This window comes from Chryseobacterium sp. CS3K3.1, assembly GCF_059515165.1.
In genome coordinates, this window is record NZ_JCAKRV010000023.1 from 1 (window position 1) to 57,671 (window position 57,671).

The 57,671-nt window shown below is 37.5% G+C and carries 58 protein-coding genes, 1 pseudogene and 1 riboswitch (1 of these 60 running past the window's edge); of the genes and pseudogenes, 37 read left to right on the forward strand and 22 right to left on the reverse strand.

The window, feature by feature from the left end; genetic code table 11:
* Window positions 1-757: pseudogene (locus AC5YGI_RS18735) on the forward strand (hypothetical protein); the annotation flags it as partial.
* A 262-nt stretch (window positions 758-1,019) separates the two neighbouring features.
* Here AC5YGI_RS18735 and AC5YGI_RS18740 read toward each other — a convergent pair.
* The 4 genes from AC5YGI_RS18740 to AC5YGI_RS18755 form a co-directional block, all read right to left on the reverse strand.
* On the reverse strand, window positions 1,020-1,595 hold the full coding sequence (locus tag AC5YGI_RS18740) for a hypothetical protein (RefSeq protein WP_496169237.1): 576 nt from the start codon (window positions 1,593-1,595) through the stop codon (window positions 1,020-1,022).
* A gap of 166 nt (window positions 1,596-1,761) precedes the next feature.
* The gene (locus AC5YGI_RS18745) at window positions 1,762-2,799 is read right to left on the reverse strand and encodes a peptidylprolyl isomerase (RefSeq protein ID WP_228406592.1); all 1,038 of its coding nucleotides are present in this window, start codon (window positions 2,797-2,799) and stop codon (window positions 1,762-1,764) included.
* Between the two features lie 82 nt (window positions 2,800-2,881).
* Window positions 2,882-3,394 carry an FKBP-type peptidyl-prolyl cis-trans isomerase gene (locus tag AC5YGI_RS18750; RefSeq protein ID WP_227941437.1) on the reverse strand — a complete coding sequence of 171 codons (513 nt, stop codon included), beginning with the start codon at window positions 3,392-3,394 and terminating at the stop codon, window positions 2,882-2,884.
* Window positions 3,395-3,566: 172 nt separating this feature from the next.
* Window positions 3,567-4,637: a branched-chain amino acid aminotransferase gene (locus tag AC5YGI_RS18755; RefSeq protein WP_277694593.1), complete on the reverse strand. Its 1,071-nt coding sequence runs from the start codon at window positions 4,635-4,637 to the stop codon at window positions 3,567-3,569.
* Between the two features lie 85 nt (window positions 4,638-4,722).
* Between AC5YGI_RS18755 and mnmC2 the strand changes: the two genes are divergently transcribed.
* Both mnmC2 and AC5YGI_RS18765 read left to right on the forward strand, forming a co-directional pair.
* On the forward strand, window positions 4,723-5,397 hold the full coding sequence (mnmC2, locus tag AC5YGI_RS18760; RefSeq protein ID WP_496169238.1) for a tRNA (5-methylaminomethyl-2-thiouridine)(34)-methyltransferase MnmC2: 675 nt from the start codon (window positions 4,723-4,725) through the stop codon (window positions 5,395-5,397).
* A 184-nt stretch (window positions 5,398-5,581) separates the two neighbouring features.
* Window positions 5,582-5,998, forward strand: coding sequence for an NUDIX domain-containing protein (locus AC5YGI_RS18765; RefSeq protein ID WP_110011642.1), 417 nt, complete (start codon window positions 5,582-5,584; stop codon window positions 5,996-5,998).
* Between the two features lie 21 nt (window positions 5,999-6,019).
* Here AC5YGI_RS18765 and AC5YGI_RS18770 read toward each other — a convergent pair whose 3' ends face one another.
* Window positions 6,020-6,724 carry a DUF4294 domain-containing protein gene (locus AC5YGI_RS18770; protein WP_110011641.1) on the reverse strand — a complete coding sequence of 235 codons (705 nt, stop codon included), beginning with the start codon at window positions 6,722-6,724 and terminating at the stop codon, window positions 6,020-6,022.
* A gap of 51 nt (window positions 6,725-6,775) precedes the next feature.
* Here AC5YGI_RS18770 and chrP point away from each other — a divergent pair, with 51 nt between their 5' ends.
* Both chrP and rpe read left to right on the forward strand, forming a co-directional pair.
* A complete protein-coding gene (chrP, locus tag AC5YGI_RS18775) occupies window positions 6,776-7,849 on the forward strand; it encodes a chryseobasin maturation metalloprotease ChrP (protein ID WP_062670358.1) in 1,074 nt (357 codons plus the stop codon).
* 124 nt (window positions 7,850-7,973) lie between these two features.
* Window positions 7,974-8,624: a ribulose-phosphate 3-epimerase gene (gene rpe, locus AC5YGI_RS18780; RefSeq protein WP_034698534.1), complete on the forward strand. Its 651-nt coding sequence runs from the start codon at window positions 7,974-7,976 to the stop codon at window positions 8,622-8,624.
* Window positions 8,625-8,916: 292 nt separating this feature from the next.
* Here the strand turns inward: rpe and chrI are convergent, their stop codons facing one another.
* Genes chrI through chrA form a run of 3 tightly spaced genes read right to left on the reverse strand, consistent with a single transcriptional unit; the run spans window position 8,917 to window position 10,764 of the window.
* Complete coding sequence (gene chrI / locus AC5YGI_RS18785; protein WP_496169241.1) at window positions 8,917-9,402, reverse strand: chryseobasin maturation helper ChrI; 486 nt, start codon at window positions 9,400-9,402, stop codon at window positions 8,917-8,919.
* A 39-nt stretch (window positions 9,403-9,441) separates the two neighbouring features.
* Window positions 9,442-10,539 (reverse strand): MNIO family chryseobactin maturase, encoded by a 1,098-nt coding sequence (gene chrH, locus AC5YGI_RS18790; RefSeq protein ID WP_496169243.1) that lies wholly within the window; start codon window positions 10,537-10,539, stop codon window positions 9,442-9,444.
* 3 nt (window positions 10,540-10,542) lie between these two features.
* Window positions 10,543-10,764, reverse strand: coding sequence for an MNIO class RiPP chryseobasin precursor ChrA (gene chrA / locus AC5YGI_RS18795; protein ID WP_496169244.1), 222 nt, complete (start codon window positions 10,762-10,764; stop codon window positions 10,543-10,545).
* A 153-nt stretch (window positions 10,765-10,917) separates the two neighbouring features.
* On the opposite strand from chrA, the gene AC5YGI_RS18800 reads away from it, so the two are divergent.
* Window positions 10,918-12,765: an alpha-L-fucosidase gene (locus AC5YGI_RS18800; RefSeq protein ID WP_496169245.1), complete on the forward strand. Its 1,848-nt coding sequence runs from the start codon at window positions 10,918-10,920 to the stop codon at window positions 12,763-12,765.
* 65 nt (window positions 12,766-12,830) lie between these two features.
* On the opposite strand, the gene AC5YGI_RS18805 is transcribed toward AC5YGI_RS18800, so the two are convergent.
* The 9 genes from AC5YGI_RS18805 to AC5YGI_RS18845 all read right to left on the reverse strand — a co-directional run bounded on the left by AC5YGI_RS18805 (window position 12,831) and on the right by AC5YGI_RS18845 (window position 21,746).
* Complete coding sequence (locus AC5YGI_RS18805) at window positions 12,831-13,247, reverse strand: nucleoside-diphosphate kinase (protein ID WP_034722935.1); 417 nt, start codon at window positions 13,245-13,247, stop codon at window positions 12,831-12,833.
* A gap of 619 nt (window positions 13,248-13,866) precedes the next feature.
* A complete protein-coding gene (gene rsgA / locus AC5YGI_RS18810; protein WP_496169246.1) occupies window positions 13,867-14,793 on the reverse strand; it encodes a ribosome small subunit-dependent GTPase A in 927 nt (308 codons plus the stop codon).
* Between the two features lie 161 nt (window positions 14,794-14,954).
* On the reverse strand, window positions 14,955-16,034 hold the full coding sequence (locus AC5YGI_RS18815) for a chorismate mutase (RefSeq protein ID WP_047431451.1): 1,080 nt from the start codon (window positions 16,032-16,034) through the stop codon (window positions 14,955-14,957).
* A gap of 400 nt (window positions 16,035-16,434) precedes the next feature.
* A complete protein-coding gene (locus tag AC5YGI_RS18820) occupies window positions 16,435-17,010 on the reverse strand; it encodes a DUF8439 domain-containing protein (RefSeq protein WP_228449364.1) in 576 nt (191 codons plus the stop codon).
* Window positions 17,011-17,048: 38 nt separating this feature from the next.
* Window positions 17,049-18,134 carry a DNA polymerase III subunit gamma/tau gene (dnaX, locus tag AC5YGI_RS18825; RefSeq protein WP_202842770.1) on the reverse strand — a complete coding sequence of 362 codons (1,086 nt, stop codon included), beginning with the start codon at window positions 18,132-18,134 and terminating at the stop codon, window positions 17,049-17,051.
* 97 nt (window positions 18,135-18,231) lie between these two features.
* Window positions 18,232-18,864: a TetR/AcrR family transcriptional regulator gene (locus tag AC5YGI_RS18830; RefSeq protein ID WP_047375406.1), complete on the reverse strand. Its 633-nt coding sequence runs from the start codon at window positions 18,862-18,864 to the stop codon at window positions 18,232-18,234.
* Between the two features lie 5 nt (window positions 18,865-18,869).
* Window positions 18,870-20,126 carry an aminotransferase class I/II-fold pyridoxal phosphate-dependent enzyme gene (locus tag AC5YGI_RS18835; protein WP_110011634.1) on the reverse strand — a complete coding sequence of 419 codons (1,257 nt, stop codon included), beginning with the start codon at window positions 20,124-20,126 and terminating at the stop codon, window positions 18,870-18,872.
* Between the two features lie 434 nt (window positions 20,127-20,560).
* Window positions 20,561-20,917: a helix-turn-helix domain-containing protein gene (locus AC5YGI_RS18840; RefSeq protein ID WP_330746136.1), complete on the reverse strand. Its 357-nt coding sequence runs from the start codon at window positions 20,915-20,917 to the stop codon at window positions 20,561-20,563.
* Between the two features lie 91 nt (window positions 20,918-21,008).
* Window positions 21,009-21,746 (reverse strand): response regulator transcription factor, encoded by a 738-nt coding sequence (locus AC5YGI_RS18845; protein WP_496169249.1) that lies wholly within the window; start codon window positions 21,744-21,746, stop codon window positions 21,009-21,011.
* 89 nt (window positions 21,747-21,835) lie between these two features.
* Here AC5YGI_RS18845 and AC5YGI_RS18850 point away from each other — a divergent pair, with 89 nt between their 5' ends.
* From AC5YGI_RS18850 to AC5YGI_RS18860, 3 genes are all read left to right on the forward strand, one after another.
* On the forward strand, window positions 21,836-22,483 hold the full coding sequence (locus AC5YGI_RS18850) for a DUF1349 domain-containing protein (protein WP_496169250.1): 648 nt from the start codon (window positions 21,836-21,838) through the stop codon (window positions 22,481-22,483).
* 942 nt (window positions 22,484-23,425) lie between these two features.
* Window positions 23,426-26,428 (forward strand): sensor histidine kinase, encoded by a 3,003-nt coding sequence (locus tag AC5YGI_RS18855; RefSeq protein ID WP_496169252.1) that lies wholly within the window; start codon window positions 23,426-23,428, stop codon window positions 26,426-26,428.
* Entirely contained in the window at window positions 26,421-27,032 is a 612-nt protein-coding gene (locus AC5YGI_RS18860; RefSeq protein WP_227941448.1) for a response regulator, read from the forward strand. Before AC5YGI_RS18855 ends, AC5YGI_RS18860 begins: the two co-directional genes overlap by 8 nt.
* A 132-nt stretch (window positions 27,033-27,164) precedes the next feature.
* Here AC5YGI_RS18860 and AC5YGI_RS18865 read toward each other — a convergent pair whose 3' ends face one another.
* A complete protein-coding gene (locus AC5YGI_RS18865) occupies window positions 27,165-28,010 on the reverse strand; it encodes a phage tail-like protein (protein ID WP_330746132.1) in 846 nt (281 codons plus the stop codon).
* A gap of 271 nt (window positions 28,011-28,281) precedes the next feature.
* Here AC5YGI_RS18865 and AC5YGI_RS18870 point away from each other — a divergent pair, with 271 nt between their 5' ends.
* The 8 genes from AC5YGI_RS18870 (at window position 28,282) to AC5YGI_RS18905 (ending at window position 35,695) form a co-directional block, all read left to right on the forward strand.
* Window positions 28,282-29,238: a helix-turn-helix domain-containing protein gene (locus tag AC5YGI_RS18870; protein WP_330746131.1), complete on the forward strand. Its 957-nt coding sequence runs from the start codon at window positions 28,282-28,284 to the stop codon at window positions 29,236-29,238.
* A 115-nt stretch (window positions 29,239-29,353) separates the two neighbouring features.
* Window positions 29,354-30,556: an MFS transporter gene (locus tag AC5YGI_RS18875; RefSeq protein WP_330746130.1), complete on the forward strand. Its 1,203-nt coding sequence runs from the start codon at window positions 29,354-29,356 to the stop codon at window positions 30,554-30,556.
* 196 nt (window positions 30,557-30,752) lie between these two features.
* Entirely contained in the window at window positions 30,753-31,166 is a 414-nt protein-coding gene (locus tag AC5YGI_RS18880) for a hypothetical protein (protein WP_330746129.1), read from the forward strand.
* 132 nt (window positions 31,167-31,298) lie between these two features.
* On the forward strand, window positions 31,299-31,898 hold the full coding sequence (locus AC5YGI_RS18885) for a Crp/Fnr family transcriptional regulator (RefSeq protein WP_496169300.1): 600 nt from the start codon (window positions 31,299-31,301) through the stop codon (window positions 31,896-31,898).
* A gap of 65 nt (window positions 31,899-31,963) precedes the next feature.
* On the forward strand, window positions 31,964-32,584 hold the full coding sequence (locus AC5YGI_RS18890) for a hypothetical protein (protein ID WP_496169253.1): 621 nt from the start codon (window positions 31,964-31,966) through the stop codon (window positions 32,582-32,584).
* 13 nt (window positions 32,585-32,597) lie between these two features.
* Entirely contained in the window at window positions 32,598-32,999 is a 402-nt protein-coding gene (locus tag AC5YGI_RS18895; protein ID WP_330746126.1) for a DoxX family protein, read from the forward strand.
* 367 nt (window positions 33,000-33,366) lie between these two features.
* The gene (locus AC5YGI_RS18900; protein WP_496169255.1) at window positions 33,367-34,782 is read left to right on the forward strand and encodes an aldehyde dehydrogenase family protein; all 1,416 of its coding nucleotides are present in this window, start codon (window positions 33,367-33,369) and stop codon (window positions 34,780-34,782) included.
* A 115-nt stretch (window positions 34,783-34,897) separates the two neighbouring features.
* Complete coding sequence (locus AC5YGI_RS18905; protein WP_446106083.1) at window positions 34,898-35,695, forward strand: helix-turn-helix domain-containing protein; 798 nt, start codon at window positions 34,898-34,900, stop codon at window positions 35,693-35,695.
* Between the two features lie 190 nt (window positions 35,696-35,885).
* Here the strand turns inward: AC5YGI_RS18905 and metE are convergent, their stop codons facing one another.
* A complete protein-coding gene (gene metE / locus AC5YGI_RS18910) occupies window positions 35,886-38,189 on the reverse strand; it encodes a 5-methyltetrahydropteroyltriglutamate--homocysteine S-methyltransferase (protein WP_496169256.1) in 2,304 nt (767 codons plus the stop codon).
* A gap of 176 nt (window positions 38,190-38,365) precedes the next feature.
* Window positions 38,366-38,551, reverse strand: a riboswitch (cobalamin riboswitch).
* Window positions 38,552-38,746: 195 nt separating this feature from the next.
* Here metE and AC5YGI_RS18915 point away from each other — a divergent pair.
* Window positions 38,747-39,208 (forward strand): Lrp/AsnC family transcriptional regulator, encoded by a 462-nt coding sequence (locus AC5YGI_RS18915; RefSeq protein ID WP_047422640.1) that lies wholly within the window; start codon window positions 38,747-38,749, stop codon window positions 39,206-39,208.
* Between the two features lie 83 nt (window positions 39,209-39,291).
* Here AC5YGI_RS18915 and AC5YGI_RS18920 read toward each other — a convergent pair whose 3' ends face one another.
* The 3 genes from AC5YGI_RS18920 to AC5YGI_RS18930 form a co-directional block, all read right to left on the reverse strand.
* Window positions 39,292-39,834 (reverse strand): hypothetical protein, encoded by a 543-nt coding sequence (locus tag AC5YGI_RS18920; protein WP_496169258.1) that lies wholly within the window; start codon window positions 39,832-39,834, stop codon window positions 39,292-39,294.
* Between the two features lie 97 nt (window positions 39,835-39,931).
* A complete protein-coding gene (locus AC5YGI_RS18925; RefSeq protein ID WP_496169260.1) occupies window positions 39,932-40,300 on the reverse strand; it encodes a VOC family protein in 369 nt (122 codons plus the stop codon).
* A 7-nt stretch (window positions 40,301-40,307) separates the two neighbouring features.
* The gene (locus AC5YGI_RS18930) at window positions 40,308-41,168 is read right to left on the reverse strand and encodes an alpha/beta fold hydrolase (protein ID WP_330746120.1); all 861 of its coding nucleotides are present in this window, start codon (window positions 41,166-41,168) and stop codon (window positions 40,308-40,310) included.
* Between the two features lie 271 nt (window positions 41,169-41,439).
* Here AC5YGI_RS18930 and AC5YGI_RS18935 point away from each other — a divergent pair, with 271 nt between their 5' ends.
* The 19 genes from AC5YGI_RS18935 to AC5YGI_RS19025 all read left to right on the forward strand — a co-directional run.
* Window positions 41,440-41,583 (forward strand): bacteriocin-like protein, encoded by a 144-nt coding sequence (locus AC5YGI_RS18935; RefSeq protein WP_330746119.1) that lies wholly within the window; start codon window positions 41,440-41,442, stop codon window positions 41,581-41,583.
* Between the two features lie 26 nt (window positions 41,584-41,609).
* Window positions 41,610-41,756 carry a bacteriocin-like protein gene (locus AC5YGI_RS18940; protein WP_330746118.1) on the forward strand — a complete coding sequence of 49 codons (147 nt, stop codon included), beginning with the start codon at window positions 41,610-41,612 and terminating at the stop codon, window positions 41,754-41,756.
* Between the two features lie 366 nt (window positions 41,757-42,122).
* A complete protein-coding gene (locus AC5YGI_RS18945) occupies window positions 42,123-43,130 on the forward strand; it encodes a LacI family DNA-binding transcriptional regulator (protein ID WP_446106089.1) in 1,008 nt (335 codons plus the stop codon).
* A 54-nt stretch (window positions 43,131-43,184) separates the two neighbouring features.
* Window positions 43,185-44,099 (forward strand): carbohydrate kinase family protein, encoded by a 915-nt coding sequence (locus tag AC5YGI_RS18950; RefSeq protein WP_446106090.1) that lies wholly within the window; start codon window positions 43,185-43,187, stop codon window positions 44,097-44,099.
* A 10-nt stretch (window positions 44,100-44,109) separates the two neighbouring features.
* Window positions 44,110-45,354 (forward strand): sugar MFS transporter, encoded by a 1,245-nt coding sequence (locus AC5YGI_RS18955; RefSeq protein ID WP_496169261.1) that lies wholly within the window; start codon window positions 44,110-44,112, stop codon window positions 45,352-45,354.
* 5 nt (window positions 45,355-45,359) lie between these two features.
* Complete coding sequence (locus AC5YGI_RS18960; protein ID WP_496169263.1) at window positions 45,360-46,769, forward strand: carbohydrate porin; 1,410 nt, start codon at window positions 45,360-45,362, stop codon at window positions 46,767-46,769.
* A gap of 18 nt (window positions 46,770-46,787) precedes the next feature.
* Window positions 46,788-47,630, forward strand: a complete 843-nt coding sequence (locus AC5YGI_RS18965) for a sugar phosphate isomerase/epimerase family protein (RefSeq protein ID WP_496169264.1) — start codon at window positions 46,788-46,790, stop codon at window positions 47,628-47,630.
* Between the two features lie 164 nt (window positions 47,631-47,794).
* Window positions 47,795-48,268, forward strand: a complete 474-nt coding sequence (locus AC5YGI_RS18970; protein WP_110011611.1) for a Dps family protein — start codon at window positions 47,795-47,797, stop codon at window positions 48,266-48,268.
* 54 nt (window positions 48,269-48,322) lie between these two features.
* Window positions 48,323-49,018 (forward strand): LytR/AlgR family response regulator transcription factor, encoded by a 696-nt coding sequence (locus AC5YGI_RS18975; RefSeq protein WP_002978774.1) that lies wholly within the window; start codon window positions 48,323-48,325, stop codon window positions 49,016-49,018.
* A gap of 112 nt (window positions 49,019-49,130) precedes the next feature.
* Window positions 49,131-51,338 carry a hybrid sensor histidine kinase/response regulator gene (locus AC5YGI_RS18980; RefSeq protein ID WP_496169265.1) on the forward strand — a complete coding sequence of 736 codons (2,208 nt, stop codon included), beginning with the start codon at window positions 49,131-49,133 and terminating at the stop codon, window positions 51,336-51,338.
* A 12-nt stretch (window positions 51,339-51,350) separates the two neighbouring features.
* On the forward strand, window positions 51,351-52,409 hold the full coding sequence (locus AC5YGI_RS18985) for an NADH:flavin oxidoreductase/NADH oxidase (protein ID WP_496169266.1): 1,059 nt from the start codon (window positions 51,351-51,353) through the stop codon (window positions 52,407-52,409).
* A 22-nt stretch (window positions 52,410-52,431) separates the two neighbouring features.
* A complete protein-coding gene (locus AC5YGI_RS18990; RefSeq protein ID WP_496169267.1) occupies window positions 52,432-52,983 on the forward strand; it encodes an antibiotic biosynthesis monooxygenase in 552 nt (183 codons plus the stop codon).
* Window positions 52,984-53,184: 201 nt separating this feature from the next.
* Window positions 53,185-53,742, forward strand: a complete 558-nt coding sequence (locus tag AC5YGI_RS18995; RefSeq protein ID WP_496169268.1) for a hypothetical protein — start codon at window positions 53,185-53,187, stop codon at window positions 53,740-53,742.
* Between the two features lie 133 nt (window positions 53,743-53,875).
* On the forward strand, window positions 53,876-54,922 hold the full coding sequence (locus tag AC5YGI_RS19000) for a cupin domain-containing protein (RefSeq protein WP_496169269.1): 1,047 nt from the start codon (window positions 53,876-53,878) through the stop codon (window positions 54,920-54,922).
* 5 nt (window positions 54,923-54,927) lie between these two features.
* Window positions 54,928-55,620 (forward strand): YoaK family protein, encoded by a 693-nt coding sequence (locus tag AC5YGI_RS19005; RefSeq protein WP_496169270.1) that lies wholly within the window; start codon window positions 54,928-54,930, stop codon window positions 55,618-55,620.
* A gap of 4 nt (window positions 55,621-55,624) precedes the next feature.
* Window positions 55,625-56,086 carry a redoxin domain-containing protein gene (locus AC5YGI_RS19010; protein WP_123899497.1) on the forward strand — a complete coding sequence of 154 codons (462 nt, stop codon included), beginning with the start codon at window positions 55,625-55,627 and terminating at the stop codon, window positions 56,084-56,086.
* Window positions 56,087-56,088: 2 nt separating this feature from the next.
* Window positions 56,089-56,607 carry a DsbA family protein gene (locus AC5YGI_RS19015; protein ID WP_496169271.1) on the forward strand — a complete coding sequence of 173 codons (519 nt, stop codon included), beginning with the start codon at window positions 56,089-56,091 and terminating at the stop codon, window positions 56,605-56,607.
* A gap of 50 nt (window positions 56,608-56,657) precedes the next feature.
* The gene (locus tag AC5YGI_RS19020) at window positions 56,658-57,479 is read left to right on the forward strand and encodes an alpha/beta fold hydrolase (RefSeq protein WP_496169272.1); all 822 of its coding nucleotides are present in this window, start codon (window positions 56,658-56,660) and stop codon (window positions 57,477-57,479) included.
* A gap of 134 nt (window positions 57,480-57,613) precedes the next feature.
* On the forward strand, window positions 57,614-57,671 hold the 5' end (the start) of the coding sequence (locus tag AC5YGI_RS19025) for a sigma-54 interaction domain-containing protein (protein WP_496169273.1). The gene runs 1,502 nt beyond the window's last position; only the first 58 of its 1,560 coding nucleotides appear in the window; its start codon is at window positions 57,614-57,616; the stop codon falls past the right edge of the window.

Below are 57,671 nucleotides of genomic sequence, written 5' to 3' on the forward strand. Positions count from 1 at the left end.
GACTGTACAAACACCCGATAATAGTTTCGGGATCAACCACAGTAATGGAACCATCAATCTGAAAACCTACATTGGAGGAGGAGCTGCCTACGTAGGAACGACAACCGCCAATAATCTTAATCTGACAACCAACAACACGCCTAAAGTAACAATAACTTCAACCGGAAATGTAGGGATTAATCACAGTAACCCTGATCGCACACTGGATGTGAATGGGAATGTAAGAATCCGCAAGATAGATTATGTCAATACTGCTCTTAATTCAGGAATCGTACTATCTGATGCCGGAGGTGCTATTACACAAATCAATTCCACGAATTTTATCAAATCATTAAAGATTCCCAATAATATTTTTAATGCAGAACAGAGATCATCAATTTCTACTTACCTGCCGGGGAATGGAGCCAGCAATACAGTCGTATTAAGCTCAGTTAATATCAATGATCCAAACAATGGCACCTGGAATTCATCTACTAATTCGTATACCGTTGCTAAAACAGGAATATATGAGATTACAGCAGGTGTAAAACTTGAAAATACAAATACTAATAATACCCACAGTTTATACATTCACGCAGGCTCTACAACGTGGATCTATGCAGGAACTAAACTATCAGGAGCAGTCGTTTCATCGGGAGGCACTTACGTAAAGTTACTTAATGCGGGAGAAGTAATTTACTGTGAAACAAGATCAGGGGGACCAGGTAGTTATACACAAGGTACTGCATTTATGCATATTATCTATACACCATTATAGAACTTTTTGCAAACAAACTGTAATAAATTAGTTGTACACTTTATTATAAACACATGAGTCGTTTTAAAATAAGTCGACATAAATAGTCAGACAATAAAAAATCCGGAGAAATATTGAGTTTCTTCGGATTTTTTATGAACTTTATCTGGTCGTAATTCAGGTTAAACATATTCTTTTATTACGTTATAAGACAGAAGTAATAAAGCCTTACTAAAATCTGTATTTCTATGTTTTTTTAATATAAAAGTTAAAACTTACCACTTTAAAACTTATCCAGAATTTTCTTCGGCAAGATCTTCACCAGTTCTTTTTTATATTCTTTTTCAAGAATAACAAATTTCCATGCCTTTTTATCTTTTGAAACCGCACAGGCTTTCATAGCGGCGTTGATGAGATATGAGCCTTCGCTGGCGACATATTTCACATTATTTGCTCCGTATTTGGCTGTCAAAGCACCGTTCATTCTCTTTTTCATATCATCATTCAATGAACTGACATTACATTTCAGTTTCAAAAAATAAGGGGTAACAGAAAAATACTCGCCGGTTATGAGCTCAGGTTTTTCAATATTTCCAAACTTCAGATCTTCTACTTCAATTTTCATAAATGGATTATTGTAAGTCATATTCAAAATCTGTGTCATCTGCTCTTTTGACACTATGGTAAAGAATTTTGGGTATATGCCGTTTACTGCCTGATCCATTTGTTTAGCTTGAATACTGTTGACAAAATAGGTGAGTGATTTTTTTATTGCTGCATCGTCAGGACTTGCCCCACTCTGGGAAAACCCCATAAAAGACAGCAGAACGAACAGAAACAGAAGTGATTTGGTTTTCATTATCTGGGTTATTATAAGTTTAAGATGATTTCGTATCAGAAAAACATTTAGCCTTTCCGGATGGTAAATGGGTCGTATCATTTACACAGATCGTTACAGAATATCTCTGTGCAGAATAAAAAAAGCCATCCTTACGGACGGCTTTGATACTATTGTGAAGATTCAATTATTTTACTTTTACAAGCTCAACATCGAAAACCAACCATGAGTTTGGCGGGATCACTCCTCCTGCTCCTCTCTCTCCGTAAGCCATTGCAGGCGGGATCAATAATGTAGCAGTTTCACCTTCTTTTAATAACAGGATACCTTCATCCCATCCTTTGATCACTCTTCCCATTCCGATTGGAATTTCGATAGGCTCATTTCTCTTGAATGAAGAATCGAATTCAGTTCCGTCTACCAGTTTACCTGCATAGTGTACAGATACATTATCACCAGCTTTTGGCGCTTTACCGTCTGCTGTTTTTGTAATTTTATAGTAAAGACCTGATTCTGTTTTTTGCATACCAGCTTTCAGGTTTTCAACCAATTTCTCCTGGTTAGCTTTGAATTCTTCTTCTCTTTTTTTCTTTTCAGCTTCTTCTTTAGCGATGAAAGCTTTATTGTTTTCTGCTATTTTAGCCTTTCCTTCATTGAAAGTTTTAGCCGCATCGTAGTGCTTGTATTCGTCACCTTTGCTGAAAACAGAAACTTTTTCTAAAACGATATCTGTTTTAGGTTTGTCCTGAGCTCCTTTTTCAACGTTAGCAATCGCATCAATTACCTCATTTCCTTTTACCACTTTTCCGAAGATCGTGTGTCTTCCGTCTAACCAAGGTGTAGCCACTTCAGTGATGAAGAACTGAGAACCGTTGGTGTTTGGTCCAGAGTTAGCCATAGAAAGAATACCTTTCCCTGTGTGTTTAAGGTCGTTTCTTTCGTCTTCGAATTTATACCCAGGATCTCCCATTCCTGTTCCCTGAGGATCTCCTCCCTGGATCATGAAATCTTTGATTACTCTGTGGAAAATAGTTCCGTCATAGTAAGGAACTCCTTTAGCCTTAGCTTTGTTATCGATTTTCCCTTCTGCAAGACCGATAAAGTTGGCTACAGTTACTGGTGCTTTCTTGTCTTCAAATTTTACAATTAAGTTACCTTTTGTAGTTTGAAGATTGGCATAAAGTCCGTCATTAAGACCTTCGTAAGTTTCTTTGTCTACGTTCATTTTTTTATAAATTGGGGTACAACTCATCAGCGAAATACTTGCCGCTGCCAGAATTATATTCTTGTTAAACAATTTCATGTATTTATAAAGCTTTTAATTTTATGATTAATGGAATGTCGTTGTCTATTTTCTTTTCGTCTCCGTAAGTTCCGTAGGCCAAAGAAGACGGTACCAAAAGTGTTACTTCCTCTCCATCATGTATAAAACGCAAAGCGTTCTCCACTGCTCTCAGTTCATCAAAGTGTCCGAATCTGGCATCTCTTCTCTCAAAAGGCTGATCATAGATTTTAGTCTGGTCAAAATCATACAGATCATAAGAATAGGAAATGGTTGTTTCATCTTTCCTTCTTTCTCTCTGATCATAGCCTTCCACGGTTACCCAATAATTAAGCTGCGTAGGATAATATTTTACAGACTGGCCACTGATCCAGTCCTGAATCTGGCCACGTTCTATACCATTTAAATTTTTCATCCTGTTTTTAGAAACATCCAGATCTTTCTGGCTCAATACCCCGCCTACAGGGGGATGTACCGTCTGTGTATTTCTGTTGCAGCTCAACAGGCTTATGGCTGATATGAAGAGTATTTTTTTCATAAACTTTTGCGAAAATACACATTTCGCGAATCAATTACAAAACTTGACACAGAAATATGTGAATGTTGTAACGCATTGATCCCAGCCAAAAAGTCTTCGTGCATTTTACGTGAATACACAGGTACGAAAAAGCCGGGAAAAACCCGGCTTTCATATCGTTATATCAATAGTATTATACTGTTTCCAATACGTGATCTACCATCACTCTCCATCCAAACGGATCTTCAGACAAATTGGTTTGTAAGTCTACCAGATCTTTCTTAAGGATAGCCGCATAGCTTTCTTCATCAGATAATCTCGGAAGCGCAAGTTTTTCTCCCTGATATCCTAAAGCCTGGAATTGAGTGGTTACTACTGCTGTACCTACACCCCAAACTTCTTTAAGTTCACCGTTCTTTAAAGCTTCGATTACAGTTTTTACCGCAATCGGTTCAATTTTCACTTCGATACCTCTTTTCTTCGCTAACTGAATGAAGCTGTCTCTCGTTACTCCGTCAAGGATTTTCTCAGATGTTGGCGGCGTATAGATCGTATCGTTGATTCTAACAAACACGTTCATTGTACCACTCTCTTCGAAATATTCGTGTGTAGCATCATCCGTCCAGATGATTTGCTCATACCCTTCTTCAATAGCCAACTGTGTTGGATAGAAAGAAGCCGCATAGTTACCTGCAGCCTTTGCAGAACCTACCCCTCCGTTTGCAGCTCTTGAATAATGATCAGAGATTTTTACAGATACCGGTTCTGAATAATAACTCTGTGCCGGTGTTGCAACAATGGCAAACATATATTTATTAGCAACTCTTGCTTTCAAAGCTTCCTCTGTAGCAAAAATCAAAGGTCTGATATAAAGCGACATTCCTTCCCCCTGTGGAATCCACTCTCTGTCAATATCTACCAAAGCTTTCAATCCGTCTAAAAACATTTCTTCAGTCACTTCCGGCATAGCAAGACGTTTCGCTGACTTGTTGATACGTTCAAAATTCTTTTCAGGCCTGAAAAGGAAAACCTGCCCGTCTTTGTCTTTATAGGCTTTCATACCTTCAAAACAAGCTTGTCCGTAGTTTACTCCCATCATGGCAGGCGTAAATGGAATCGGACCGTAAGGAACTAATTTTACATCACCCCATTTTCCGTTTTCATACTCACAAATGATCATATGATCGATGAAAGTACTACCAAATGAAAAATTGTTAGGGTCAAATGTAGAAATTCTGGAGTTTTCAGTTTTTTGAATTATCATTTTTTAAAATTTTTACGATGTTCTACAAATTTAACATAATTTTCTAAATATAAAAATTTTAGAGTAAATTTGACAAAAAATTAGCTTGAAAAGAGAGATTAAGACCACAAACGACGGAAGTAAAACATTGTTTATCAATGATTTAAATGAAAACTACCATTCTCATCACGGAGCCTTACAGGAAGCCGAACACGTGTTTATCAAAAATGGACTGAATTTAACAAATGATTGCGAAATTAATATTTTAGAACTCGGTTTTGGAACAGGTTTGAATGTTTTGGTAACAATTAATGAATATTTAAAAACTGACAAAAATCATGTCATCAATTATTTTTCGCTCGAAAAATACCCCATAAATGAATCCGAAGTTAAGGATTTGGCTTACTTTGAACTTTTCGATAACCCAGAGTTTAAAAATATTTATCAGAAAATTCATCTGGCAGATTGGGAAAAGTCAGTAGAAATTATTAGTGGATTCAATTTAAAAAAGATAGAATGTGATTTTTTCGACCTGAAAGACATTGATCTGCCAAAAATCAACCTCGTCTATTTCGACTGTTTTGGAGCCAGAGTACAGCCAGACCTTTGGGAAAAGCCATTGTTTGAACTCGTAGCTGACAAAATGGCCATTAACGGATTATTAACCACCTACTCTTCTAAAGGCAGCGTAAGAAGAATTCTTCAGGAACTGAATTTCCAGGTGGAGAAAAAACAAGGACCTCCGGGAAAAAGAGAGATGATTAATGCAATTAAGTTGTAGAAGGAAGCCGGATGTTTACAGCCGGGAGCTTAATTAATTTGATTTTTTATTTTAAAATAATAATCAATATAATATGATTCAATATTATTAGATGGTATTAAACTTCCAGCTTCACGCTTCCAACTTCCGGCTTTTCCAACAAAATTCCTTACATTAGCTATACAAAATATTATACATTATATATATGATAGACAAGATCAACATTAGAGTGTATGCCTGTGCGGTAAAAGATAAACAAGTTCTGACCTTATTTGAAGAATATGCCGGCGAACCTTTAATGAAATTTCCGGGCGGCGGACTGGAATACGGTGAAGGAGTTCTTGAATGTCTGCACCGCGAGTTTGATGAAGAATTGAATGTAAAAATCAATGTGCTAGAACATTTCTATACTCAGGAAAATTTTCTGGTATCGCGTTTCAGAGAAAACGAACAACTTCTTACCATATATTATATAGTAGATATCGTTAACGAGGAAGACTTTATTATTCTGGATCCCTGTATCGAAAAAACAGAATGGATTGATATCGACAGACCGGACAATCCTTTTCCTCTTCCCATAGATAAAATTGTATTTGATAAATTAAAAGAAAAATTCCTGTAAGCATTCTTACAGGAATTTATATTATTTCTTTACTTTAAAATCATTGGCTCCGGGATAAGGCTGCAGATAACCAGAGTTCCAGTTGGACTGCAATAAAGACTCTATGAATTCATCACTTCTGTTGGTGTGGGGATCATAGCGTTCTTTCAGATCAATATCAGCCATTTTTCCTTTTACATTCCACCAGAAGGCACTCCATCCGCCTCTTAATTCTTTGATAATCTCAAATACATTTTTTCCGGTTGCCCTGTTCATCAGTTTTGCAAAAACCTGTCCTTCGGTAGTCGTAAGATCTCTCAATTGCTTTTCATATTGGTCAGCCAGTATATTCTGCCTTTCTCTTACAAATTTTCTTTTGGCTTTGCTGTCCAGATCGTTCATATCTTTCTGGATATCTCTGTACTGCTGCAATGCAGTCACAAACAACGGATACACCCTGTACAGCTTTTTATTCAGAAAATAATAGTAATTCTTATCCAGCTGATTATTAAATCTCGGTTTATTCACTAAAACCAACTCATCCAATACAACTACAGGCTCCCCATTGATTTCATACACCTTAATCTTCTGCTGTTCGTCATAATAATACTTATTGCCAAATTCATCCACTTTCAGAGATTCAGGCGGATACTGATTGAGTGGTTTTGCCACTATACCATCTTTCTGACCAAAAACACTGACTCCAAAAAAGAAAATAAAAAGGCAGATAATCTTACTAAAATTCATTATTTTTACACTTATAAGAAGAAAAATTAAACGCAAAAATCATTCCTTTTTATGAAATTTGAAAAGAAATCTTTGAAATTTTTAGAGAAATATTTAAACACATCATCTCCAACAGGTTACGAACATAAAGGGCAGGAAGTCTGGATGGACTACATCAGACCTTACGTGGATAAAATTGAAGTAGATCATTATGGAACCTGCTATGGAATCATCAATCCGGAAGCTGAATTTAAAGTAGTGATTGAAGCACACGCTGATGAGATATCATGGTACGTCAATTATATTACAGATGACGGATTAATTTACGTCATCAGAAACGGAGGTTCTGATCAGACGATAGCTCCTTCAAAAGTTGTCCACATCCATGGTGAAAACGGAATTGTAAAAGGAGTATTCGGATGGCCGGCTATTCATACCAGAACCAACCAGAATGAGCCTACTCCTAAAATTGAAAATATTTTTATCGACTGTGGTGCTACTTCTAAAAAAGAGGTGGAAGAAATGGGAATCTTTGTAGGATGTATGATCACCTATCCGGATGAATTCTTTGAAATGAACGACAGATATTTTGTCTGCAGAGCTCTGGACAACAGAATCGGCGGTTTTATGATTGCTGAAGTAGCCAGACTTTTAAAAGAAAATAAGAAATCAATTCCGTTCGGACTTTATATTACCAATTCTGTACAGGAAGAAGTAGGTTTATACGGAGCAGACATGATTGCTGACACCATCAAACCGAATATTGCCATTGTAACGGATGTTACCCACGACACAACCACTCCGATGATTGAAAAGAAAAAAGAAGGAGATCAGAAATGTGGTGCCGGACCAGTAGTATTCTTCGCTCCAAGCGTTCATCATACTATCAGAGAACTGATTATTGATACTGCAAAAACCAAGAAAATACCTTTCCAGAGAGCTGCCGCCAGCAGAGCTACCGGAACAGATACAGATGCCTTCGCCCATTCCAACGGCGGAGTACCAAGTGCTTTAATTTCCTTACCTTTGCGTTATATGCATACTACGGTAGAAATGGTATCTAAAGAAGATGTAGGTAATGTCATCAAACTTATCTATGAAACAGTTCTTAAGATTAAGCCGGAAATGAAACTGAAGTATCATTAATTGAGATTTCAGATATGAGACAGCAGATATCAGACTCTAATAAATACACCTACTTCTGCTCTTTAAAGATCTGAAATCTGAGATCTAGCATCTTATATCTAAATAAAAAGTATAAAAAGTAAAAATGAAAACGAAGCTTATTGCTCCATCCCTTTTATCAGCAGACTTTGGGAATCTGCAAAGAGACATTGAAATGCTGAATAATTCTCAGGCCGACTGGTTCCACATTGATGTCATGGACGGAAGATTTGTTCCTAACATTTCTTTTGGTTTTCCGGTGATGAAAACCGTTCAGCAGCATGCTAAAAAATTTGTGGATGTTCACCTGATGATCGTGGAACCTGAAAAATATGTTGATGAATTCATCAATCATGGTGCTGATCTTGTTTCTGTACATTATGAAGCATGTACCCATCTTCACAGAACCATTCATCATATTCAGAGCAAAGGAGCAAAGGCAGGTGTTGTTTTAAATCCTTCTACTCCGGTATTGATGCTTGAAGATATTATTGCTGATGTGGATCTTGTATTGCTGATGAGTGTAAATCCGGGATTCGGAGGACAGAAGTTCATTGAAAATACTTACAAAAAGATTGCAGAAACCAAGGACCTGATCTTAAGTAACAACTCAACTGCACTTATCGAGGTAGACGGAGGAGTAAATCTTGACAACGCTTCCAAATTATTTGAAGCAGGTGCCGATGTTCTTGTTGCTGGAAATGCTGTTTTCTCAGCGGAAAGTCCGGAAAGAACAATCGAGCTTTTAAAAATCTAAAAGAAGCATCTTCATGATAAAACAAAAGAGGCTGTCTCAAAAGGTAAATTAACGCTCTGAGAATTTCCTAAATGACAAAAGTTGTCAGGCAGGAGTCCGAGAGAGGGGGTACTTTTGAGACAGCCTCTTTTCTCTTGTTTGGAAATTTAAGTCGTCTTGGTTATAATCTTTTTTTCAACTTATTTGAAAATGTTTAAAACTATCTTGCTAACAACACAAAGATCTGAATAAAACCAGACGTACACATCGGTAGAAATACGTAATTTAATAGTAGGTATTTTCACTTAATCCATTATAATTCTTTATTCCACACACAGGCGCAAACTACAAAAAGGATGGAAATCACGGAAAAAACAGTTCTTATATTATTGAGAAAATTCCATCTGTTTTCAAAATTTTCCCGCATCTGTCTGATCGCTTCTGTCGTGGAACCGGAGATATAAAACTTATCCAAAGTATCATTCATAGGAACATTTCCGGCGACCGTTACCCCAAAAACTCCAATCAGATAAGCCAGTGTAGCAAGAAGAAGAAAAATAAAAACAGGCTGCTGTCCGCGGAGCAAAAATGTAGATAAGGGAAGAAGAACCAGCGTTCCCATAAAACTCATAAAGAATACAGGGTTCAGAATTTCCCTGTTGATATTCTGCATAGCTTTGAGGTATTCCGTGTCAGAAAGTTTTCCCAGACCGAGCACAACTGAGCATGAATACGCATAGAAAAGTCCTCCTATCAAAGCAGTGAGGACAGCGGTAATGATCAATACTAATGTTGTCATTTTCATATATTTTGATTTTGGTTATCAGAGAGAATAGAATTAATAAGGATTCCATTTTTTAATGATATTCTGTGCTGTAAGAATCATTTCAGCGTCCCAATGTTGTGTTTTAAAATACTGAAAGTCCGCATCTTGAACAGCCTTCACATCTGCGTTATCATAAAGAAGCCTTGTGAGTTCCGACTGTTCTTCATACAAAAGCAGGTCTTCCAAAGGTTTTTCGAAAAGTTTCACTTCCTTTTTACACCAACGTTTTTTTTCTTTGAATTTCAGGTCTGAAGTTTCAATTATTGTTCTGACTTTATTAAAATCATCCAGAAAATCATTTCTTTCTTCTTCGGTTTTCAAGGTATTTCCCAATCTTTCAATAATAATGTATTCCAGATTTGGACACTGGGTAAGAACCGAGGGTAAAACAGAGAGAATTTCTTCAGGAATAACATCATCATGAGTATCTCTCCTCACTTGCTTCTTTCCATATGCGCTCTCCTGCCAGCTGCCGCCTGAAAGATGAATCTCTTTTATTTTATCAAGTGGATACTGGTTTATTATTTCCTGAAGACCAACTTCAAAATTACAGGACTGGCAGTAAATATTATGCAGATCGAGGATCAGAAAACCATCAGTATCTTCTATCAGTTTGTCAAGGAAAACCCCTTGCTCTTTCACATCATCAATGGAAAATGAGAATGCCAGATTTTCCACGCCTACAGGGATATTGACAGCTTCCTGAAGTCTGTATAACCTGTCTTTTCCTATTTGTAAAGTTTTGGAATGTAAAGATACCGGTAAAGGTACTCCCTGATGAAAATTTTCAGTATTCATGAAGCCAAAATGTTCCGTAATATGATTGTATTTCCGCAAGCTGACTTCTTCTTTAAGTTTTTTCAGCCATTCTTCCTGCCTTGCTGTCCATCTTGCATCAAATAAAGAATAATATACTCCATGCCCTATTAAACGGTTATTTTCTGCGTAGAAATTCAACAGATCCCGAAGCCAATCCGGCTCATTGGTGTGATAAAGCGTATCAAAAGACCATTCCATCACTTCTATGGAATTATCCTGCAACAATGGCAAAACAGCAGAAAGAAAATCTGCTTCCGCCATCATTGATACTCCTAACATGGGCTTTCTCATCTTCTATCCCATTCCGCAGGCCGGACAACCATATTCGTGGAGTACAAGGGTATCTTTTTTAACTACCGGCTTAGGGGCTCCCGGTTTTTTCTTTTCAACGGTGTCCGCGGAAGTGGCTTTCTTTATTTTTTTGACAGGCTTTTTTGCTTTAGTTTCTGGTTTAGTAGTCTGCGCAGATACACTTACCGCTAATAAACTTGCCATTAATATTGCTGGAATTTTCATAATTTCTTTTTCAGATAATTTTACAATAAACGTTCCATTTATAAAAATACAATAATAAGAAACGTTTTAACAACAATTATCATTAAATATCACAAACTATTCTACACTATAATGTTTTCTTTATCTATATTTAATGTTAAAATAAAACTATATATGAAAAGCAGTCTGATTAAAGCTGTCTTCCTTGGATTGATATTATCTGTAAGTAGTATCGACGCACAGGTTCAGGCAGTTGACAACAGCAAAAAAATGGAATGGTTTAAAAATGCCAAACTGGGAATTTTTATTCATTGGGGAATCTATTCGGTTAATGGAATCTCGGAATCATGGTCATTCTTCAATAATTATATCAATCACGAAAACTATATGAAACAGCTGAATGGTTTTTCAGCTTCAAAATACCAGTCCGAGCAATGGGTAAACCTCATTAAGGAATCCGGAGCAAAATATGCGGTCATTACCACAAAACATCATGACGGTGTTTCATTATGGAATTCAAAGGCAGAAAAGGCCACTACCATCCCTCAAAATTCTTTGGCTAAAAAAGATGTGCTAACTCCTTTTGTTTCAGCAATGAAAAAGTCTGGATTAAAAACTGGACTTTATTTCTCTTTGCCGGATTGGAGCCATCCGTATTATGACATCAATACCCGGACAAAAAAACGCTATGAACTTAAAAATGATCCAAAGCGCTGGCAGAATTTTATCAGCTATTATCAGGGTCAGCTTAATGAGTTATCTGCCCAATATTCTCCAGACCTCCTTTGGTTTGATGGAGACTGGGAACACACTTCCGAGGAATGGAAAGCTTCTCAAACCCTGGATTTACTCAGGAAATACAATTCCAATATCATTATTAACTCAAGACTCAATAATCATGGAGATTACGACACTCCCGAGCAGGGCATTCCGGTAGTTCCGCCTCAAAATCAATATTGGGAGCTTTGTTATACCATGAATGATTCCTGGGGGTATCAGCCTTTTGACAAAAGTTATAAGACACCCAATATGATTGTAAGGACTTTGGCAGACGTGATCAGCATGGGAGGAAATCTTTTGCTTGATATCGGTCCGAAATCAGACGGCAGCATTCCGGAAGAGCAAATTGAAATTCTGAAAAACCTGGGCAGATGGACATCCAAAAATGAATATGCCATCTATGAAACAACCCGCGGAATTTCTTTTGACAACTATAAAGGAAAATCAGCGTTTTCAACCTCGAAAAAATCTTTGTTTCTTTATCTTGAAGAAGCTAAAAAACTTACAAAAATCTATGGACTTGCAACAAAACCCCTTTCTGTAAAAATCATTGGAGATCCATCTGCTGTTGTTACAATGGATTATAATGCTGAGAAAACACTGAATTTGAATTTCTCCAAAGTAAAATTTGACAAGGATGTCACGGTGGCAGAACTTACTTTTGACACTCCTCCTGCATTTTTGAACGATTTTAAGAAGGAAAAACATTCTCTCCCCGAAATACTGGAAAGCAAAAATACCCAGGAAGCCGTCTATGATATCGCCAATGCTTTAAACTATGATCAGAATTTAGTTACCCATGAAGGCCTTACTCAAGATGGCCTTGACATGAAAATAAACAAAACGTCTAAAACAAATCCGGAAACCATAGAATGGATAAGCAAGCATGCCGAAGCTTTATTTGAAACAGGAAAAGGCCTTCCGGCTGGTCACTACCCAGGAATGAGCGCTTTATCAAAAGACAAACAGACTCTATATCTTTTTGTGGAAGGAGTTCCTACAGGACCTATTGCTCTGAAAGGGATAAAAAACGAGATTGCCAGAATAAGAGTTGTGGGTGAAGGCACTATTCTTCCTCATACGATTTATAATAAACTGTACTGGAGTGACAGACCGGGAATTATTTATATTGATATCCCTAAAGAAAGACTGGATCAACAACTGACGGTGATCGCGGTTTTGCTTAATAAACCTGTTGAGCTATACAGAGAAAAAGTGGGAGCTATTGAAAATAATCTTTAAAGATCCCTGTAAAAACAAAATCCGGAGAAAATTCTCCGGATTTTTTATTTTGTAAGATGATTTTCTTAGAAAATCTCTCTTCCTGAAAAATGGAATTGAGCTTCGATTAATGCATTCTCGTCAGAATCTGAACCGTGAACAGCATTTTCTCCGATGCTTCTTGCAAACATTTTTCTGATTGTACCTTCTGCAGCTTCTGCAGGGTTAGTAGAACCGATTAATGTTCTGAAGTCTTCAACTGCATTGTCTTTTTCTAAAACTGCTGCAACGATAGGACCAGAGCTCATGAATTCTACCAATTCTCCATAAAATGGTCTCTCAGCATGTACTTCATAGAATTTTTTTGCATCAGCAACTGTAAGCTGAGTTAATTTTAAAGCCTTGATCTTAAAACCTCCTTCAGCAATCTTACCCAATATAGCACCGATATGTCCGTCAGCAACTGCATCAGGCTTAATCATAGTGAATGTAATGTTAGACATAAATGTATATTTTTTTAATGGCGCAAAATTACAAAAAATATCTTTGATTTTTATTTTAATTTTTTTTTAACATAAAAATAACTTTTATTAAGAAATTATAAGATAAACTTTGGCACAGTAATTGTTTATTCTATTGCGATTCTCATGTTTAATTTGAGTTTTCATGGTTATTAGTTTTTACCCAGCTTCGGCTGGGTTTTTTATTTGTAAAAAATGGCGGTATTTTTTATCAATTATATAATTTTTTAATGAATATCGGATTATATTTAATGATTTTCTCCATTTTATTTCAATTGGTGAAATAATTTTATTTTTTGAAAATCCAATCTCATGGTGGTCAGAAATATGACAAAAGTGGAGTTATCTGCCAAAATTGTAAAGTTGAAAAGTAGAGTTATTTAAAAACGAATATTTTTTTCATTTAAAATTAAAAAAAATAATTACAAGAAATAAAACATCCAGAATACATTAAATTGATCTTTAAAAAAAATAATAACAGTAAATATTATTCTTTAACACTTTCGACAAAATAGTTTAAAACAGAAAAAAGAGACCATCCAATGATAGTCTCTATATTATTTCTAACAAAATTTGTCCTGTTACATAAAGATTGTATTGATTATTTCTGAGACGCTTCTTCTGCCTCGTCCATCAATTTAATGTAAGTAGCATAGCGCGAATGCTGAATTTCTCCTGTTTCAAGAGCATCGATAACAGCACATTTAGGTTCATTGATGTGAAGGCAGTTGTGAAATTTACATTTTTCTCTCTTTTTGAAAATTTCAGGAAAGTAATGCTGTACTTCTTCTTTTTCAATATCAATCATTGCAAATTCACGAACCCCGGGAGTATCGATAACGTTTCCTCCAAAATCCCAGAAATGCATCTGGGCAAAAGTTGTTGTGTGTTTTCCTTTCAGATGGGTATCTGAAATTTCAGAAGTTTTTAAATTCAATCCCGGCTGCAAAGCATTCACTAAGGTAGATTTTCCACAACCTGAGTGGCCAAAGAATACGGAAGTTTTATCTTTAAGAATTTCCTGAAGCTGGTCAAGATTTAATTTTGAATAGGAAGAAATTTCCAGGGTATCATATCCTATCTCCTGATATAGGAATTCAATATCTTTTACAATTTCAATTTCCTCTTCGTGTAAAACATCGATCTTATTAAAAAGAATCAGCGGGGTAATATTATAGGCTTCACAGCATGCCAGGAACCTGTCCAGAAAACCTAATGACGTTTCAGGATGTTTCAGGGTAAAGATAAAGCATGCCAAATCAATATTGGAAGCAATAATATGAGCTTCTTTGGAAAGATTTACGGATTTTCTGATCAGATAATTAGAGCGGGGTTCAATTTTCGTGATCCAGGCAATATCATCCTGTTCCAGTTGAAACTCAACAAAATCTCCTACAGCAAGTGGATTGGTAAGTCTGGTTTTTATTAATTTGAATTTCCCCCTGATTCTGGCCTCGAAAATTTTATGTGTTTCCAATTCCAAAACCTGGTACCAACTGCCTGTAGATTTAATGATTTTTCCTTTCATAGATAATGCTGGTGCAAATATACGCAATTAGGGCTTAGCATTCAGAAAATAGGGTCAAAAACACAATGTTTCAATCTCCTAAATACTGATGGCTAAGCCCTGATTTATTTTTTTACTGAATATCTAGTAAAAATTGTACTACTCTTACTATTATCCGCAATTTATCTCTCGATCATAATATTATTCTGAACTTCAATAGATTCTTCGTGAATCGCTTTGAATACTTTTTCAATAAACTCCTGAGACATTCCTGTTTCTTTTGCTTTTTGGGTAGCATATTCTGTAATTACTTTCCAACGTTCAGGCTGGAAGATCGCGATGTCATTTTCTTTTTTAAGCTTACCGATCTTTTCAGAAATTTTCATCCTTTGAGAAAGAAGTTCAATTAACTGGAAATCAAGATCAGAGATTAAAGTTCTGTGTCTTCCCATTTCTCCTTCAAAACCGGCAAGATTAGAGCTTCTCACTTTCAGATTTCCGATAAGATCTGCAAGAACTTCAGGAGTGATCTGCTGGGAAGCATCGCTCCATGCTTCATCAGGATTACAGTGAGATTCAATGATTGCTCCCTGGTATCCTACGTTAAGTGCCTCCTGTGTAATATCCGCAAGACCTGTTCTGTTTCCGCAGATGTGAGAAGGATCGATTAACATTGGAATATTGGGAAACTGGCTCTTGAAATCAAGGGCAATCTGCCAGTTTGGATTGTTTCTGTATTTTGTTTTCTGGTAGGTTGAAAATCCTCTGTGAATAACTCCCAGGTTTTTAATGTCCTGTCCTAAAAGCCTTTCCAATGCTCCGATCCATAAAGCAAGATCCGGATTTACAGGATTTTTCACAAATACCGGTTTATCAGTTCCTCTTAAAGCCATTGCAATTTCCTGTACCGTAAATGGATTCACTGTAGAACGCGCTCCGATCCAAAGAACATCTACGTCTGCTTCTAAAGCTGCAAATACGTGGTGTGCATTGGCTACCTCAGTTGCTGTTTTAAAACCGTATTCTTCTTTTACTTTTTTCAGCCAGTTCAAACCGATCACTCCTACCCCTTCGAAACCGTTGGGTTTGGTACGCGGTTTCCAGATTCCGGCACGGAAAACGGATACATTGGCATTGGATTCCTTAATTCTCCTGGCCGTTTCAAGCATTTGAGCTTCACTCTCCGCACTACATGGTCCTGCAATCATTAGTGGCTGTGTAAGCCCATCGATCCACTCATTTTTTAAATCATTTAAATTCATTATTCTAAATTTTATTGTTTTTTTATATTATTTATTCATTGACAGCAATAGCCCTTTGGATTATAAAATTTAATTTATAATTCTTTTCAAAAAATGCCGTTCAAAATTGTTTAAAGGAATCAGGAAAATAATAGGGCTCTACTTCTCCTGTATTTTTTGGAAAGAAATTCAGTTAACAGTACCAATAAAATCGGTAATACGTTCTTAAATTTCTATAATAAGAAGCAGAAAAACTAAAATAACCGCTAAAAAAGTAATTAGCGGGTGCAAAAAAAGACTGATATGTGTTAATCAATTTTTCCATTGTATTCTGGAAATGTCTTGTTTTAGCGTTTCTGTTTGTAATTTGTTTTTGTCAGAAACTTATTTCTGACAGAAATATTTGACAAATATATAAAAATTATGTCAAATCAAACTTCATTAAATCATCAAGATCTTTCAAAAGTGGATTTTTTTCTATAAACTTTTCAAATAATTTTCTCTTCGTCACCACCTCAATCTTCAGATTTTCAACGTCTCTGACGTATTCTACCTCAATAATATGATTCTGAATTTTTCTTTTAAAATGATTAAAAAATTCTCCACTTATTTTATCAAATTCCACTTTTGCAGAGTCTGACGGAAACAAAACTTTGATTTTATGCTCTTCGGCTTTGACCAGTTTAAAGGTTTTGACCGCATTAAATACAAAGTTATTTTTTACCTGAAGCTGTTTAAGCATAATTTTCCATTCCGTCTGCAGATCCGTATCTGTAAAATGGTTTTGAGGAAGATTTTCAGTTCTCACCACAACATCTTCTGCTGTTTCCACTTTATCTTCTTTATTCAAAAAGGAATTGATGCTGAAACCGGAGGATATTCCCGGTCTTGACAAAGGCTTGGTTGTTTTGGTCACAGAAACTTCCTGAACTGTCTGAGAAACAACAGACAGCTGTTCTGTTTTAACTTCTATTTTCTCCGGAGTTTTTTCCGGCATTTTCACTTCCTGTTTCTCACTGAGAAACGGAGCCAGTATCAGGAATTTTTTTTTTTAGTATCGCCTAAATTAGCTGTCAGTGAAGCCAGCTGCATTAATGCAATTTCAACCGTAAGTCTAGGGTTTTTGGAATTCTTATAATTAATATCTGCATGGTTGCAGATTTCAATACCATCAATAAGCTGCTGGGCGGCCCATTTCTGTCCCTGCTCTACAAACCTGGCCTTGGTCTTCTCTCCTACTTCAATGAGTTCCATGGTGGAAGCATTCTGTGCCATCATCAGGTCTCTGAAATGATTTCCTAATCCGGCAATGAAAATATGAGGATCAAAACCCTTCTTTACAATCTCATTAAATGCGAAAAGCACTTCAGGAATTTTGTTTTCCCTGGCAAGATCCACAATGTTCAGATATTGATCGTAATCCAGAATATTGAGCACTTCGGCGGCTTTTGCCAGTGTAATATTTTTCTGGGAGAAAGTAGAAAGTCTGTCGAAGATAGAAAGTGCATCTCTTAATGCACCGTCTGCCTTCTGAGCAATCAGATACAGGGCATCATCTTCATACTGGATATTTTCTTTCTGGGCAATGTTTCTCAGATGGCTCTGTATGTCTTCGATGACGATTCTTTTGAAGTCATAAATCTGACAACGGGATAAAATTGTTGGAATAATTTTATGTTTCTCCGTGGTAGCCAAAATAAAAATAGCATGCGCAGGCGGCTCTTCCAGCGTTTTAAGGAATGCATTGAAAGCGGCAGAAGACAGCATATGAACCTCATCAATGATATATACTTTGTATTTACCCACCTGAGGTGCAAAGCGTACCTGATCTATAAGTTCTCTGATATCATCAACAGAGTTATTGGATGCAGCATCCAATTCATAGATATTGTAAGCAAAGCCATCTTCTGAAACCGAGCCATCTTTCTCATTGATCTTTCTTGCCAGAATTCTGGCACAAGTAGTTTTACCCACACCACGAGGACCGCAAAAAAGTAATGCCTGAGCTAATTGACTTTCTTCAATTGCATGTTCTAAAGTATCCGTAATATGGGATTGTCCTACAACCGTATCAAACTCCTGAGGACGATATTTTCTTGCAGATACTATAAAATTTTCCATTGGTCAAAAATAAGAAATATAGTTTTAATTTGAAAATTAAAAGTTTTCAAATATCAACAAAAACATATTTCTGTTCAAATCGGAAAACTTTTACCCTCTATTTCTTTTTGCTGTATGCAAAGTCAATCAACTCAACAATAGCGCCTTCAATCTCTTTTCGTCCTTCTTCAGTTTTCAGATCAATACCGCAAAACTTATTGGCGTTGTACCCCGTATAAAGGTTAAGATAGTAAGCTCCGGAAACAATCAGAGCCATAATTGCTCTGTGTCTTGTTGCTACTCCTTCACCAAAGTAAGGATCCGAGATGTTTCCAAATAAAACTTCTCCAACTTCTTCACGTTGTTCAACTAATTTCTTAAGAATAGGCTTGCTTTCTGAAAGCTCCCAAAGGATAATCTTCTGAAGTTCTTTATTTTTCTTCAGGTTTTCGAACTGGTTCAAGACAACCATTTTAGTAAGCTCGTGTCCACCGTCCGAGAAATCCATATCAACATCCTGGTTGACCTGGCTCCAGTAATCCTGAGATTTGATATATTCATCGATCAGCTTATCAGTACTTCCAAAGTACTCATAGATCAATTTTTTATCAAATCCGGCTACGGCAGCTATTTTGCTTACTTTTAATCCGGAATATCCTTTTACTCTTAAAATTTTACCAACTGCAGCAAGCAGTTTCTGCTTTGTTTTTTCTTTGTCCCTAATGGGGCCCTGCACTACTTTTCTAGGCATAATTATTATTTTTTCGCAATATGCAATTTTTTATTAATATCATCAAACGCATTAAGCGTTTTATCGAGATGTTCTTTTTCGTGTCTTGCCGTCACACTCATCCTGATACGCGCATCTTTTCGGGGTACAGCCGGGTACAGAATCGGATTGGTATAGATTCCTTTTTCTATTAGTAGTTTTCCGGCTTCTCCTGTTACATAAGGATCTCCGATTTTTACAGGGATAATTGCAGAGCAGGTAACACCTGTATCCAACCCTAGGTCGTCAAGCCCTTTTTTGAAATAATTGATGTTATCCCAGAGTTTTTGTCTCCAGATGGGTTCTTCGTCAATTAAATCAATGGCTTTAACTATTCCTGCTGATGATGGTGGAGCTGTCGCTGAGAAAATCTGCTGACGGGAATGGAATCTGATGAATGCCGCTATTTTTTTATCTGCAATGACATATCCTCCCAGATTTCCAAATGTTTTGCTGAATGTACCTGTAATAAGGTCTACTTTATCCAATAACCCGGCCTGTTCCAAAGTACCTCTACCAGATTCTCCAAGGATACCGACACCATGTACGTCGTCTACCATCAGAAAGGCATTATACTTCTTCACAAGGTCATAGATCTCATTAATACGGGAGGTATCACCATCCTGGGAATACACTCCATCCACAATAACGAGTTTCGTACGGTACAGATTTTCAGATACCTTCAAAATGTGTTCCAAAGATTCCAAATTATTGTGCGGAAATGTTTTTTTGTTGGTAAAAGCACATCCTTCGTGCACACTGGCATGTACAGCCATATCTAAAATAGCAAGGTCTTCTTTCTGCATCAAGCATTGTAAAGAAGCACTATTAGCTGTATAACCCGTAGTAAACACTACAGCTTCATCTTCTGTTCTTTTAAAAAAACCTGAGATTTTTTTTTCTAATGCATTGTGGTAATCAAAATATCCTCCGATAAGAGGAGTAGCTCCTGTTCCTGTACCATATTTTTCGATTCCTTCAATGGCAGCCTGTTTTACTTTTGGGTGCTGCGTAAATCCTAAATAATCACTTGATACAAAACTAACAAATTCTCTGTTGTGATCTGCAATATTAACATTCAGTACTGCATTGGTTCCTGAAGTATTCTTCAGTCTGTAGTTCATGTGGCCATTAGACTTTACAAAGTCTAAATATTCATAAAAAATTTCAGCCCTTTGAGCCATATCATTGTCTGGTATATTCTCAAAGTCTTTAATGGTTGCTGTTGTGAAATTGATGCTCATCCTTAATCTTGTTTGTTGTGTGTGGTTTAAAAAAAAACAAATATATAACTATTTGAAGGGCTTAAGCTCCCATATTAAGATTAAATATTATTAAAGACACAATAATTTATTCTTATCCCCTGGAAACCAAACTTAATACCATATACCGGTTTCTTTTTAACATTTATGTGTATTGAATTAATTAGTTTTTTCTTACCTAAATTTAATAAAAAAACTAAACAATAAAGAAATATTAATAGATAAATAATAAAAAACGACCGTTATTTTTTACAACCATCTCATTTATAAAAGATTATTTTCTATAAATTTTAACATTATAATTCACTAAATTGTCTTTTACAGTAGGAATTCAGCAGGATTAAATCCCTACCCGGAGACGAAAAATGCCCCAAAACTCCTGTAACAGGAATTTTAAAGAATAAAAACAGTCAGTTTTAAACAGAATGGGAATCTCTGAATTTTCCGGGAGTAAAACCGGTCATTTTTTTAAAAAACTTTGAAAAATTGGAAGGGTCGTAAGTAAAAATACGGGCAATTTCTGCTACAGATTTATCCGTAACAATGAGCATCTTTTTGGCCTGTTCAATAATTTTTTCATCATAATAAAAACAGGGATGCTGTCCGGTTTCCTTTTTAATGGTATCAGTAAGATGTTTATGAGAGACAGCAAGTTCTCTGGCAATTTCATTCAGTTCCATAAATTCAGGTACAGTTCCGGAAATCACCTTCTGGATATGCTGATCTAAAAAGGTAAAATACTGACGGGTAATTTCTTCACTTCTTTTCATCATATGGGTCTTGCTAATCTGTATTCAAGTTATAAAATTAATCATAAGGAACAAAATAACATGGTGAACTTTTCGGATATTCCAGAATGAATGTTTAATAAAAACTATCCTTAAAGGCTTGTGTAGAATTTTTTACTTTTAACTTTTCCAGTATATTCTGACGGTGTCTGTTTACGGTATTGATGCTTATAGAAAGAAGATCTGCAATTTCTTTGCTTGCATGCCCTTCCCCTATAAATTTTAAAACTTCCAGTTCCCTTGGGCTTAAAATATTTCTATAATCAAGCTTATCTTTTACAACCACCTCTCCTTTTTCGGTATTCACAATCATAAAACTGGAAGCATTAGAAGGAGTCAGAGCCATATTATAAAGGCAAAGAGCCAGCCTCAACCGTCCGTTATCAGGAGAATAAACATAAAACATACGGTGTTTTACCCATCTGTAGTTCTCATTTTTATCCTTCATTCTTATTTTTGATACAACACTGTATGCTGCGCGCTGCTCCATCTGCATAGCATCCAGTAATTTAAAGAAACGGAGTTCATGGATGTACTTTTTCAGGCGGTCATCAGGATGTATTTTTTTCAGCATTTCTTCTTCCCAGATGGAGTTAATTTCTGCAGGATTTTCCTCCATCTTAAGTCCAAGTTCATATGCTGCTGCAGATTTATAAATAAAGCTTTTATTCTCCTGCATATCACTCAGCACACATATTGCACCTTCCATCTGGGAATATGCCAACGCCTGCTGTTTATAGACCCCGATGTCAAGCCTGCATTTTTTCGGGGTATTGTCCAGTAATTGATCACTAAGCTGTTTACGGATTTCCATAATGGTTATTTATCAGTATTGACGCAAATAAGGTTTAATAATACTTTTGCTAAAATAATAATTTACGCTTATAACTTATCCCAAAGAGAATGAAGAAAATGATTTTCGGCTTTTGCGCCTTATTCCTGATTCAAAAGTTTTCCGCCCAGAGTCTGGAAAAAATGACATGGTTTAATGAACCTGAAAAATGGGAAATCAAAAACAACAGTCTTTCCATGTTTGTAACCCCACAAAGTGATTACTGGAGGGTTTCACATTATGGATTCACGGTAGATGACGCTCCTTTCTATTATGCTACCTATGGTGGTGAATTTGAAGCAAAAGTAAAAATAACAGGCAGTTATAAAGCAAGATTTGACCAGATGGGCCTTATGCTGAGAACAGATGAGGAACATTATATCAAAGCCGGAGTAGAATTTGTAGACGGCAAATACAATCTCAGCACTGTAGTAACCCACAACAAAAGTGACTGGAGTGTCATTACATTGGAAAAAACACCTCCTGCCCTATGGATAAAAGCAGTGAGAAGGCTGGATGCTGTGGAAATATTTTATTCTTTTGATGATAAAAATTATATCATGATGCGGAATGCTCCTCTTCAGGACAACACTCCTGTAATGGTTGGCTTAATGGCAGCCTGTCCTGACGGAGAAGGATTCAATGCTGTTTTTGAAAACTTTAAAGTAAAACATCTGCCTGATCAGCGCAGGCTGAAGTGGCTTGAAACTCATCAATAACGATTGAATTACACTTCAATATACAGTCAATTTTATTCACCTCCCATCATTTCCGGGAGGTTTTTTGTTTAGAAAAGGTTATCTGCGAGAAAAAAACAAAATAATTACCATAAAAAGCCGATACTTTCTATGTTTTATCTTCAATATTGGAAACTCAATAGGGCCAGGCTATAATCCAGAGCGTAGACGAAGGAAGCCCGGTTTAAAATAAAAACGTTTTTCATCCGGCTTCAGCCGAAACTTAAATAACAGAAGACTACACCTACCATTTATTCAACCATGTGTATTCTGAGTACTGGTAATAAAAAGAGACTGTTTACTTTAAGTACAGTCTCTTTTGTTTTCTTGAGATAAAAACCGTTTGTGTTCTTAGAATCATTATTTTGGCAATAAATCTTCTTTAATAGTTATGAGAATATTTTGCAAAAATATGAATATCCATAGGCATCGGCAAAGTTATCATGTAGAATAAACCTGTATTTTTTGTCAAACTATTACTACAAAAAAACAAAATATTCAGCCATTAATAAAAAAAATATTAAAAATTTCCAAACATAAGATTATTTACCATTTATAAAATTCTAAAAATAAATACAAATCCAGCATAATACTGAGATCTACAGGCGAGAATTTGAAACAAATCTCACATTAATTTATCACTTATTATTGAAATACGATAATATTTATAAAAAACCGGAATGACGTATTGTCTGCAAAACATGATAAAACTTAGAGAAAACAAAATATGCAATACTAATTTATCGCCATAATTTCACTATTTTTACACGATCAAAAAATATAAAACACAAAAGACCAGAAAACTTCAATGATAAAAATTTATTCTCAATCGTTCCTGCCTTTTAAAAAAACTTTGACTTGTACAAATACCATTATTAACCGTCTATTGCATTAGCAGCAGATATAGATAAGTTTTGCACATATATGAGAGTTTGGGCATTTATTTTTGCTTGCATCTATCTAAACATTTCCGGGCAGCACTATACCTCTATGTGGTACAATATAGACAATGGGCTTCCACAAAGCAGTGCAAAAGCCATTGTCAAAGACAAATATGGCTTTATCTGGATTTCTACCGAAAACGGGCTGGTAAGGTATGACGGCAGTTCTTTTATTACCTTCAGTAATTTCAGGGTAAATAATCTGCATTTTGGTGAATTTATAGGAGATCCCTGTCTTGACAGTATAACGGTTCTTAATAATTTTCAGGAAAATAAAATCATTATTAAAAACAGGTTCCCAAAAATTGCAAGGCTCACTGCCGGTGATAAAATGACCTATTGCAATGGTACCGATATCCTGCACCGTATTGCCAATAATATCATTACATCAGATTTCTATAATGATGTTCAGTATTTTATTCAGCTTAAGAATTCTGTTTATCATTTTACCGAAAAGAATGCCATTATTTATAAGGAAGGAAAAAAGGAAATAAAAATTATACTGCCTTTTACCAATAAAGACCTGAATTACATTTTTGTACTGAATAACCATCTTTTCATCAATGATCTGAAAAAAAGAAAAACCTACTCTATCTACAAGGGACATCTTTCTGTTTCTGATCAACCAACACTTTTCAACCACCCTGATACCAAAATATACTGGCAGCAGATTACCAATCAGACTTTCATTATTAACCACGACAATATTTATCTTTTAGAAGGTAATGAAAAGGATCTCCGTTTAAAATTTCTTGTCAATTTTGAAGAAATCGGAAATCATTCCTACTGCTCGATGTTCTATGATAAAGCGTTCAACAAATTGTACCTTGGAACGCTTAATAACGGACTGAATGTTCTTCAGCTTTCCAATTTCTATGTATCAAGAAAAGAAGCTGATTTTTCCAGCAATGTATATTTCGCATCTCTTCCTTTCAGCCAAAGTACAATCATTGCTGAGGACGGAACAGAATTCGGAAGAAACGGAATTGTAAACACCCACCTTTTCGGAAACAATGACAATTATCTGATGATGTATGACAATTCCGGAAATATTCTGATCAAAAAGAGAAATCATATCGTAAGGTTTTATAAAAACTCGGGCTATAAAAAGAAGGATTCCACTTTTGTTAAAAAGGGGCTTGAAACATTTATGAAAAGCGGAACTCTTTATGGCACGACTTTCACAGATCTTTCAGGCACTCAGCTTCATTTATACAAAAAGGATATATTCAGCCAGCCGGATTACACCTATACTTTTAAGAGTTTTGTCAATATTTTTCATCAATACAATGAGAATGAAATTCTGACCGGAAACAGCGACGGCCTTTATTCCATAGCACTGCGAAGCAATACCGTAACACCTTTGATCAAAAATATTCATGTCAAAAGCATTATCAGGACAAAAGATAATCTGATATGGATTACGACGGAGAAAAGCGGCTTTTATCTATTCAGGAATCATAAGCTTATCAAGATGCCGAATGACATCAATGATTATCTTCAGTCAGCTCATTATATTCTTGAAGACAAAAAGGGATATTACTGGATTTCTTCAAACAACGGGATGTTTAAAGTTTCCAAAAAACAATTGCTGCGCTATGCAGACCATAAAAACACTCCGGTTTTCTATTATCGTTTCACCAAAAAAGATGGTTTTCTGACCAATGAATTTAATGGAAGTTCAGAACCCAACGCCTATGCTCTTGAGAATGGGAATTTTGTATTCCCTTCAATGGATGGTTTTGTATTTTTCAATCCGGAAAATATTCAGACGTATTACCCGGGAAGAAATAACATTTATATTGAACGGGTAAAAATCGGTAATTCTGAGCCTCAGTATTTCCATCAGATCCTTGATTTGAAAAATGATTACAAAACTGCGGATGTCTTTATTGATATTCCTTATTTTTCCAATCCTGAAAACCTTTATATTGAAGCTAAAATATCCGGAAAAGAAAATACAGGATGGGAAAAGATTGCCACAGGAAAAGAATTAAAATACACCATCAGCAATCTCTCTCCGGGAGATTACACCCTGAGGGTAAGGGTATTGATATCTGCTGATGGGAAATATGAAGAAAAAACAGTACGTTTCAAAATTCAGCCTCTTTTTTATCAGACATTGCTGTTCAGAGTGTCCGCGTCCATCATTATTCTTATTATCATCATCATTATCGTTCAGTTAACCACCAATTTTCTAAGGATAAAAAATAAAGCTTTAAAACAGATTGTCCATAATAAAAACTCTGAACTGAAGGAAACCTCTCTTCATCTGGAGGTTGTAAAAAATAACCTTCAGAAAGAAACGGAATACCAGAAAAAACTGGTGGAAACCATCAGCCACGACATTACCACTCCTATCAGATTTATAGCCATGCTTTCCCAGAAACTTCATGAGTCTGATGATGTGGAACTTCAGAAAAAGTACTTTGACAGTATCTATAAATCATCAGAACAGCTTTATCAGTTTACGCTGAATCTGAAAGAGTATACCGAACTTTATAAGGCAGAAAATATTTTCGAAGAAAAGGAATATCCCATCAACAGAATCCTGGAAACCAAGAACAAGCTGTTCTGTGAAATTGCTAAAGAAAAAGGAACGACGATTACCAATCTTACTGAGGGTGTCACATATTCCAGGGTAAATGAAAGTATTTTAACAGCCATTATTCATAACCTCCTTGATAATGCTGTGAAGAATACCTCTCAGGGAAATATCACCCTTATGATTACCGAAAATCCACAAAAATCCACAATAATAATCAGTGACACAGGAACGGGAATGTCTGAAGAACAGATTGCGGTTTATATGAACCTTTTCAGAAATCCTAAACTGGAAACTCCCAGTTTTAAAGGAAAAGGGCTGGGCCTGCATATGGTTATCCATCTCGTAAAAAAGATCAACGCAGAAATGAATTTCAGGCAAAACCATCCTAAGGGAACTGTTGTGGAAGTAACACTCAAAAAAACTAATCTTTATGAATGAAAAAATTTTAATTGCTGATGATCATTATGTAGTAAGGGCAGGAACCTGTCTGGTTCTTGAAACGGCTTATCCGGGTCTGAATATAGATTTTGCTGAAAATTATGACCAGGTGAAAGAAAAGCTGGGAGATCAAAGGTATGATCTTCTTATTTTAGATATTGATATGCCGGGAACCCAGTATAAAAAGATGATTCCGGAGCTTAAAGATATTCAGAATGACCTGAAGATTCTCATTTTCTCAGGATATGACAAGGATGTTGCGATCCAGTATATCAGGGAAGGAGCTGAAGGCTATCTGAATAAACAAAGCAGTGAAGAGGAAATTAAGAATGCTGTGAAAACTGTCATTGAAAAGGGATATTTCTACCCTGCGGAGCTGATTGGTCTAATTATTCAGAACAAAAGGAACAATCCTGTCGAAAAGTTATCATCAAGGGAATATGAAATTTTTAAACTTCTGGCAGATGGCAACGGCAATCTGGAAATTGCCAACAGGCTTAATATTCAGATGTCTACGGTAAGTACTTATAAAAAAAGGATCTTTCAAAAGCTTAATGTCGGAAATATTGCAGAGCTGATTAAAGTCTATGAAATGATGCATTAAGAAAACGGGGCCGGGATTTAAAGTATTCCTGCCCCGAAAAAACACAAATCTCATGAGATTTTAATAGCTAACCCATTGATTTTGTATGCGTTATTTTTTATCATTGTATTTTTAGAATCATCTGTCGGCGTATTAATACAGTCTCTGTACAGAGAGAAATAACTCCCTTGTATTATCAGAAGTATTGGAATCTGTGGTTGTAGCATCGCTGCTTCCTGTTGTAGATTTATTATCTACACGGAATGCATAATACACTCTGTACCATCTAGGCTCCGGTTCCTGTACTGTAATATCAAATGTTACCGTCTCATTATGGGTCTGGGTAAGATAAACACCATCATCAAACTGTCTGTAAGCTCCCGGTGATAATTTAATATTTCCATTATCAGAATCACCGGTATGGGTAGACATTTCCGAAACCCAGATTTTCACATCTGAAGTTCCCACATTGTAAAGTCGCGGATTAAAAGTAGTAGCCGCTCCCGTACCTGCTGAACTGCTGTTAAATTGTGCATCAAGTCTCAGGAAACCTCCCAAAACCGGAAGATCAGTAAGATAGGTACTGGCTAATGTACTTGCTCCTGAAGTACCTGCGGGCATGCTCCCGTGATAATAGATTAAATCTCCAATGGGAATATCATTATCTTGTCCTCCAAAAGCAAATTTCCAGGTAGTTCCGTTGAACATATAATAGCCGGCTTTGTCTACTTTTGCTGTTTTTACAGAAGGAACAGTTACCGCCTGGGTTACATAGACCAAAGCTCCGGTCTGAGCTGCCAGATAAACATTATCTTTAGCTCTTAACTGGTCTCCTGTCATTCGGGGAGCCATCACTCCATCAGCCGCAGTAGCCACATCGGGCTTTCCTTCTACATGTAATGTTACTTTAGGGGAATCTGTATTGATCCCAACCTGGGAAAATGCAGCTATTGAAAAACACATCATAATGCTGGCAAGAGGTAATTTTATTTTTTTCATTTTAGTATATTTGTTTAAAAATTATTTGATTTATTTAAAAATTGAATAAATCGTTTAGGGTTAATTGATAGATCATCAATCAGCCTTTGTTGAGCTAGCTGGTGCAAAGTTATCCGGACTGATAAATCAAATCCATCAATAATCAATGAAAAACAGGAAACAGCTCACAAAACACAAATCACTAATAACCAGAAAGTTAAACCAGTCATTTTCTGAAATCTGACTGTTACGAGAAAATATTGGAATGATTTAAAATTACCTTCTGCCACAAATGACTACCGAAAAAGACATAAAAATTGAACAGTACAAAAGACAACTGGTGTATTATTATAATATTCTGATGTCTGTTATTCTTGCCCTATTTGGTTTAATATTTACTTTTATTATTCCCGATAAAATAATGGCCTGGTATCTTTTCGGAGGACTTTTTTTAATGGTTTATACGTATCTGATTGTGCGCAAAACCTACTCGGTGAATGTCATGGTGCATTCCTACATCATTATTGCAACGCTTTATAATTTTTACATTATGCTGGCTTTCTGGAACAATTCTATAGCGAGTTTTGTCTGGCTTATTCCGATTCCGCTGGCAGCCTATGTTTTCTTTCAAAGAAAGTATGTTTTTATTTACAGCATGTATGTTTTGCTGAATATTATAGCGGGATACCTTATTTCTAAGTATTTCAGCTTTAAATTCCCAATACACCAACCAGAAGATGTGAGAATTACCGATACCATCCTTATGATTTCCAATGTAGCCGTAATATCACTCCTGCTCTATTTTAAGGATAAAATAAAACGGGTTGAAATTTACCATGAAATTGAGGAGAAAACCCAGAGAACAGTAATACAGCAGGTTCCTACAGCAGACAAAGCTCCTTTTGCGGATGAACTGTTTGACAAAATTGAATCTGTGATGAGAGAAAAACACCTGTATAAAGATGTAAACTTTAATATATCAAAGCTTTCCACAGAAATGGAAATTAACAGTAGCTATATCTCAAAATCAATTCGTGCAAAAGGATATCCCAACTTCAATAATTACCTTAATATGCATAGGATTGAATGCGTAAAAAAGCTGCTTAATGAAAATGACCTTGAAAAGGTAACTCTCATGTATATCTATACTGAGGCTGGATTTTCCAACCAGTCTACCTTCAACAGGGTTTTCAAGCAGATGGAAAATATTACCCCTTCCGAGTATATCAGCAGCCTGCAGTTTCATTGATTTGTTTCGCCAATCAATATCATTGAGATAATAATTTTTAAGTTCGGAAAATAATCAGGAAATTTACAAGACAAATTTTCTGTAGAACCACTGCATTGTAATTGCAAAAAAAATCATGAATTCATCTGAAAAAGCCATTCAGGGAAGCTTACGTTTCCGATATATAAAACTTTGTATTTTTTTTTCAGGACTTTCGGTTTTTGCACAGCTTTATCTTTTCCAGCCGATGCTGCCTATGGCTGCGGAACAGTTTGGGGTGTCCGTAGGTGATACTTCCCTGCTGGTTTCATCATCCACAATAGGCATGGCATTGGGATTACTGTTTTTTGCTTTTAAAGCAGACAGCTATTCCAGAAAAAGTCTTATGGTTTTTTCGCTGATTTCATCTGCTATTCTGACTATTATTTCTACCTGGATTCCAAATTTAAGTCTACTGATTGCTATCGGAGTATTGAAAGGTTTTGTTGTTTCCGGGGTTTCTGCAGTTGCCCTGGCCTATCTTACAGAAGAAGTGGACGCTCTGGCAGTACCAGCAGCCATCAGTATGTATCTCAGCGGTAATACCATTGGAGGAATGAGCGGAAGAATAATGGCTACTTTGTTTGCAGGGGAATTCGGATGGCGTAATGCCGTTCTGCTGATTGGTATAGAAAGTTTCATCCTCGGCGTTGTATTCTGGAAACTGTTTCCGGAATCAAAGTTCTTCAATCCACAGAAAACGGATTATCATCTAAAGGTAAAACAGATGAAATTCTTCCTTACCAACCCTTATATGCTTCGGTTATATTGTACTGCCGCACTGCTGATGGGAGTTTTCGTGAGTGTTTATAATTACCTGACATTCAGGTTGGAAGCAAAACCTTTTTCGTTAAGCCATTTTATTATAGCCTTTATCTTTCTGATGTATATTTTTGGAGTCTTCGGAACGATGATCGCAGGCCGTCTTTCCAGAAGGTTTCCGATGAATAGCATTCTGAAAGCTTCTATCCTGTGCATGCTTACCGGAGCTGCTCTTCTATTATCTGAAAATATTTATATTCTTATTTTCGGGCTCGGGCTTTTCACTCTTTCATTCTTCGCTGCTCATACTATGGCCAGCCAGATGACTGCATTGTATGCAAGGCGGGGAAAATCTTCAGCCACTTCTATTTACTGGCTTTTTTATTATTTTGGTTCAAGTATTCTGGGAAGCGGTACCGGTTATCTGCTTCATGCCTTTTCATGGGATGTTTTCATAACAGTTCTAATGATAAGTGTTATAACAGCTCTTCTTCTTACCACTTTTAATACCAATCCAAAAGCGGGAATAAAAAACTAATACCACATAGATACCACATCCGGTATTTCATGATTATGTGACAATTCGCGTATAGTGTACTATTTTAACGTATTATTAATTTTTTATATCAAAAATTTAACCTAATCTCATTCAAAACAAGATTTAACAATGCAATGTCGGGCATACTATTTGCTATTTTACTAAAGACCATATCACCATTTAAAATCAAAATATTATGAACGTAGCAGATCTAAAAATCAAGAACTTGGTTGAGTATAAAAATCAGATTTATACCATTACTGAGATCTTTCAAAATGTCGAACAGGCTTATTTTGTTAAAATTGAAAATGATATTCAAAGTATTTCGGTCCCGGCAGCATCCATTAAACCGATTAAAATAACGGAAGAATGGCTTGAAAAGCTCGGCTTTTCACGAACGGACAGTTCAGATCAGAGTATACGGTATGAAAGACCGGAAGCTTTTATAAAATATGATATAGACTTGAGTTCCAGAAAAATAATGGAAGGGCTTAAAATATATGGAAATGCTATAAAATGTAAGTATATCCATGAGTTTCAGAATATTTTCTCAAGTTTATTCGGAAAAGATACAGCTTTGCATTATGGTTATTTGAAAACAGAATCGTAGTTAAATAGTTCTTAGTTGTAGAAGACCACAATTTATCGTATAAATTGTGGTCTTCTTATGTATAATTGTTTCATCTTGCTTCCGTAATTTAATATTTGCGTAAATTTGTGCCTATACCTATAAACTCTAATGATGGATACAGATACAATAGTTTTACAACTTATAGAACACTTTAGAGAGATCGTTTTTTTAGAAGATAAAGATATTGACTGTATTAGTTCCAAATTAGAAATTATACAACTTAAAAAGAAAGATTATCTGCTTCGCGAAGGACAGGTTTCCAGACATATGCGTTTCATTGCACAGGGAAGCCTCTATGCGTACCATATTGATGAAAAGGGAAAAGAAAATACCACCCAGCTGGGTATTGAAAACTGGTGGGTGAATGATCTTTACAGCTATCTTAGCGAACTGCCTTCAAGAATGTTTATTCAGGCTAATGAAGATACCTCCATCATACAGATCAGTAAGAATAATCTGGAATTATTGTACAAAGAAGTTCCGGCTGTCTCAGAATTCTGGCGTCTGAAAATGCAGTCTGCCTATGTTACGTTACAGGAAAGAACCTTTGAACATTCCCGTGTTGATGCTTATACCAAATACCGCACATTTGTCACTGCTTACCGTAATATCGAACAGCGTTTTCCTCAATACATGATCGCTTCCTACCTCGGAATCACCGTAGAATATCTGAGCTATCTGAGAAAAAAACACCTGTCTGACGTTTCTTAAGATTTCTTAAGTTTATTCCCCTCCAGCCCGAATAATTTTGCTCACAGAAATTTAATGAGTGAAATATGAAGGCAAAAATTATCGCTGTAACAGTTCTTGCATCAGCTTCCCTGAACCTGAATGCACAGAAACTTTCCTATACCCCGGATCTTGTTTTAGGGCATCGCTCCTATACTTATATGCACAATATCAATTATCAGCTGAATGAACGGTTGAAATTGAACAATCTTACCCTATTTGATACAGAATACACCAAAGATAAAGAAAACATATTCTTCATCAGAAATACCCTCTCGTATAATCTTACCAAAAGACTGAGTGCCAATGCAGCATTTGGAATGAAAAATCCGGGCGCATTTTTCAGTGCCTATCTGCAATATAAAATCATTCAGTCCTCCTATTCACTTTCCTACTCTATAGGAACTACGTATCAGAAAGGATTTTCTCTGGAACAGTCTGTATCATTTGAATACACCCCTTATCTGACAGAAAATATAAAGGGATATTTCAGTGTACTTGCTATTGGAAACCTCGATGACAGCGGATATCCCAGAGGGCTGCAGTTTATCAGACTGGGCCTGAAACAGGATAAAATGATGTACGGGCTGGCTTCCAATTTCGACCAGTTTAATAATGGAAAAAAGACCCTGGAAAATATCGGGGCATTTGTAAAATATAACTTTTAAATAATGATAAGAAATGAAAAAGAACATTGATTCAGGATTACTGATCACCAGAATAGCAATTGCATTTCCGATGTCCGTTTATGGAATCAGTAAAATGATCCATGGAGTTGGTTTTATTGAAGATATGATGAGCATGCATGGCTTACCGTCCTTCTTTGCGTATGGCGTGTTTGCCGGAGAAATTATTGCACCTGTAATGCTGATCATAGGATTTCGGGCTCGTCTGGCAGGCCTGATCTTTGCTGTCAATTGCTTCACGGCTACGATTCTTGCACAAACAGCTAATATTTTCAAACTTAATGAATTCGGAGGCTGGGCTTTGGAACTGCTTGTCATCTATATGCTTGTAAGTTTAAGCTTTTTCTTTACCGGAGCAGGAAAATATGCCGTTTCAACCCAAAATAAATGGGATTAAAATACTCAGAAATTTTCTATTCACTATGGATAAATCAGAGTCTCAGGATTCTGGTTTATTTTTTTCTGAGTAAAAATTCTTTACACCTGTAGTGTTACTCAAAAATCAGGTAAGCTATAGCTTTTCTCTGTAGTAAAGTTTGATACTAAGCGAAAATAAGTTTCAGAGTGGCTCTCAAAACGTTTTATTTACCTGGTTATGATAAAACTAGCCAATTTTATCGGAGAACAGAGCTTTTCACAGCTAAATCCAAAAAAACCCAATGGACAATCTCTGAAATGGACCATACAACAAAGAAAAATTGAGCTTTACAACAAACCTCTCTTTTCCGTTTCTGCCGAAATTTGTGGTATTAAAATCATTAAAAATGAATCAGATTAATAAAATTTACATCAACGGCGAATTTGTTACGCCAAGAGGAACAGAAACTTTTGATCTTATCAATCCCGTTACCAACCAAAAAACCGGAGAAGTGGTTCTGGGAAATGAAGAAGATACCAGAATGGCCATTGCAGCGGCAAAGAAAGCTTTTAAAACTTTTTCAAAAACAACAAAGGAAGAAAGGATCCATTTTCTTAAAAAACTGCATGAAGCCGTAAGCAAAAGAGAAGATGAGCTGGTTGCTGCCATGGTGAATGAATATGGAGGAACTTTACAGTTCAGCAGAATGAGTGTCCAAAATGCAATCTCTGCCTTTACAGCTACGATCAATACTTTAGAATCTTATGATTTCGAAAGAACGGTGGGACATTCCAAAGTACGTTTTGAATCTTTAGGTGTCGTTGGAATCATTACCCCATGGAATGCCAGCAACAGCTTTATCTGTAATAAACTTGCTACAGCCATTGCTGCCGGGTGTACCGCTGTTATCAAACCCAGCGAAATGAGTGCGGCACAAACCCAGCTGCTTACTGAATGTTTCCATGAAGCCGCCCTTCCGGAAGGAGTTTTCAATATTGTTAACGGATTAGGAAATGTAGTTGGAAATGAAATTACCCATCATCCGGATATCGCAAAAATCTCTTTCACCGGATCTACACTTACGGGAAAAGCGATTGCCAAAGGAGCTGTAGACACTATGAAAAGGGTAACCCTGGAACTTGGAGGAAAGTCTCCTAATATTATTCTTGAAGATGCCGATTTTGAAAAAGCAATCCCAATGGCCGTTTTCGGGGCTTATATGAATAATGGTCAGGCCTGCATCGCCCCTACCCGATTATTGGTTCCGCAAAACAGACTGGAGGAGGTAAATGAACTGGCTAAAAAAGCAGCCGGACAGGTAAAAGTAGGAAATCCTGCTGAAGAAGATACTCTTGTAGGGCCTATGGTGAGTACAAAACAATTTGAAAGAGTTCAAAGTTATATCCGTCTGGGACAGGAAGAAGGAGCCGTTCTGCTTGCAGGTGGTGAAGGAAAGCCGGAAGGCCTTGAAAGCGGTAATTTTGTAAAAGCAACCATCTTTACCAATGTCCGTAATGATATGCGCATTGCACAGGAGGAGATTTTCGGGCCTGTATTGTCTATTATTCCTTATGCTGATGAAGAAGAAGCAATTGCCATTGCCAATGACACCACTTATGGACTTGCAGCTTATATCAGCTCTGATAATCATGAACATGCGGAACGTGTAGCTGCCCGGATTGATGCCGGAAGAATCTGTATTAATGGGTTTACCCACGATCCATACGCGCCTTTCGGTGGTTTCAAGCAAAGCGGTATCGGGCGTGAGTTTGGTGTATTCGGACTGGAAGCTTACCTGGAACCCAAAACGATTCTGGCTTAGCAGGATCTTCTTCACAGCAAAATATTCTCAGGATTACTTTGCTGTGGAGATTCTATGATCCTTAAAAGTTTTGTAAGTTTGAATAAGAATTGATCAAGAAACAACTATCTGAGCTATGAGCGAAAATAATATTCCTTTTCCCATCAATTATTCCTGTCATTTTTCAGAATTCAGGGAAGGAGAACAGTTTGCACGAATTCACAGCCTCGGCCTGGTGCTTTCCGGGGAAATGGAACTTAATGACGGCATCACAAAAACGATATTTAAAGAAGGAGAACTCTATTCTGCCAGAAAAAACCATTTATTAAAATTTGCAAAATATCCACCCAAAAACGGGGAAATCAGAACCATATCCATCTATTTTGACGATGCCATGCTTCATGATTTCAGCCGAGAATATGGGTATCAGGCAGAAAAAAAGGACAATGTCCGGGCCTATATAAAACCGGAGCAAAAGGCATTACATTCTTTTATGTACTCATTATTACCGTATGAAGATCTTCCTGCTTCCGAAGAAATCCTGAGGCTTAAACAAAAAGAAGCTCTCCTTTTACTGTTGAATTACGATCCCGGTCTTAAAGATATTTTGTTTGATTTTTCCGAGCCCTATAAAATAGATATTGAGAGTTTTATGAATAAAAACTTTCATTTCAATGTCAATGTAGAACGTTTTGCTTATTTAACAGGGAGAAGTCTGTCTGCATTTAAAAGGGATTTTCAAAAGATATTCGGAATCCCTCCAAGACAATGGCTGCAGCTTCGAAGATTAAAGGAAGCTCATTTTCTGCTAAGCCAAAAAGGAAAATCTGTTTCTGATATTTATCTGGATCTTGGATTTGAAAATTTATCCCATTTCTCATTTGCCTTTAAAAAACAGTATGGCTATCCGCCAAGTGTATTACAGGCAAAATAATTTAGATTGTTGAACCATTAAGATCCTATGAAAGTGTTAAGGTTATGAAGACAAGTTTGCTTATACTTTAAATCAGAACAATTTTCAAGTACTTTATTTTTCAAAAATTTAATAATTTAAAAATATCAGATCGTGCCATGAAAATCATAACACGATCTGAATTATTGAATCTAATTATTGTAAAAGTTTTTTAAAGTGCATATTCTACAGAAGCTTCTTTGGCAGCAGCCACCATTGCGATTAAAGCTTTTTCAGTTTCTTCCCAGTGTCTTGTCTTCAGTCCGCAATCCGGATTTACCCAGAGCTGATTGGCAGGAATTACATTCTGAGCCTTTCTCAGCAGCTCAATCATTTCTTCTTTTGACGGAACTCTTGGTGAGTGAATATCGTATACTCCAGGACCAATTTCATTCGGATATTTGAAATCTGCAAAAGCATTCAGCAGTTCCATCTGAGAACGGGAACACTCTATAGTAATCACATCAGCATCCATATCGGCAATGTTTTCAATAATATCGTTAAATTCAGAATAACACATATGCGTATGGATCTGGGTAGCATCTTCTACTCCGCTTGCTGAAATTCTGAAAGCTTCTACGGCCCATTTCAAATAGTTCTGCCAGTCTGCTTTTCTTAATGGAAGACCTTCTCTTATGGCAGGCTCATCAATCTGAATAATTCTGATTCCTGCTTTTTCCAGGTCCACCACTTCATCACGAATTGCCAAGGCAATCTGCTTACAAGTTTCTGAACGAGGCTGATCATCACGTACAAAAGACCACTGTAAAATGGTAACCGGACCTGTTAACATTCCTTTTACCCATTTTTCAGTCTGAGATTGGGCATATTGAGACCAGTACACCGTCATCGGAGTTGGGCGGGAAACGTCACCGAAGATCACAGGTGGTTTTACACAACGGCTTCCGTAGCTTTGTACCCAACCGTTTTGGGTGAATACAAATCCTTCCAGCTGTTCTCCGAAGTATTCCACCATATCGTTACGCTCAAATTCTCCGTGAACCAATACATCAATTCCGATGTCTTCCTGCCAGCGGATTGTTCTTTGCGTTTCCTCTTTCAGTAAAATATCATATTGTTCTGCTGTCAGTTCTCCTTTTTTGAATTTGGCTCTCCAGCTTCTCACTTCTGCGGTTTGCGGGAATGATCCGATCGTAGTGGTGGGGAACAAAGGAAGCTGCAATACTTCCTGTTGCTCTTTTTTACGGATTTTGAAGGTGTTTGTTCTCTGAGCATCTTTTTCTGTAACAGCATTGGCTCTTTGTTTTACCTGATCATTATGGATAAGAGAAGAAGTTCTTCTACTCTCAATTGCTTTTTTATTTTCTTCAAATGCTTCAAAAATCTGTTCATTTTCCGTTCCGGAAGCCAGTTCTTTAAGAGTTACTACTTCTTTTACTTTTTGTTTAGCAAAAGCCAGCCAGTTCTTAATTTCCGGGTTAAGATTGGTTTCAAAATCCAGGTCACAGGGTGAATGAAGCAATGAGCATGATGGTGCAATGAAAATTCTTTCAGATCCTAATTTTTCAACCGCTTTACTGATGAAAGACAACGACTTTTCATAATCATTTTTCCAGATATTTCTACCGTCAACCAGTCCTAATGAAAGGTTTAAACTGTCCGGAATAACATTCAGAATATCATCCAGCTGCTCAGGATTTCTAACCAGATCAACATGCAATGTATTGACAGGAAGTGAAACGGCAAGTGAAGTATTGTCTTTTAATCCGTCAAAATAGGAAGCCACAATAAATTTCAGTTTCGGGAAACGTTTTCTGATTTCGGCATACACATAACGGTAAGTTTCTTTGGCTTTCTCTGTTAAATCCAATGCCAGGAAAGGTTCATCAAACTGAATCCATTCTGCACCCTGCTCCTGAAGTTTGGTTAAAATCTCTATATAAACAGGAAGAAGATTTCCGGCCAGATCCAGTTTATCAAACCCTTCTTCTTTTTCTTTTCCTAATAACAGATAAGAAACCAGCCCGATAATAACCGGTTTCGCATTGATTCCAGCTTGTTTTGCTCCTGCAAATTCATTGAAAATTTTGTCTGAGCTCAGCTTAAACTGTTGATTTTTATAAAATTCCGGAACGATGTAATGATAGTTGGTATCGAACCATTTGGTCATTTCCATGGCAGTGATATCCAAGCCGTCCTTCTGATAGCCTCTTGCCATCGCAAAATAAAGATCCAGCTCAGTATTGTTTTTTTTAAGCACCACTTCATGGTACCGTGTTGGAATGGCACCTACGACAAGACTCATATCCAATACCTGATCATAATATGAAAAATCATTACATGGGATAAGATCTATTCCTGCTTCTTTCTGAATATTCCAGTTTTGACTGCAGAGAGTTCTTCCGGTATTCAGAAGTTCTTCCAAAAGGATTTTACCTGACCAGTACTGCTCGCAGGCTTTTTTGAGTTCTCTTTTGCTACCAATACGCGGATAGCCAAGAATGTGAGTTTGCATTTTTTTAAACTTTTTAATTAAACTTATTGGGAAGTCCTTTACAATGCTTCGTTATGTTTTGCGGAAAAAGTTTCAGGAAAATAGTGACATAGCAGACAGCGTAATTTCCTTTAAAAAAGAAAATACCCGAATCCGATATATCATCTGTATGACCCAAAGCTTCAGCCCGCGAAAGCATTGTCAATTCAGTAAAGGCAGGTCTCCTGACTTGTAACAGTTTCCGTCATCCTTCCCGCTTTTGGCAGTGGATCTGCAAGGACAGAAACTTTTGGTGGGTTACTTACAGTTGCGCGACAGTTCGTGATTTGCACACGATTCCCTATTAATCTACCTTAAGTAAAACCTTTCCTGTTTGATGAAGTATCTGTAAAGAACTGTACTTTTACCTTTAACAAAGGTTATCAGTAAAAGTTTTTAATTTTGTGTAAAATTAGTAATACAGAATAAAACCACAACTGGAAACAAATAATTAAGCAAATTAAACTTCAGGAATTAAAAATAAAAGCATATAATTCTTTATATTTGACTGTTTTAATCATTTAAAAGAATAATATTCTGTGGAACAACTCGATGATAAGGATGTACAGCTGCTCAGGCTCCTCCAGAAAAACGCTAAACTTACCGTTAAAGAGCTCGCTAAAGAAGTGAACCTTTCTACTTCACCGGTTTTCGAAAGGGTCAAAAGGCTTGAACAGGAAGGTTTTGTTAAAAGATATGCGGCAGTTCTTGATGCTGAAAAACTGAACCGTGGATTTACGGTGTTCTGCCAGATCAAACTTAAAATCCACGACCGGTCCGTGGGGTATGATTTTGTAAAAGAAATTTTAGAAATTGAAGAAGTTGCGGAATGTTACAATATTTCCGGAGATTTTGATTTCCTTCTGAAAGTGCAGGTGCGGGATATGAAACATTATCAGGATTTTGTATTCAATAAGCTTGGATCTGTGGATTCCATAGGGAGTACCCACAGTACGTTTGTGATGGCTGAGGTAAAGAATAACCATGGGCTGACGATATAGATTTCTTTTAAAGTTAACGCCGTCTGAGGATAAAAAAATCCGTCAATAATGACGGATAGTATAATTATTTTGTTTTTTAGTACTTAATTGGCAGCCGGATCCGTAAGTTCTGTTGTTAAACCTATTGATTTTAACAGGTTCTTACTGTCGAAAAGCAATGTTGTATAATGTTTCCCTTTTTTAAAAACCAGTTTTGACCCTCCCGGAAATTCACTGTCTGCTCCCGATTTTTGTATTTTGGCATTGTACTTACCGAACTTCGTTTTACTGTCCTGTAATGTACTTTTATTCAGAACAAGACCAAAAGGAAGTCCTTCCACAATGACAGGTTTATTGTCTGAAGTCACAAAAAACATTTCATTGATAGTATTGTCTTTTCCCAGGCTGCAATAAAGCTCCAGTCCTGTTTTCATAGGCCATTTTGCATATTTTTCTTCGTTGGCATCTTCATAAAAAACAGTTTTTACGTTCAATGCTTTTGAAATTTTATCCGGAGTCTGCGGGAATATGAATTCTGAGTTTTTGTCCAGTAAAGAACCCAACGCGGCTGTTTTCTGTGAAAATGCAGTTGCACTTAATACCAGAAAAAAGATGGTGGCAATGAAATGGAATGGTCTCGTCTGCATAAAAATATTTTAAGTTGTAATGATTTGGCTAAAGATATTAAAATTTTGAACAAAGCTCCATTTTAAGCAATTTTTTACATCGTATTTCTGTTTTTGGCTATTTTCTTTCCTGTAAATTGAACACGGTACCGGCAGGATCGGTAATCCAGTGCATATTTTCAGGAAGCTCTTCTATTTCGTCGCAGGTTTCCACACCGTTTGACAGCAGATATTGTGTAGCAGCTTCTACATCGGGAACGGTAAGCTGCAGCCATGTTTCAGAATGGGTATAGTTATCAACACAATCCAGCCAAATAATATTATTCCCGAATTTTACTTCGTGAGTTCTGGAAACAGTAGGATTATTAATGGGTTTTTCCTCTACTTCTAATTTTAGAATTTCTCTGTAGAAGGCCACTGTCTTTTCATATTTATTTTTGGGAATTTTTATAGCGATATTAATTCCTGCCTCAAATTTTGGATTCATACTCAAACTATTTTAAAAAATTATTCAGATAGTTCAGAATCATTGCCGTCTGCATCATCAGGCTCACATGAGTTTGTCCGGGAGCGATAGCCAGCTGGGACTTTGGCAATTCGCCCATATCTGCAAAAACATCACCTCCCAATAATTTATAGGTTTTTGAAAGTTCTGTTTTATCCAATCCGTCATTATCACCAGCTATGATTAAAACAGGCACCGGAATTTTAGAGATATTATCATCACCCAGGTCGAAAGGCTGTCCGGCAGAAGCCATCATCTGTTCCAGAAATGGTTTCCATTTTGTTTTATCAGGTGCTACAGCATTATAGGCAGCATGCATAGGGCTGTTTGTAAAGAGTTCAGGTTTCATTCCTTCAAGAGCTTTATTGACTTCGGGCAGCCACCCGTTAGTTTTGTAGGTTGATGAAATGATAACCAGTTTGTTCAGTCTTTCCGGACTTTGAATAGCCAGTTTATAGGCCACTTCACCTCCAAAGCTGTAGCCTGCCACATCTGCTTTGTCAATTTTCAGATAGTCCATTACCTTTGTAACATCACTGGCTAAAGTAGCATGCGATAATTTCCTTTCTGAAAAAGGCGTGTGTCCGTGTCCCTGTAATTCAAGAGCTATTACTTTTCTGTTTTTGGACAGTTCCGGGATCAATTCGCCCCAGTTCAAATCAATCGTCATGAAGGCGCCATGTAACAATACAAGTGGCTTTCCTTTGCCATAGACTTCATAATAAACTTTGATGCCATTAACAGGTGCATAGCCGCTTTCAGAAGGTTTTATTTTTTGTCCATATACCGGAGAGGCGGCAAGGATAATAATAAAGAACAATACTGCAGAGAATTTGAATAAACTTTTCATAATATTATCAGATTTGGTGGATTAATTTTAAGTCAAAGTTACCAACCCGATCGGAAAACGGACTTGTCACAGGACAAGATTTTATGTAAATGGGAGGAATTCTTTAAGGGTTGGTTTAAGTTTATTTCCACAAAAATATTTTAACTCATTACCTGAAATAAACCTCAATCAGCCTACGATTAAGCAATTAAAAAATAAAAATTTTACAATAATTCTACCATAGTTGATAAAATTTTATTAATTTCGAATTGAACTAAACGTACAATTTATTATGAAAAATTTAAAGAAAATCGAAAGAAAAGAATTGAAAACAATTAAGGGAGGAATTGACTGCAGAGGCGGTCAGCTATGCTTAATTGATGGTAAGTGGCAGTGCATGCCTTATGACGGATGTGGTGGCGGAAACCAGCCTTAATTTAGGTTTAATGCAATTACTTGACTATGAAAAATTTTAAAAAAATTTCAAGAGACCAGTTGAGGAATATTAATGGCGGAGCGACAAGCTGCTCTGAAGCCTGCTGCCCACCTCCGGGAATCAAAAGATGTCCATGGGTGATCTGTGTAGCGCCATGTGATATTTTAAGTTAAAAGACTGTATTCTCAAAATAAGCCCTGCAATTCTTATAAATTGCAGGGTTTTTATTTTATGGTGTAAAGTAAAAACTCTCATTATTATGTTTTTTTATTATTAGATATAAAACTTAGTTTCCAGCTATTTAAATCTAAAAATTAAATTTATTGGATAAACGTTTAACCCAAATTTAATCTCTATATTAAATAAGTTAACAATTTATTCATATTAAAAAAGACAACAATAATCTAAAGCACTGATAATGAAAACGTTGATTATTTTTTAAAAAATTGCGAAATTACATATTTTTCGGAAACCACCAAAAAAAACAGCTATTGTTTTTTTACTATTTTCTGAAATATTTTTGTGCATTAAAAAATAAGATGAAAAGGTCTTCCATAAAAGATATTGCTAAACTGGCAGGAGTTTCCGTAGCCACCGTTTCTTATGTTCTTAACAGAAAGGAAGGGCAGCGTATCAGTGAGGAGACCCGGAAAAAAATTTTTGAAATTGCTGAAACGATTAACTATACCCCGAATAAAATCGCAAAAAGCCTTAAAACTAATAAAACAAAGCTTCTTGGATTAATCGTGGCGGATATCTCCAATGACTTCTATTCCCATATGGCAAGAAACCTTGAAGATAAAGCTTTAAAGTTGGGTTATACCCTGATCATCGGCAGTTCTGATGAAAATGCAGAAAAATTTAAAAAACTTACCGAGCTTTTTTCGCAGCAGCAGGTAGACGGAATGATCGTTGCTCCCGTAGCAGGATCAGAAAAGACACTTGAAAACCTTATTCATATTAAATATCCTGTTGTAACGATTGACAGATATCTTAAAGGGGTTTCTGTTCCCGGAATTACCATTGATAATCAAGAGATTGCGGAAAACACGGCCAGCCTGCTTCTTAATAAGAACTTTGACAAAATGATCTATATAGGCTATGAAACTGATCTTCCACACCTTCTGGACCGCCAGCATGGCTTTGAGAAAGCGGTAAGCTCTTCCAGCAAAACAGTTGAAATTCAATATCTTCTGGTAGGATTGGAAAATATAGTACAGGAGGTACATTCTAAGCTTGAAAGTACGTTGGGCAAAACTCCAGAAAATACTGCGTTATATTTTTCCAGTAATAAACTTGCGGTAGCAGGGCTTTCCTATCTCGTTAAAAACAATATAAAAGTTCCGGAACAGGTCTCAGTATTGGCATTTGATGAAACGGATGCCTATGACCTCTTCCCTACGGAGATTACCTACATCCAGCAGCCGATTGAAGAAATGGCTGAAGAGGCTATCAAGCTTCTGGACGGACAAATTAACCATTATGCAGCAACAGGTAAAAGAATAACATTATCCGCAAAACTGATTGCCAAAGCATCTTTAAAATAATCAAATCTATATCAATCATTTTTTTTAAATAATAACTTAAACGTTTAACTAACTATGATAAAAAATAAATTAAATCACGTGGTATGTTTCGGAGAAGTTCTGTGGGATATCTTCCCTTCCGGATCCAGAGCTGGTGGTGCGCCATTTAATGTTGCCTACAATCTTTTTAAAATGGGAATCGACACCAAAATGCTAAGCCGTATAGGAAATGATGAATTAGGGCACCGCCTTCTTAACCAAATTCAGAATTGGGGAATAACAACAGATTTCATTCAGGTAGACCAGGAAAAGGCTACAGGAACTGTAATTGCTGATTTTGATGAGCATGGTGAAGCTGTATATGATATTGTACAGGAGGTTGCCTGGGACTATATCCAACCTCTGCCGGAACACAAAGAACTGATACAAAATTCAGAAGCATTTGTTTTTGGAAGTCTGATCACCAGAAGTGAAGCTTCACAAAATACGCTATTGCAACTTTTGGAATATTCAAAGTTCAGGGTTTTTGATGTTAATTTCCGCCCTCCTTTCATCGATTTTGAATTCATTAAAAAATTATTGCACAAATCTGACCTTGTTAAAATGAATAAGGCAGAGCTCAGAACAATTCTTGAATATCTCGGTGAAGACTATATTGATGAAGATACCAGCATCAAACATCTTCAGGCTTATTTCAACCTGAATGAAATTGTCCTTACCAAAGGAAGTAAAGGCGCCAGATATTTTGTAGGGGATACTGCGTATGATTTTCCGGCAGTTCATATTGAAATTGCAGATACTGTGGGCAGTGGGGATTCTTTTCTGGCCGGGTTTCTGTCTAAAAGAATTCAGGGAAAATCGCCGGAAGAGATCATGAAACAGGCAACTTCACTGGGAGCCTTTATCACTTCGAAATCAGGAGCATGTCCGGATTATACCTATGAAGAATTCAAGGCATTCAGAGAAAAAAACAGCTGTAAAACCTCTTAAAAACAACGATATGAATACTCCAAAATTTACAGATAAGAAATACTATATCATCCTGTCCTTTGTTACCTCTTTATTCTTTTTCTGGGCTATTGCCCTTACCATGGGTGATGTTCTGAATAAGCATTTCCAGAACGTTCTTCACATTTCGAAGTCCAAATCAGGGCTGGTACAACTTTCCATTTTTGGGGCATATGCATTGATGGGCGTTCCGGCAGGCCTGTTTATGAAAAAGTTCGGTTACAAATTAGGGGTCATCCTGGGACTTTCATTGTTTGCACTGGGATCTTTTTTGTTTATTCCGGCAGCCAATACTTCTTCTTTTAACTTTTTCAGACTTGCTCTTTTTGTTCTGGCAATGGGAATGGCAACCCTTGAAACGGTAGCCCATCCTTTTGTAGCAGCTCTTGGTGATGAAAGAACGAGTGATCAGAGGGTTAATTTTGCCCAGTCTTTTAATGGTCTGGGAGCTATTATCGGTCCTCTTTTAGGCGGTTATTTTATTTTCGGAACTCCTGATTCCGGATCTGGATCACTGGATTCAGTAAAAAATCTTTATACCTGGATTGGGATTGTCATTCTTGCGATTACTATTATTTTCAGCTTTATCAGAGTTCCTGATCTGAAAGACCCTCATGCGGAAGATATCATCATTTCAGACAATGAAAAAGGAGAAGACCTTAGTGTATCAGATCCACATGCACCGCTTTATAAGCAGAGACATTTTATATTTGCAGTTATTGCCCAGTTTTTTAATATTGCCGCACAGGGCGGAACCTGGGCTTATTTTATCAATTACGGTGTAGAAAAAATGCACCTTCCGGAAATACAGGCTTCCTATTACTTTTCTTTAAGTATGGCCATGATGATGATCGGAAGATTTATCGGAACTTTCCTGATGAGATTTATTGCTCCCAACAAACTGCTGGCTATTTTTACCGCATGTAATATTGTTCTGTGCCTGATTATTTCCCAAAGTTTCGGATGGATATCATTTGTAAGCCTTATTTTGCTCAATCTGTTCCTGAGTGTGATGTATCCTACCATATTTAGTCTTGGGCTTAAAAGATTAGGATCTAAAGTTCAGCAGGCTTCCTCATTCCTGGTTATGGCCATGTTTGGAGGAGCTGTTTTTCCACCGATCATGGGAAGAATTGCTGAAAAAGATATTGCTCATGCGTATCTGCTTCCTATTCTATGTTATGTTGTTATTTTATTATTTGCATTAAAGTACTACAAGCCTAAAACACTTAAATAATCCCTATGAAAACAAAGCTTTTATTAGCCTGGCTCATGTTACTTACGTGTGCTGGCAGGGAAATTAATGCCCAGATCACGATAACCAATAAGAAATTTTCCTTCGGAACAACGGGAAGAATCGGAGCCGGTTATTCTCCGAATGCCGATGGAAAAACAGGAAGACAGCTGAATCTGAACAATCAGGGATCTTTAGGAGGCAGAATGGATCAGGGAGATTACGTAGATTTCTTACCAGCCTTCCATTTTAGCCCGGTGGTGAACGGTGACAGTACAAAAAGTACAAAGATCGATATGCAGGCAAGATTGAGCTTTTATTCAGGAGGGACTTTTCTGGGAAATGTAGACTCAAAATCCAATCAGGGAATGATTGTTGCCTTACCGGAAGCCTTTGTTGAGGCCAGAAACATTATGGGAAGTGACTGGGATGTTTGGGCCGGATCAAGATGGCTGAGATATGATGACATTCACATTGCAGATTACTTTTATTTTGATGACCATTCGGCAACCGGTTGGGGACTAAGACATAAAAACACAAGGTTTTCAATGTTTTTCCCGGCAGTTATTGATACCACAGCCAGCAACTCCACTCCATATTCTTACACCAATGTGATCAGTGGATCAAAAAACCTGATCTACAGACAAAGGGAGGTTTTTGTCCTTGAGCAGACGCTGCCATTTAAAAATACAAAACACAAGTTGAAACTGATGGCGGAATTTCATCATGTAGAAAAATCAGGGGAAAATTCCGTAGAGCAATATCCATCAGATCAGGGCTGGGTTTTTGGAGCTAAATTAAATACAGATATTCCAACAACAATTCCGGGTTCATTCAATCAGATTTCTGTAAGATACGGGACAGGAATTGCCAATGGAGGTGATAATGGTAATACACAGACCTGGCGAACCTACGGAGCACCTGATGAGATCACAAAAACATATAAAGGAGCTTACTCTTTTACGGTTGTTGAACATTTCCTCTGGAATATCTCAAACCGGTGGTCGCTTAATCCCTATGCCGTTTTCACCAAAAGTAAGGGAGGGTCAACCAGTACTGACAAAGCGATGGACTATTATAACCGTGAAATTTTCAACAAAAAAACAGAATTTAATACGGGAATCAGAGCCACTTATTATTACAACAACTGGTTTCATATTCTTTCGGAATTTCACTATGCAACACGAAAAAACGGAATCCAGGATGCAGAATCAATGATGAAGCTGGTTTTGGCTCCTACCATCGTACCTACCGCTGAAAGAAGCGTCTGGGCAAGACCCCACATCCGTTTTATTGCAGAAGTATCAAGGTATAATGATGAAGCTATGAACAGTCTTTACTCACCGTTTTTACATCAGTCAGGAGCCAAAAGATACGGGACTTACTTCGGAATACGAACAGAATGGTGGATTTTTTAAATTAAATAAAAAAATATAATGAATATAAAGTTAGGAGCTTCCCTACTCTCCTGGATCACTCCGCTATGGAATGCGGAATCTGGAAAATATGCGATAGAAAAAACGGCTCAGGCCGGATTTGATCTGATCGAAATACTGTTACCTGCATCAATGGATTTTAATGCAAAAACCGTAAAAAGACAGCTGGAAGACAACCATCTTGAAGCGGTATGCTCGCTGAACCTTCCCAAAGACGCTCATATTGCGTTCTATCCTGAAGCTGCGGAAAAGCTTATTAAAAAAGCAATTGATAAAGTTGATGAACTGGAAACCCATCTTCTGGCTGGTGTCCTGCATGGCGGAATCAGTGTTTTTACAGGAAAACCACTTACAGAAAACGAAAAAGAAATCATTGCTGATGTGTGGTGCCATGTGGCGGATTACGCCCAAACCAAAAGTATCGATATTGCCATAGAGCCTATTAACCGCTATGAATCCTATGTCTGCAATACGGCAGAAAATGTCCTGGAACTTATAAAGAAAACAGGCAAAAATAATCTTTTCCTCCACCTTGATACCTTTCATATGAATATTGAGGAAAATAATTTCTATGATCCGATTATCAATTCCGGAAAAATGCTGAAGCATATTCATGTTACAGAATCCCACCGGGGTATGCCGGGAGAAGGAACTGTCAACTGGGAAGAGTTTTTCTCAGCATTGAAAAATATCAATTTTGAAGGGAATCTCGTTCTTGAAAATTTCTCTTCCTCAATTCCCGGAATGCAGGAACAGGTTTCTTTGTGGCAGAAATCACCTCATGATGCCCAGGAGCTGGCGGAAGGCAGTCTTGATTTTTTAAGAAAGCATCTCTGCAGTTGATAAAATTATGTGTTATATTATTTTGAAACTTATGGAAAGTGGAAATTGTCCGCTTTTCACCGACTGATTCTGCCCGTTCATCGAAATTCCAAGCCGTTTTGTTGCGTTATTGAAGACCTTTACACCAGAAAAAAGCAATAATGCTCAACTAAAATCTTATTATTATGAAAACAAAAATCGGAATTACAGAAAAAAACACAGAAGCTGTTGCAGAACAATTAGCAAAACTATTAGCAGATGAAACACTGCTTTACATCAAAACAAGAAATGCCCACTGGAACGTAACCGGAGATAACTTCCATGCCAATCATATTTTCTTTGAAGAACAGTACAAACAACTGGATGAACTGATTGACAGCGTGGCAGAAAGAATGCGTAAAATCGGACATTATGCACCGGCGACTATGAAAATCTATCTGGAACTGACTCATTTAACGGAATACAGTGAAAGAACAAACGATGGCCTCGGATACATGAAAGATTTATTAAGTGACCATGAAAGCATCATTGAATTTCTCCGCGGAAACATCACTCCATTTGCAGAAAAGTACAAAGATTATGGCACCAGTGATTTCATTACAGGCCTGATGGAAGCTCATGAAGAAATGGCCTGGATGATCCGCTCCTATTTCAGATAACATAAAATAAAAAAGTTATAATTATCTTTGTGTGAATCATAAACAACTATACCTATGAAAGCCTTAATCGTGGATGATAATGATATTGCAAGAACAACATTAGCCCATCTCGCCAAACAGGTTCCGGATCTTTCCATTGTCAGCGAGTTTTCCAATGCCATAGAAGCTTATCATTATCTTCAGTCCAATTCAGTAGATCTGATATTTCTTGATATAGAAATGCCGGAAATGACAGGAATTGAACTCACGAAAACGCTTTCCGGTAAAGAGACCATCATCATTTTCACGACCTCGAAAAAAGAATATGCACTGGAAGCCTTTGAGCTTAATATTGCAGATTACCTTCTGAAGCCCATTATGCCGGTAAGATTTCTGCAGGCTGTAAGCAAGGCACAGACGATTCTTGAAAGCAGAAAAGAAAATGTGGAAATCACAAGGGATGAGTTTCTTTTTGTAAGGGATTCCAATATTACAAGGCGCTTAAAACTGGATGATATTTTCTACGCAGAAGCCATGGGTGATTATGTAAAGTTTTACACCAAAGAAAAGATGTTTGCCATTCACGGTAAAATGAAAACTGCCGAAGAACGTCTTCCCAAGGATCATTTTATAAGAGTCCACCGTTCCTATATTGTTTCTGTAGGCAAAATTGACACCCTTCAGGACGGCGGTATTATGATCAACGGTAAATTCATTCCCGTAGCGGATGCATACCGTAAGGCACTCAATACAAGAATGAATGTCTTTTAGCATTGACAGACATCTGGCATGTTTGTCCATCTTTTGATCTCTATTTGTGAATGGACCCGGAGTACCCCCGACTCTTCACCGGAATTTTTTATCTTAAATCAGACCGTTATTTATGAAAAATATATCTTCAGTAATGGATAACAAACGATTCAGCTATTTTATTATCCTGACTTTTATTGCGGGATCACTCCTATTGATAGCTGTTCAGCTCAATTCTGCAGGAAATACCAAGGCACTGATTCAGAATAACAATACCTTGCTGAGCGAATTGCGTTCAAGCAATCATTTACGGGAGATTGACCGTGATATTCTGGGGGTGGAAAGCAGAATCAGAGCTTCTATTGCAACGAATGATACCACCCATCTTGAAGGCATCGACCAAAAAATCAGTCAGATTGAAAATTTCCTGGATTCTCTTTCCAAAGACAATGTAAACGCCGAAGAAGAAAAGCTGATCCACAGGTTAAGCGTTCTTGCCATGGAAAAGAAAACAACCAAAGATAAACTCCTGCACCGTTATCTTTCTGTTGGAAACATGGACGATAATACCTCCATTGCCAATCCGCGTGCACGAAAAATTTCTAATGAAATTACCAGCATCACGGCTAAAATATATGAAAGCAGAAAGCTGAATATGGTTGAACTCAGCCAGAAAAGTGAGGAAATGGGGCAGAAAGCAAGATTTTATGACATTTCAATATTGGTTTTACTGATTTTGGGAGGTTCTGTCGTAGGCTATCACATTCTTCGTCAGTTTAAACGCCAGAGATTACTTATAAACGAACTTGATATTGCCGAAAAAAAAGCATTGGTAGCAGCACAGACCAAAGAAAACTTCCTTGCCAATATGAGCCATGAAATCAGAACTCCTTTAAGCGGAATTCTCGGGTTTACCAATCTGCTGCAAAAACGTCCACTGGACGAAACCTCAGCAGAATTTGTCTCTTCCATACAGCGTTCCGGAGAAAACCTGATGGCCATCATCAATGATATTCTTGATTTATCTAAAATAGAAGCCGGAATGATGCGGATTACCCCTGGAATTTTCAGCATTAACGGACTGGTTAATTCCGTAGAAACTTTTTTTACAGAACGGGCCAGAGAAAAAGGACTTACCATATCCAGTACGATTGATCCTTCCATTCCTGACACATTGGTGGGAGATGCCACAAGACTGACCCAGATTTTAGTGAACCTCATCGGAAATGCCATAAAATTTACCCATCAGGGAAATATTTCTGTTGAAATCTACAGTAAACAGCAAACAGAGAAGGAAGCTGTTCTGGGATTTAAAATTTCAGATACGGGAATTGGAATTGACAAAGAAAAGCTCACTGAAATCTTCGAAAGATTCAACCAGGGAGAAGACTCAACAACAAGAAATTACGGTGGAACAGGATTAGGCTTATCCATCGTGAAAAGCTTAATTGTACTTCAGAACGGAAACATCGAGGTGAGCAGTGAACAGGGCAAAGGAACTACATTTCATTTCTATATTCCTTACGGAATTGCTGAGGAACAGCTTACTGTCATTCCAGCTGTTGATCCCCACTATTTTAAAGATAAATCCAATACGCCCCTGAAAGTACTGGTGGTTGATGATAATGTGATCAATCAAAGCCTGATGAAACATTTACTTTCCCAGTGGAATATTGATTTTCATATTGCATCGAATGGTCTTGAAGGAGTAAGTTATCTCAAAAGCAATGCATGCGACCTGGTTTTAATGGATATACAGATGCCGCAGATGGATGGATATGCTGCCACCCAAAAAATACGGGAAGAACTCCGACTGGATATTCCGATCATCGCAATGACCGCCCATGCGCTGGCAGGCGAAAGAGAAAGATGCCTGAGCCGTGGGATGAACGAATATATTCCTAAGCCTGTCAATGAAGAAGAGCTGTTTATGCTGATTTCTAAACTCGGGTTTAAAGAACATAATAAAAACGAAAAGAAAACCGAAAATCCGTCATCTGACTATCAGTATATTGATCTCTCTTATATGCAGGCGGTAAGCGGTGGCGACAAAAGCTTCGAACAAATGGTCACTCAACAGTTTATTGAGAATATTCCCAATCACCTACAGAAACTGACAACGGCTTACGAAAACAAAGATTTTCAGGAGGTGAAACTGTGGGCTCATGATCTGAAATCCAGCATTGCCATCATGGGATTACATCCTCTGTTAAAGGAAAAACTTGATATTCTTGAAACAGCATCAGCAGAAAGCTCTGATCTGCAAAAAATACTGACAGAAGTACAGAAAGTTCTGGCAGAAGCAGTTTCCGAAGCTGAAGCATTTTCAAAAACAATTTAAAAATAAGAAAAAATGAATTTATTTTCACCCATACACATTCGCAGTCTTACCTTAAAGAACAGGATTGCACTATCTCCTATGCAGCAATACAGCGCTAAAAACGGAGTTCCCGGCAACTGGCATCTCGTTCACCTTGGAAGCAGGGCTGTCGGCGGTGCAGGATTGATCCTTACCGAATGTACAGCCGTTTCAGAAGAAGGTCTGGCTACATTATCCGATGTAGGGATCTGGAACGATGAACAGAAAAATGCCTGGAAAAACATCGTAAATTTTGTGCATGAACAGGATGCCAAAATAGGGGTTCAACTCTGGCATGCAGGAGGAAAAGGCAGCCTGAAACATCCCAATGAAAGAATGAAACCTCTCACTCCGGAAGAAGGAGGCTGGACGGTAAAATCATCTTCTGCCCGGGAATTCAACGGAGTTTTTGCTGAAGAGCTCACCATTGATGAGATCCAGGGACTAAAGACGAAATTCGTTAAAGCAGCCCTTCGTGCTCTTGAAGCAGGCTTTGATACCATTGAACTGCATGCAGCGCATGGTTACCTGTTCCATCAGTTTTATTCCGCAGTGATCAACAAAAGACAGGATGAATATGGCGGAAGTTTTGAAAACAGGATCCGTTTTCTTGTGGAAACCGTTCAGGAAATCAGAAAAGCTATTCCTGCTGAAATGCCTCTTTTCGTAAGAATTTCTTCCACTGACTATATAGAATCGGAGGAAGCCTGGACTCTGGAAGACAGTATAAGACTTTCGGAAATCCTAAAAGAAAACGGTGTAGATTTCATTACGGCATCCGGCGGTGGATTTACCAATGTACGCAAGGATATGGTATTTCCAGGATATCAGGTTCCTTTTGCAAAAGCCATTAAAGAACAGACCGGGATTCTGACAGGAGCTGTGGGAATGATTACCGAAGCGGAACAGGCCAATGATCTCATTGCCAATGGAGATGCAGATCTGGTGATTATCGCCCGGGAACATCTTAGAGATCCTTATTTTGCCATTCATTCAGCAAGAGCATTAGGTGTTGAAACAGAAATTCCGTGGCAGTATAAAAGAGCATATTAAATTAACCCATAAAAAATCAGTTATGGAAAATCAGGGTGCCTCCGTAGTGATTACCCATCATATTCTGGATGGAAAACAATCACAGTATGAAAAATGGCTGGACGAAATTGTGCCTGTCACCAAACATTCTGAAGGCTTTATTGATCTGCAGATTATTCGGCCGATTCCCGATCTGACTTTTGTGTATACCGTCATTATCCGTTTTGATACGATTAACCATCTTAAAAGCTGGATGGAATCGGATAACCGGAAAAAGCTTATTGAGAAAGCGAATCCACTGTTCAGGAAAAACGACCATTACCAGATCAGATCCGGGCTTGATTTTCTTTTTACGACAGAAAATGAAGGGAATAAAGTTCCGGTACGCTGGAAACAGTTTCTGGCGACCTGGTCTGCCATTTATCCGCTGTCGGTTCTTATTCCTGCTTTGATCATTCCTTTTTTACGGTTTTTACATATTCCAGCCAATCATTATTTTGACGGATTCATCAATTCCGGAATTATTGTTTTTCTGATGGTGTTTGATGTAATGCCTAATTATACCAAACTGATTAAAAAATGGCTGTATAAATAGCCACATTTAAAAATTATCTTTCATCAATCACTGTAACCCACAGTGATTTTTTTGTTTTCAGGAACCTCGTCCTGTTACCATTTGAACCTCACCAGCTTATTGAACGACAGTTTTCGCCTGTTGACCGAACAGCATTAAAAATGAGAACAACCGGTTTGTAGCTTTACCTCATCAATAACATAACAATCAAAATCAACAACTATGGAAATCTTACAAACTCCCGAAAACGCACTATCTCACTCAAGCGTAAGCGCCATCATCCATGCACCCATTGAAAAAGTGAATATCGCAGACTGGCTGCTTAATCTGCCGGACGCCGAATACCAGCGCTGCTCTACCCAGCATATCGGAGCTGCTATTTCAGTTACTTTTGATGGCCAACCAGTGTCTTTAAACGTAGAAACGATTGGAGATGCACTGATGGTACAGCATTATGTTGCAGATATTCACCGTCCTGATTACTGCCGCATGCTTTCCATCTCTGATTCAATTACCAAAAACGGACGTACAAAAGTTCAGGTTCTATGGGAACTGAAAGTGACAAAGATCGATGAAAACACCTGTCTTTACACCAATGAAATTCATGCGACAGCCACTCCCGAAATGTTTGAATATCTGAAAGAACACGGGATCAACCTTGCTGATGCCGCTGCATCAAGACAGGCCGCTTCTGATGCCCATAATCATGAGGAAACTCCAAATTTTGCAAAAAGCATTGAAAATAAAGCACTGACAGGGCAATACAACCAGCCTTTTTAAGAAAGTGGCAAGCCCTTCATATCCTCAACGACTCATTTTGCCTTTTCACCGAATGACATCAAGAAAAAGTAAAATTCAGGAGTAGCTTTACAATAGCAAAAACAAAGAAAATTAATCACAAAAAAATAATACTATGAATCCATCATCATTAAGTTTCAGATACGAATTAGAAAAAAAAGAACCGCGTACCAGTGACGGCGGTACAACAAGAGGCGCTTCCGTAAAAGAATTCCCTGCTTCTGTAGGCATTGCCGGAGTTTCCATGAGATTACAGCCCGGAAGCATGAGAGAACTTCACTGGCATGCCAATGCCGCAGAATGGGCGTATGTAATTTCAGGAACAGTACGTACAACGATTATCCATCCGGAAGGACAGAGTTATACCGATAATTTTGAACCCGGTGACGTATGGTATTTCCCGAAAGGGTACGGACATTCCATCCAGGCTACCGGAACAGAGGAATGCCACTTTATCCTGATTTTCGACAACGGTAATTTTTCGGAAGACCATACCTTCAGCGTTACAGATTTTGTGTCAAGTGTGCCACCTGAAATCGTTGCACAGAATTTAGGACTAAGCCTTGAAGAAGTAGCAGAACTTCCACAGAAAGAGGTTTACTTCGCAGCGGGAGTTGTTCCTGACGAATTATCTGTGAACGCCGCAGCCCGTCCCGAGGAATCAGACATTGAACTGACAAGCCTTCACCGCTATCCTCTGCATTCCCAGCAGCCAAGAATCATTCCTGGCGGAGGGCTGCAGAGACTGGTTACCCGTAAGGAATTTCCGATCAGCACCACAATGGCCGGTTCTGTACTGGAGCTGCAACCCGGTGCATTAAGAGAAATGCATTGGCATCCTAATGCAGACGAATGGCAGTATTTTATATCCGGACAGGCAGAAATGTCGGTATTCCTGGCGGAAGGAGTATCTGTCACAGAACAGTTCAATGCCGGTGATGTAGGCTATGTCCCTATGGGAGCCGGGCATTATATCAAAAATACCGGAGATACCGTATGTAAAGTATTGATCGGATTTAATAGCGGCACCTATGAATCCATTGATATCAGCGAATGGCTGGCAGGAAACCCGAAAGATGTGGTTATCACCAATTTCGGACTGAAGGAAGGAGAAATAGAAAAATTTCCGGAAAAGAAAGTATTCATCAAACCTGGAAAATAGCGCCTGTGCTTCCGGAAACAAAAATCCTGCTTCCTGACAAGACCGTCAGAACACAGGAGAAACTGGCAGTATTCCTTGCTTTTATCGCAGGATATACAGATGCTACAGGACTGATACGATGGAAAACCTACGTTTCTTTTATGAGTGGCAATACAACCCAGTTAGGTGCAGCAGTTTTCAGTGAAAAACATGGTGTTATCATCAGTTCTGTCATTGTAATCATCTTTTTTCTGGCGGGGATTTATACAGGAACGTGTCTATCATTATCAAAGAAGTTCAGAAGCACAAAGATGATCTTCTACACAGTTTCCGGCATCATGATCCTTTACAGTATCACTGATTATTATGAGCATATTGCCCATGAAGTGTCTATAGCTGTTATCGGTTTCTCAATGGGTCTTATGAATACCATTGTCACATCGGTAGGTAACCAAAAGATCAACACCGATTTTGTGACAGGAACTTTAAACAGCCTGGCAAGAACAGCTGCTCTTTTTGTCATGAGTGATCAGGCAGAGAAGCGGAAGGAATACAAAGTAAATATCTTTCATTTGTTATTCTTATGGATGGGCTTTCTCTCCGGTGCTTTAGTAGCTCCTTTCCTGCTCTCTTATTCAGGAAACTGGACGTTGATGTTTCCGGCAGCCTTACTGCTCATCTGTGCATTCACAATGCCAATTACAACGATTAAAAATTAATCCTATGCTAGAAAAAAATACGGTTGCCCCTGATTTTACATTATTTGCAACCCCGGATCAGAAAATTACCTTATCCGAATTCAGAGGACGAAACGTTATCCTTGCATTTTACCCGGCAGACTGGAGCCCGGTGTGCAGTGACCAGATGGCATTATACAACGAAATGCTGAAGTATTTCAAAAAATATGATGCGGAGATTTTCGGAATTTCCGTAGACAGCAAATGGTGCCACCTGGCATTTTCACAATCCAGGAACCTGCACTTCCCACTGCTTGCAGACTTTGAAGCCAAAGGAGAAACAGCCAGGAAATATGGTGTTTACAATGACGAAGAAGGAGAATGCAACAGAGCTCTTTTTGTCATCAATAAAGACGGCATCATCGAATGGAGCTATCTCTCTCCCACCGCCATCAATCCTGGCGCAGACGGAATTTTAGAAGCATTAGAAAACCTTAACACGAAATAATTATGTCACTTAAACCATCAGTCAGCAATGCTGACCACACTCAGGGCAACTCAGATGCCAGCTTAGTCATTGTAGAATACGGGGATTATCAGTGTCCTTACTGCGGAGCAGCCTATCCGGTTCTTAAAGAATTAATGAAAGAATTCGGAGATCAGATCAGATTTGTATTCAGAAATTTTCCGCTGTCAGAAATGCATCAGTATGAAAGAACGGCAGCACTGGCGGCAGAAGCGGCAGCTTTGCAGGGAAAATTTTGGGAAATGCATGATGCTATTTATGAAAACCAGGAATACCTGAATGCTGATCTTCCGTTAAAGCTTGCAGAAAAACTGGGATTAAATATTCCCCAATTCAAAGTTGATATTCATAAGAAGGAATTAGCAGAAAAGGTAGATACAGACTTTGAAAGCGGTATCATCAGCGGAGTGAACGGAACTCCTTCATTTTTCATTAACGGAAATAAATTCAATGGCGGTGCCGAAGACCTTTTCCAGTTGGTACGTGAAAACACAGCCTATTAATCAGAAAAATATTTAAACAAAATCAATTTATAACATTAAAATAAACAACAATGAGCACATTAACATTAAAAGACGGAACAGAAATTTTTTACAAAGATCAGGGAGAAGGACCTGTATTAATGTTTCACCACGGATGGCCTTTATCATCAGACGATTGGGATGCACAGGTGATTTTCTTTTTACAGAAAGGCTACAGAGTGGTTACCCACGACAGAAGAGGTCATGGCCGTTCCAGCCAGAATATTTATAATCATACTATTGAACAATACGCTTCTGATGCCGCTGAGCTGGTTGAATTTTTAGATCTGAAAGATGTTGTACACATCGGGCATTCAACAGGCGGTGGTGAAGTGATCCGTTATGTGAATAAATACTCGAATGGAAGAGCTAAGAAAGCGGTTCTGATCAGTGCCATTCCACCGGTGATGGTAAAAAGTGAGAACAATCCTGACGGCGTTCCTATGGAAGTTTTCGACAATATCAGGGAACAGACGATGAACAACAGAAATCAGTTTTATTATGATCTGACTTTCCCCTTCTACGGCTACAACAGAGAAGGAGCGAATGTAAAGGACGGAGTACAGAGAAACTGGTGGAGACAGGGGCTGATGGGAGGAATTGTTGCTCATTATGATGGGATCAAAGCTTTTTCAGAAACAGATTTAACGGAAGATTTAAAAGCTGTTGACATTCCTGTTTTGGTAATGCATGGCGAAGATGACCAGATCGTTCCTATTGCCAATGCGGCATTAAAATCAATTAAATTATTAAAGAACGGAAAACTGATTACCTATCCTGGTTTCCCTCACGGTATGCCGACTACAGAGCATCCAACCATCAACAAAGACCTTCTTGAATTTATCAGATCTTAAAAAACCATCTCTTTTTCAATATATTGAAGATGAACTTTAACGGTTCATCTTTTTTTATTTCAGGTATTGTAACCACTCACATGCAGATCTTTTTCAATTTTTCCTATCTTTAAACTTTCAAGTAAGAATTTTCTATGAGTAAGCCTTCTGATCCCAATGCAGAAATGATGAAACGCCTGCAGGAAATGCAGA

Bases quoted from the DNA above. Each gene is read 5' to 3' on its own strand.
- chrA (WP_496169244.1), bottom strand. From the start codon at position 10,764: ATGAAAATTCCAGCAATATTAATGGCAAGTTTATTAGCGGTAAGTGTA.
- AC5YGI_RS18815 (WP_047431451.1), bottom strand. From the start codon at position 16,034: ATGAATTTAAATGATTTAAAAAATGAGTGGATCGATGGGCTTACACAG.
- AC5YGI_RS18990 (WP_496169267.1), top strand. From the start codon at position 52,432: ATGGAAAATCAGGGTGCCTCCGTAGTGATTACCCATCATATTCTGGAT.
- AC5YGI_RS18800 (WP_496169245.1), top strand. From the start codon at position 10,918: ATGAAAAGCAGTCTGATTAAAGCTGTCTTCCTTGGATTGATATTATCT.
- AC5YGI_RS18880 (WP_330746129.1), top strand. From the start codon at position 30,753: ATGAACGTAGCAGATCTAAAAATCAAGAACTTGGTTGAGTATAAAAAT.
- AC5YGI_RS18845 (WP_496169249.1), bottom strand. From the start codon at position 21,746: ATGGAAATCCGTAAACAGCTTAGTGATCAATTACTGGACAATACCCCG.
- AC5YGI_RS18980 (WP_496169265.1), top strand. From the start codon at position 49,131: ATGAAAAATATATCTTCAGTAATGGATAACAAACGATTCAGCTATTTT.
- AC5YGI_RS18805 (WP_034722935.1), bottom strand. From the start codon at position 13,247: ATGTCTAACATTACATTCACTATGATTAAGCCTGATGCAGTTGCTGAC.
- chrP (WP_062670358.1), top strand. From the start codon at position 6,776: ATGAAATTTGAAAAGAAATCTTTGAAATTTTTAGAGAAATATTTAAAC.
- metE (WP_496169256.1), bottom strand. From the start codon at position 38,189: ATGCAAACTCACATTCTTGGCTATCCGCGTATTGGTAGCAAAAGAGAA.
- AC5YGI_RS18995 (WP_496169268.1), top strand. From the start codon at position 53,185: ATGGAAATCTTACAAACTCCCGAAAACGCACTATCTCACTCAAGCGTA.
- AC5YGI_RS18940 (WP_330746118.1), top strand. From the start codon at position 41,610: ATGAAAAATTTTAAAAAAATTTCAAGAGACCAGTTGAGGAATATTAAT.
- AC5YGI_RS18945 (WP_446106089.1), top strand. From the start codon at position 42,123: ATGAAAAGGTCTTCCATAAAAGATATTGCTAAACTGGCAGGAGTTTCC.
- AC5YGI_RS18740 (WP_496169237.1), bottom strand. From the start codon at position 1,595: ATGAAAACCAAATCACTTCTGTTTCTGTTCGTTCTGCTGTCTTTTATG.
- AC5YGI_RS19020 (WP_496169272.1), top strand. From the start codon at position 56,658: ATGAGCACATTAACATTAAAAGACGGAACAGAAATTTTTTACAAAGAT.
- AC5YGI_RS18745 (WP_228406592.1), bottom strand. From the start codon at position 2,799: ATGAACGTAGACAAAGAAACTTACGAAGGTCTTAATGACGGACTTTAT.
- dnaX (WP_202842770.1), bottom strand. From the start codon at position 18,134: ATGGAAAATTTTATAGTATCTGCAAGAAAATATCGTCCTCAGGAGTTT.
- AC5YGI_RS18890 (WP_496169253.1), top strand. From the start codon at position 31,964: ATGAAGGCAAAAATTATCGCTGTAACAGTTCTTGCATCAGCTTCCCTG.
- AC5YGI_RS18955 (WP_496169261.1), top strand. From the start codon at position 44,110: ATGAATACTCCAAAATTTACAGATAAGAAATACTATATCATCCTGTCC.
- AC5YGI_RS18905 (WP_446106083.1), top strand. From the start codon at position 34,898: ATGAGCGAAAATAATATTCCTTTTCCCATCAATTATTCCTGTCATTTT.
- AC5YGI_RS18855 (WP_496169252.1), top strand. From the start codon at position 23,426: ATGAGAGTTTGGGCATTTATTTTTGCTTGCATCTATCTAAACATTTCC.
- AC5YGI_RS18970 (WP_110011611.1), top strand. From the start codon at position 47,795: ATGAAAACAAAAATCGGAATTACAGAAAAAAACACAGAAGCTGTTGCA.
- chrI (WP_496169241.1), bottom strand. From the start codon at position 9,402: ATGACAACATTAGTATTGATCATTACCGCTGTCCTCACTGCTTTGATA.
- chrH (WP_496169243.1), bottom strand. From the start codon at position 10,539: ATGAGAAAGCCCATGTTAGGAGTATCAATGATGGCGGAAGCAGATTTT.
- rsgA (WP_496169246.1), bottom strand. From the start codon at position 14,793: ATGAAAGGAAAAATCATTAAATCTACAGGCAGTTGGTACCAGGTTTTG.
- AC5YGI_RS18860 (WP_227941448.1), top strand. From the start codon at position 26,421: ATGAATGAAAAAATTTTAATTGCTGATGATCATTATGTAGTAAGGGCA.
- rpe (WP_034698534.1), top strand. From the start codon at position 7,974: ATGAAAACGAAGCTTATTGCTCCATCCCTTTTATCAGCAGACTTTGGG.
- AC5YGI_RS18840 (WP_330746136.1), bottom strand. From the start codon at position 20,917: ATGATGAAAAGAAGTGAAGAAATTACCCGTCAGTATTTTACCTTTTTA.
- AC5YGI_RS18835 (WP_110011634.1), bottom strand. From the start codon at position 20,126: ATGAGCATCAATTTCACAACAGCAACCATTAAAGACTTTGAGAATATA.
- AC5YGI_RS18900 (WP_496169255.1), top strand. From the start codon at position 33,367: ATGAATCAGATTAATAAAATTTACATCAACGGCGAATTTGTTACGCCA.
- AC5YGI_RS19010 (WP_123899497.1), top strand. From the start codon at position 55,625: ATGCTAGAAAAAAATACGGTTGCCCCTGATTTTACATTATTTGCAACC.
- AC5YGI_RS18950 (WP_446106090.1), top strand. From the start codon at position 43,185: ATGATAAAAAATAAATTAAATCACGTGGTATGTTTCGGAGAAGTTCTG.
- AC5YGI_RS18965 (WP_496169264.1), top strand. From the start codon at position 46,788: ATGAATATAAAGTTAGGAGCTTCCCTACTCTCCTGGATCACTCCGCTA.
- AC5YGI_RS18985 (WP_496169266.1), top strand. From the start codon at position 51,351: ATGAATTTATTTTCACCCATACACATTCGCAGTCTTACCTTAAAGAAC.
- AC5YGI_RS18750 (WP_227941437.1), bottom strand. From the start codon at position 3,394: ATGAAAAAAATACTCTTCATATCAGCCATAAGCCTGTTGAGCTGCAAC.
- AC5YGI_RS18935 (WP_330746119.1), top strand. From the start codon at position 41,440: ATGAAAAATTTAAAGAAAATCGAAAGAAAAGAATTGAAAACAATTAAG.
- AC5YGI_RS18820 (WP_228449364.1), bottom strand. From the start codon at position 17,010: ATGCCGGAAAAAACTCCGGAGAAAATAGAAGTTAAAACAGAACAGCTG.
- AC5YGI_RS18930 (WP_330746120.1), bottom strand. From the start codon at position 41,168: ATGAAAAGTTTATTCAAATTCTCTGCAGTATTGTTCTTTATTATTATC.
- AC5YGI_RS19000 (WP_496169269.1), top strand. From the start codon at position 53,876: ATGAATCCATCATCATTAAGTTTCAGATACGAATTAGAAAAAAAAGAA.
- AC5YGI_RS18865 (WP_330746132.1), bottom strand. From the start codon at position 28,010: ATGAAAAAAATAAAATTACCTCTTGCCAGCATTATGATGTGTTTTTCA.
- AC5YGI_RS19015 (WP_496169271.1), top strand. From the start codon at position 56,089: ATGTCACTTAAACCATCAGTCAGCAATGCTGACCACACTCAGGGCAAC.
- AC5YGI_RS18925 (WP_496169260.1), bottom strand. From the start codon at position 40,300: ATGAATCCAAAATTTGAGGCAGGAATTAATATCGCTATAAAAATTCCC.
- AC5YGI_RS18770 (WP_110011641.1), bottom strand. From the start codon at position 6,724: ATGAATTTTAGTAAGATTATCTGCCTTTTTATTTTCTTTTTTGGAGTC.
- AC5YGI_RS18960 (WP_496169263.1), top strand. From the start codon at position 45,360: ATGAAAACAAAGCTTTTATTAGCCTGGCTCATGTTACTTACGTGTGCT.
- AC5YGI_RS18830 (WP_047375406.1), bottom strand. From the start codon at position 18,864: ATGCCTAGAAAAGTAGTGCAGGGCCCCATTAGGGACAAAGAAAAAACA.
- AC5YGI_RS18870 (WP_330746131.1), top strand. From the start codon at position 28,282: ATGACTACCGAAAAAGACATAAAAATTGAACAGTACAAAAGACAACTG.
- AC5YGI_RS18895 (WP_330746126.1), top strand. From the start codon at position 32,598: ATGAAAAAGAACATTGATTCAGGATTACTGATCACCAGAATAGCAATT.
- AC5YGI_RS18920 (WP_496169258.1), bottom strand. From the start codon at position 39,834: ATGCAGACGAGACCATTCCATTTCATTGCCACCATCTTTTTTCTGGTA.
- AC5YGI_RS18875 (WP_330746130.1), top strand. From the start codon at position 29,354: ATGAATTCATCTGAAAAAGCCATTCAGGGAAGCTTACGTTTCCGATAT.
- AC5YGI_RS18975 (WP_002978774.1), top strand. From the start codon at position 48,323: ATGAAAGCCTTAATCGTGGATGATAATGATATTGCAAGAACAACATTA.
- AC5YGI_RS18765 (WP_110011642.1), top strand. From the start codon at position 5,582: ATGATAGACAAGATCAACATTAGAGTGTATGCCTGTGCGGTAAAAGAT.
- AC5YGI_RS18885 (WP_496169300.1), top strand. From the start codon at position 31,299: ATGGATACAGATACAATAGTTTTACAACTTATAGAACACTTTAGAGAG.
- AC5YGI_RS18755 (WP_277694593.1), bottom strand. From the start codon at position 4,637: ATGATAATTCAAAAAACTGAAAACTCCAGAATTTCTACATTTGACCCT.
- AC5YGI_RS18850 (WP_496169250.1), top strand. From the start codon at position 21,836: ATGAAGAAAATGATTTTCGGCTTTTGCGCCTTATTCCTGATTCAAAAG.